Source organism: Flammeovirga sp. EKP202, assembly GCF_014534745.1.
Taxonomy (GTDB): Bacteria; Bacteroidota; Bacteroidia; order Cytophagales; family Flammeovirgaceae; genus Flammeovirga.
In genome coordinates, this window is record NZ_JACVVP010000002.1 from 230,685 (window position 1) to 272,282 (window position 41,598).

The window sequence follows — 41,598 nt, forward strand, 5'->3', positions numbered from 1 at the left end:
AGTGAACGAATCACTTCATCAAATTTGCCAGCAGAGTGCTCGTATTTCTCTTCTAATAATACCGGGTGGTTGGCAAGCTGTCTTAGTTCTGTTAAACCTTTGAGTAACATAAACTGAGAGCCTTTCACTCCTGTACTTTCGATATGTTCTAAAATCTCGTTTCTGTAAGAAGACTTCGTTTCCTCATATTTTGCCTTCTGCTCCGCTGTCATGTCAATATACATCACCTTCTCAATCTTCTCTGGCAATTCAGACGCCACTTGTGATTTATGCCTACGCATCACAAACGGCTTGATCAAACGGTACAGTTTTGTATATTTTTCTTCGTCTTTTTTTCTTTCGATAGGGTGTAAGAACTCTTTTTTGAAGAAGTTTTGGCCACCTAAAAGCCCTTCATTGGCAAAATTCATCTCTGACCAAAGATCCATTGTTGTATTTTCAATTGGCGTTCCCGTCAACAATAGACGTTTTCTAGACTTCAATTGATTGACTGACTTTGTTACAATAGATGATGGATTCTTAATGATTTGTGCCTCATCAAGAATAATATAATTGAAGAAATACTGTGATAGAATTTCCGCGTCAATACGTGCCGTTCCGTAAGAAGTAATCACCAAATCATACAATCCGAACTTTTCAGGATTCTTCTGTCTATTCGTACCTGTATAATTCAAGATTTTCATCTTAGGCGTAAACTTCTTGGCTTCCATCTCCCAGTTGTAGACCAAAGAAGTAGGCATAATGAGTAAAGAAGTACCATTTTCAGCTCCTCTTTCATGCTCTAAAACGGCAAGTGTCTGCACCGTTTTACCCAATCCCATATCGTCTGCTAAACAACCTCCAAAATTGTACTCTGAAAGGAATCTCATCCAATTATAACCCGCTTTCTGATAAGGTCTAAGTTTACCTTTAAAACCTTTCGGAACTTCATAATCTTCAATTTGATCAAAGTCATTTAGCCTTGATAACCTTTCATTTAAGCTCACTTTGGCCAACGAACCTTCTTTCAGTTCTTGTACTAATGCTAAGTGATGTTTATGAAGACGAGGGGTTTCGCTATCGTTGTTTAAGAAGTAGAAAAGCTCTTGGTATTGAGAGAACCAAACATTTGGAATTACGGCAATCTCTCCGTTTGGAAGTTCAAATTCGTGACGTCCAGAAACGATTAATTTTCTGATCACAGTAAATGGAATTTCAAACTCACCAAACAGCACTTTCGTTTTGATATCAAACCAATCTCTATCTTCTTCTACTTCAAGGTTGATCACGGATTTCCCAATGAAATATTTCTTTTCAATGGCTCCATCTTGATCAATTATAATATTACTTTCTTCTAACGCTTGAGCATTATTGGAGATCCAAGAGAATGCATCATTTTTGGGTAAAATTACTTTCCCTTTTTTGCCTAGTTCAAGTCCTAATTGATGTACATTATCTCTAACAGCTTTTTCATATTTGACCTTACGAGTCATTTTGTAAAATGTAAATTCATCATCTATATATTCTAAATTTACATGACTCTTCTTGCCTATTGTACTGCCCTCTACTACACGGTCTCCATACTTGAAAACCAAACTCAACTCTACATCATTGACAACAGGCTCGCTCTCCTCTGAACCATTGTCTGCAGTGACAATTTCTTTTAATAACAAAGAAGCACTAGCCTCTTCTTCCAATCTCACAATTTCAAAACCATCAGCCTTTACTTTATAGTCTTCGATCAAGTGAGTAATAAACTTTTCGTAGTAGCTTGGTTCCATTTTTTTAGGAATAGCTATAAAGTTTTTGAACAAGAAAGGTTTTATTTTCTTTCCATCTACTTCACCTTCAAAAGTGTAAAGTTTTCCTTCTAAAAGGAGCCACGCTGGTTTGTTCGAAAGAAGAACAGCTTGTTTATATTGAAATTCGACCTTTTCTCCGTTGAAAAACATGAAAGGTCTATAATTCGTATTTTCTTTATCCTTATTTCTCCAGAATCGGAAGGTAATAGAAGCTTTCTCTTTTTGAACACGAATAGTTTTGTAGGTCGGATTTCCATCTTTCCCCATTTCAAAGACCATTTTCCCTGAAAGTCGGTTAAGAATTTTTATTCTTTCCTCTTCAACATAATCCAAAATTCTCTTTTGAAGCAATTCATCACCCTTTTTCTCATCAAAAGTAGACAAGAAAAACGCATTCGCTTTTTGTCGTTTTTTCCCACCAAAACGATGTGCAACAGCATCCGGTTGAATATTATCCATCAGGTCAATAAGTTCATAGTCCTTCTCATCTAACCTGCTTGAAAACTCATGAGCATTTCTTGCAGAAATATTCTGATGTTGAAGGGTTAACTTATTTTCGTGGTTCAACTGAACTACAAAGGATTCAAATAAATAGCCTAAAAATTGATGTTCAAATAAAGAAAAAACCAATTGAAAGGGTTGGGATGTGGAAACTTTCATCTGCGCTCAGAACTCTTTTACAAAACAATTTTTCCAATTTCTAAATCATCAAAAGTAGTATAATTAATCTTATCAACAAATCGCAGGGTCAAAAAGTGACCGACCACCCTTCAATTAAAATCGCTTTTATAACACTTCAAAAAACACTCTCCCCAACACTGCTTCCTTCTTATTTTCAATCATTTAATGGATAGCATCAACACCTAACCCAATAAAACACCACTTTTACACTGCATAAAATATGTTAAGAAAAATCACCATCTTTAAAAAAGATTATTGACTAACATTAATTATGTAAACATTTGTAAGTCATTTTACTGAATGTTAGCGTTTTGATTTTTCTGCACTTACATTTACGTTTAATCTAACGATCCAAAATAAAGATTATGTCCTCGAAGTTACACACATCAATCCTGACTGTTTTAGCTATACTTATGGCTACTTATATTGTGTGGGATTTTTTTTCGGAAAGCTATGCTGATACTACTAATGAACATCAATTGATTGTAGAAGAATTAGAAGGTCTTGGCCGCCTTGAATTATACAAGGCACACGTAAGAGATGTGGCTGAATACACTGAAGAAAGTGAGTATTTTGCTGATATACCAGTAGCCAAAGATTATTTTAAATCTAAAATCTTAGCTGTTATTGGTGGTGAAATTGTTGCCTACATCAATCTCAACGAAATCAAAGAAGATGATATCCATATCATTGATTCCACGGTAGTGGTAGATCTTCCTGTGTTGAATATTGATGGAAGAGTCAATCCTAAAGAAGTTAAAGTCTATTCTTCTGAATTTGCAAGTCCTGAAGCGATGAATCAGCTGTATATTGAAGCAGAGAAAAAGCTGAAGAAAACAGGGCAGGAAATGCAACTAGAAGAGAAAGCGAAAGAAAACGCAAAACAGTATTTAGCACCGATTCTTTCTAAAATCAGTGGACATAGAAAAGTGAAGATAAACTTTAAAGACAGCGTTAATTTACATTATATGCGAAAGTAACGAACATAATCACTTCTCTTAGAAATAGAATTATTCTTATATTTCGAGTATTTTTATTTACATATTGAAAGTAGAATATCCCCTACTTTTTGAAGGTATTAACACCTGTAATTGTTGAACAATAAGTATTCTATTACATATTTAGAATCTAAACATTCTAATATTTGATTTTTTTGGGAAAAAACTGTAATATACAGCTACCATTAGTCTTTATTTTTTAACATATCAAAGACTGTTCATTTGAACTATACATCATAATCGCATTTTTTTGTTATGGTTAGAGCAACAAATTCGAATCTTCGTATTCATTTTTTGATAAAACTTGTTACCTCAATTTTACTTCTCATTAGTACTACTACTTCAGCTCAAAATATCCTAAGTACACACTACTCTAAGGATAATGGTTTGAAGTCAGAGTACATTAAAAGTATTGCTAAAGATTCCATTGGCTATTTATGGATGGGTACTGACAATGGCTTAGTCCGCTATAATGGCTTATCATTTAAAAATTACGGAAGTAGTCAACTTCACAGTAATTATATCAAACAGCTTTTACAGAAAAAAGACGGTTCATTGTATGCGATTACTGATAAAGAAGTTGTTCAAATTTTCAGTACTCCAGATGAGGTTTCTTTCAAAGTATTGTTGCAAACCAAAACGCCAGAAGCAGATACAGGTGACCTGTTTTATGGTAAAATGCTTTATGAAGATAGAAATAATGTACTATGGGCTGCTGACAATTCTCAAATATTTAAACAAAATGCTTCAGGTAAGTTTGAATTGACATTTAGTGATTTTGACTTAATCAACGAAGCTCAAAATAGATCTTTTCAACTTGTAGAAAATATTGATGGTGAATTGTTCGCTTTTCACCATACGGGTGCTGTCTTAAAATATGATGAAGAGGCAAACCAATTTCGTAATATGAATGCAAACCTGTCTCTAACCAACATTCAACATGCGATTTGGTATAATGGTTCTTCATTCTTAGTAGCTGATGCCGGTAAGGGTATCTCACTTGTAGAAATTAAAGGAAACCGAGTATCAAGACAACAAATCGGACAGAAACTTGATGCTTCTTATATTCAAGAAATTGGGACGGATACTTATATGGTATCTGCTTGGTTAAAAGGTATGTACCGTTTAGAAAGTACTTATGAAGGCTTTAAATTACATAGAGATCCGGAATTAGGTGTATACAACGGTAACTCAATGTATTATAATGACTTAGACCTTTGGCTTGCTAGAGACAATGGTGTTTCATTATTCCAAAAGCTTCCTTTTAATCAGTTTGCTCAAAACATTACAAGTTCATTCATTCAACATATCAGTGGTGATGATAAAAATTTATATTTCACAGATGGTGACAACTTCTATACTGGTAGCTTAAACTCAATCAATGAATTCAAGTTACAGCAAAAAATTAAAGTTAAACCTTCTGGTAACTCTTTCTTAAGAATATTACCTACTAGCAAAGGAGTCTGGACTTCTGATGCGGAAGGACATATTATCTTATGGAAAGGAAATAGAGAAATAAAGAAGTATGACCTATCCCATTTAGGGGGAGCCATCTTTGTAATGAAACAAGATCAAAATGGCAACTTATGGATTTGTCAAGATGGTATTGCTGGTGTTATTAAGATTCAACCTAATGGAAAAACAAAAATCTACAGTGTAGAAGAAGGTGTTTCTAGTAGAGCGATCAGTATTGAGATTACCAATACAAACGAGATTCTTCTTGGTGGTTCTTCTAAAGAAGGATTAGTATTCCAATACAATGGAGTAGTTGATGCTTTTGATAATTTGACTGAAGAATTAAACTTTAAATTAAGTGGAAACCTTCAAACAAATGATCTTAGAAAGCTTTCTAATGGTAATGTTATCCTAGGTACTTCTTACGGTACTATGATCTTGAAAGATGGCAAAATCAAACGTTTAAATCTAGGTGATTTCACCTCTATTTCAAATAATGCATTGGCTATTGACCCTTCTGAACAGCAGTTATGGATTGCTACACCTTCAGGACTTATCCGTTATAATTTCGAACATGACGAATACCTACTATATACTTATAAAGATGGTCTTCCTGACGGTTCTCTAAACCATAGAGGTTTATATATTGATGATTTTGGTAAATTATTTATCTCGACAACCAGAGGTATTGGTTTCGCACCAAACTTACAGGTATTGAAAGAGACTCCAAAACCATTTATTGAGCAGGTTCATGTTGGTGGTGATAAAATTGATATTAATGAAAGACCTGATGTAGCTTCCGATTCTTACTTAAGAGTAGATTTCCATATTCCGGTATATCCAACAGAAAACGTAGCCTTACAAAAACGTATTTTGGGATATCCAGGATTGGACGAATGGACGAGCTTCGAAAAAGATCATGAAGGTTTACTTATTGATAAATTAGAAGCAGGCTCATCTTATACTTTAGAAATTAGAGGTAGAAAAACAGGTAACTTCTCATGGAGTAGACCTTTAGCTTTTAGATTCTCTGTTTTCACTCCTTTCTACAAGCAGTGGTGGAGTTATGTAATCTATGTTGTGGGTACAATTACAATTGTCCTCATCTTCGTACAACTTAACATCCTAAGAAGTAGAAGAGAACAAAAAAGACTAGAAGAGCAAGTAAACCTTAGAACAAAAGAGGTAGAACAACAATCTTCTGAATTAACAGATAAGAACAATGAATTGGAAAAAGCCTTTAACAGATTGAAAAGATCAGAGGCTATTCTTAATCATAACACTAAAGAACTTGAAAGAGCGAAGAGAGAGGCTGATAAAGCCGTTTCTAAGCTGAAAGATAAAAATACCGAGCTGGAGGAGACTTCTCGTACGATTCGTGAGCAGCACCAGGAGATGAAGAGTCACCGAGAGCAAATCCTTAGACAAAACGAACTTGTAAAAGAACAAGCCCTTCTACTTTCTCAACACAATGATAAAGTAAAAAGCTCCGTAAACTATGCAAGACGAATGCAAACTGCCGTATTTGGTCAGCCTTCTGAAATGGCCGAACAAATGAAAGCTATTGGACAGCATTGGGATGGCTTTGTGTACTTAAAACCAAGAGATATTGTATCGGGTGACTTTCACTGGTATGGAGAGAAAAATGAAAACCATATCATTGTCGCAGCCGATTGTACGGGTCACGGTGTTCCGGGTGCCTTCATGTCGTTGATTGGTAATGACCTTCTCAACCAAATTGTATACGAAAGAGGTATTCTTGATCCAGGTAGAATTTTGAAATTGATGAACGATATGATTCGTCAAGCCTTGAATCAAGCAGAAAACGAAAATAGCCGTGACGGTATGGATATCGCTATTTGTGTTGTTTCTCCAAAACGTAAGACATTGACATTTGCTGGTGCTGGTAGACCGCTTTACTACATTGACAACAACGAGCCAGAAGAACTTAAACGTTTGAAAGGTGGTAAGTTTGGTATTGGTGGTAAAGCCACAAAGAAAAAGGTGTTTGATTCGTACTCATTACCTTTAGAAGATATCAAAGTAATGTATATCTGTTCTGATGGTTACCAAGATCAGTTTGGTGGACCTAATGGACGTAAATTGATGCAAAAGCCATTTAAAGATCTTCTTTACTCTATACATGATAAAGAGATGGATCTTCAAAATAAATCATTGGATCAATTCATGGAACAGTGGATGCTACATGGCAATCAAAAACAAATTGACGATATGTTGATTATCGGTTTGAGACCACACGTAGTGATTGACGAAGAAAGTGAGAAAGAAATATTACTTGTCGATGAGCACGAAGCACAAAGACAGTCTATTTTCTAATATCCAATAATATAAATAGAAGAGGGAAGCTTAATTTAGATTGAGCTTCCCTTTTTCATGATGGGATGAAACAACAAAACAGTATTGATAGTATTAAAAAAGCTATTTTACTTCATGATTTTAGGATAACATTATTCAGCATTAGAAATTTCTTGATAAAACTACATTAAATATCAAATTATATTTTTTAAGAAATTTTAAGTTATTATTTTTAGAAAGAGAACATAACAATCGAGTACCACATAACTAAATTTTATAAATGCCCTACCTCATTATCTTGCTGATGTTATTATTATCAAACAGCTTATTTGCACAATCTCAAAAAGTCAGCACTTCTTATAAAACTATTTACCTAATTGAAGATGAAGGGCTATTGGACAAGTGTGACGTAGAAGAAAGAAACATCATCACTTTGACGCATTCTATGGAAGAATGGCAATTCTTTTTTGAAAAAAATAAACTGATCGCTTTTGAATGTATTCAAAAAGATTTCCTCTTTGAAGAACTTTTTGAGGTAAAACCTAATGTATTTGAAGACAAAAGTGGGCTTTATAAATTGTATACTCAAATCAAAAAACCGAATGAGATATCCATCACAATAGAATCTCAAAATAACCTTACAGATCTGCATTTTTGCGAAAATAATAATGAAGAGGCTACATTTTACTTCAAAAAAATGGTAGTTAATAAAAGTAAATTGTAAATTACAACAACTTTCAGTTAAACAAACATTATCAATCTAACTAAAGTGCTGTACGATACATCACTTTTTACATAACTCTCATTATTATGAAATACATTTTTTCTAAAACACTTCTAGCTATTGTTTTTTGTGCTCTTTTCTCTCTTAGGTCTAATGCACAAGGTTGTGCCGATGCTGGACTATGTAGTATTGGCCCAATGAAAAGTAGCGAATTTTTTAATGAAACACCTACACATGGAGAACTCCGTTTTCGTCCCTCTTATGGCCTAGGTGAAAAACAAGTAAGTGTCATTGGGTTACAATTAGAAGGAGACTATAACATCAAGGATGTTGTCTATTTTCAATTCCAGTTGCCATATATTATTACCACCGGTGGATTGGGGAATGCAAATGGGTTTGGTGATTTAACCTTGTCACTTTCTGTTCCTGTTTATAAAGGAGATGAAGTGACAACCACTATTTTCGGAGGTACTAAAATTCCATTTCAAGATGGCAATGTTCTCTATAATGGAGCTCCGCTACCAATGGCTTATCAACCGAGTTTAGGTACTTATGATATTCTTGGTGGTGTGGCAGTAAGATATAAACAGTTTTTATTCTCTGCCGGTTATCAGCAGCCTCTAACACAAAATGAAAATGCATTTTTTGAAACAGGATCTGACCCCGACAACGAATCTTGGAGTACCAACCAATTTGAAAGACAAGCTGATTTAGCAATTAGAGCAGAGTATTCAAAAGAGAATCCTGATAAAATTAATTGGAAAGCAGGATTACTTGGAATTGTACATATGGGAAATGACTCTTTCGTAGATACAGATGGCGTTAGAAAAGAAATTGATGGTTCTAGTGGATTGACATTGAACCTGACAGGTGGTATCTCAAAGGCATTTGGAGATTATACTCTTGGAGCTGACCTTGGTTTTCCTGTAATGGCAAGAACTGCCCGTCCAGATGGACTTACAAGATCATTTGTAATTGGTTTTTATGGTGGTTGGAAATTTTAGTCTATAACTAGCTCAAAAAATCAAAATATAAAAAGCTTTCTATACGCTAAAATGCCGTGTAGGAAGCTTTTTTCATTAAGTATTATTTAACTATCTGTTCATAACTTTCTCTTTCATCATTAAGCCTACTTTACCTTTCGATGAACTCTCCCCAAAAGTACTTTTCACAAAAAGAAGAGTAGTATATTAATAGTGTCAAAGCCCAATTAAATTGAAATTATGAGTTTAGTAAACCAACAACAGTACCTATGGGAGGGTGGATTTGAGAAAGCGGAATCGAAAGAAATGAGCTTTCAAATTACACTTTACTATAATGACGAATCAGAAGAAACTTTTTTCGAGTCTTCCTCAACTGATCTTACTGAAGATGAAAAGTATCATGAAAAATTATTAAACTTAGAAGATGTGATCGATTTCTATATCGAATTAGAAGGAGTAATCGCATAAAAGAAATTATAACATCTAGTCGATGTGAATTTTTAAATCCACCTTGCTAGTATATTATAATCCAAAGACTATTTTACTTTTGAAACAATTAGCCCTTTCTATATTTTAGAAAGGGCTACTTTTTTATTAGGCAATTAGCAAATTGTAAACTAATGTTTCTGTTAACTTATTCTCGACCTTTCTGCAAGAATTTATAGGATCCACTTTCAAACTTCCTTCTTCTTCATTTTTGTCTTGAAACAAAAACGAAGCAAAAAATTCAAGGCTTTGAAGTCAAAAGCTAAATTTCATTCCTCTCGCCTAAATGATTTTAAACTCGCTGCGCTCGAACAGCAAAATCATTTTTAACGGCTCAATACATGAAATTCTTAACGCTTTTCCCTTCAAGGCCGGGGGAGCACTACCAAATGATTACCTGATTACAATCAAAAGACAAGAATTTTATAACAACCTACTCTTAATCGGCCAGCGAAATTGTTTCTCCATCCACCTCTGAAGAGATTACATATTGGTTTGCTTTCCATTTGTACTTACTATAATATGCTTCTGCCAACATCTGCATACCATACAACATATCTTCTTTTGGATAAGCTACTGAAACCATTTTCATCAGCGTTCTATTCTCTGAACTATGCGAATATTGAAAGAGGACCCATAAGCCCGTTTCATCCATCATTTTCATGGCTTCAGCTACACCATGTCTATTCGATAATTTATCTTGGAAATATTGACCCTTTACGGATACCAACTCTCCAGCTTTTACGCCTTTTCTGTACAGTTCTTCTTCACCTAGAGCATAGATATAAGCTTGCATTAAGACCACATCATTATAGTCTATCCCATTACTTTCGGCGACCATTTGAGAATTCCCTCTAAATGGAATATATTTTTTCACCCATTGCAAGTGTTCCCAATTTGAAAACACTTCAGGATTTGACTGAGTCAAAGAATCGATCATTTCCATATAATGCAGTACCCTTTTTCTTTCATTTGATATTGAAAAATATTCCAAAGGTTCTAAAGAATCAGTCAAGACATTAAAGTGATCGTCTGTCAGTGTTTGGTCATTAATTTCTACGGATGAAAGTAATACAGTATCCAATTCATATTTGACTAATGCCTTACTTAAGTCTGCATGTAATGCACTTTTTGTATCTGAAATTCTATTTGAAAAATAATCATTGATTTCTTGGGAATGATAGGCTTTAAAAAACGGGTTTTGAGTCGTTCTATTTACATTTTTGAAATACTCTCCTCTAAAGCCAAAGTGTTGCTGAAAAGTTATGTTCGCATACTCATCACTCTGATGTAATGTAAGCCAGTACTTCATGGCTGATTCAGGGAATGGTACGGTCACATAAATATCAACATTAGCATGTTGTTTTTCGACTTTCGACATTCTATAAGCAAGCGAATTGGCTAACTCAGGAAGTACATTCGCATAGAGATTTTTCAGCAATGAAACAGAATCTAATAGGTTTTGTTTTCTAAGTACAATAGACTGCGAATTATAAATTGACTCTAAATCTGAATCATCAAACCCAGGTACTTTAACAGGCCTTGGCTCATGAAAAGCCACTGCATCTAAAAAAACAGGCATTGTTCCTTGTTTCGCTACAATTTCTTTAATGATAAAAGAATTGATATTCGACACCCTCACACAACCTCCTGAAAGTGCAAAACCCAATTGATCTACCCTATTGGAACCATGAATGTAAAGTTGTCTTTTCCCCGAATTACTGTTGTCAATATAACAAACATCTTCGGGCGATTTTTGGAGATATTGAGGTGCGGATAGATCTATATATTCGGAACCAAAATTTTGTCCAATTAAACCAAATTGATTACTGCATATAAATGCCTTTTCAATCTTGGTGCTTTTTCTAAAAATATACATTGCTTCTCCGTCATACGCCTGACGATGAAGTTTATAAAAAATATGCTTTGGGTCTGTTGTGATTGTCTTTGATTGCCAACCTTTCTGATGGTAATCTTTATACACTAAAAAGTACCCTAATGGTGTTTGTCCAGAATCATTTTCATAACCTACTCCTTTCCATGCAGAAGAAATGTCAATTTCTACTAGCTCACCATTCGCCATATTGATAATATACCCCTTTTGTCCACCTACATTTTTCTTGGATATATTTCCCACAAAAGCATAGCCTGATTGAATTCCCTTGGTATCTCTTAGGTATAAAAATGCTTTTTGAAGTTTATGATGCACAAATGAAAAGTATTTTGGATCTGTTTTTTTTGACAATACACGCATCCCACATTTGGCATCATTGTGTAGCATTTCTTTTTGATGTTCTGTCAAATCGGGGTACTGCTCCAATAATTGATTCATGAAGTGTTGCGTCAGTTCTCCCAAACTTTCAGGCATTAATGCTCTAGCTTCTTCCAACTGTTGAATTGCAGGAATCGTATACACTTCTTCCTTGACGCTAGCAGGTGCACTTCCTCTCGAACTTACATAAACAGCTTTTCCTGTTAATTCTTTCCAATTGAAATCATTTGAAGAAAAAGTAGTGAAATCACCTGCTTTTTTTGATCGCTGTGTTGCACATGAACAGCACAAAATAAAACATGTCAGAATAATTAAATTGCCAATATGGGTTCTCATTAGTTAGTGGTTTTGGATACAATATTATTTTAAGCTAAAGAGGAGTTTGCTATCTCTTCTATTAGAAAGTAGAGTTTAATTCCACTTGCTATTACACAGTATACTAAGTTTTCTTTAACTCATGATCGATCTTTTTCAAAGATTATATATTTACCTCCCAAATTGAAGTGCTTTAGAGATGTTCCATTGCAATGTCCTCGCGAACCACAATACACAATCATTTATCCTTCATAAAAAGAATTACATCAATTCACGAAAACTATCTAATATACAGTATATTAAAATCTATTTCTAAAATAGGCATTAAAAAGTTCTATAAAAAAGTCCAAGATGAGATAAATGCTACATCTTGGATTTTAACGTATCAAGTCAATTAATTATACTAATCAACCCAATGCAAAACGTTTCGAATTACACTCCAATGCTTTTCTGTACTGGTAGGATCTTCTCCTAAAATCCAATAATCATAAAAACGTTGAATTGTACCATCTTTACGGTTAACTTCAATCCAATCCGAGACAAAATTGGCCATATTTTCATCATTATTCCCTACAGGATAAGCCAGTGGTAATGTGATACTGTACGGTAATGGATTGGCTATTTGGAACTCAGGATGTAATAATGTCAACGCTGCGCCTCTTTCAGCACTTGTCAACAAACCACTAAGCGGAACACTGTCTGGCTGATTGTCAAAAAACTCATCAACAGTGTCTAATCGAACTGCTTTGGCATTAGGGAAATATTTTAAAAACTTCTCTGCAACATCACTTCTCTCAAAATATCCAATATTAAAAGAGTCCAAAGCGGCTGTTTTATCAAATGTCTTGAATTGATCTGCCTGATCTCCTACCACCAAGGCCATCGTAACATCAATGTAAGGTTTTGAAAAAGCCAATTCTGCCGAATATTGACTGGACATAAATATATCCGACATCACAATATCAAAGTTGTCATTTTTCAATTCCTCAGGCATGTTCCCTACTGTAATAGGTACAAATTCGATTTCAGCATCCAATACAGAGCCTAACTCGTGTGCCATATCAATACCAAAACCTACCAACTCTCCTTTGGCATTGAAATAACTAAATGGTATTTCGTCTTCATAAAAACCAACCCTTAAGATTCCTCGTTTTTTGATTCGATCTAAAATCCCTTCGCCTTCTTCCAATGGGACAGGGTTAGGAGAAGCCTCTGGCAATACTTTAAAAGGAACTAATTGATGTACTAATTGCATATTAGCAATCACTTTATCATTCTGATAAACATCTTTTAGAGAGTAAGCTAGAAAATATCGAAGTGGGATTAATGTTCCTATAAACAACCCCACGGATACAGTGATCAGCATGGAGATTTTACGTTTCTTTATTTTGAAAAAGCCATGAGAAGTACCTAGCGTTAGTATTGTAAGTGTTATCAAATGCATTGCTCCTAAAACTACCCTTACTCTATCCGTAAATACGGTTGAAACTACAAAAAGCTGAAACATATCTTTTGGTATTTTCAAAATATCAAGCATAAATGGAATACCTGTTACAGGTGCCACAAAACTACTCAACAAAGTAGCACCAACGAACATCGGGTAATCTTTCAACGTGATTTCATTGCCTACAAACCAGGCAGCAAATGGAACAAATACAAATATGACCAGCGTCCCAAGGTTGGGAAAAGGATAAGCGAGTGGCATCAGAATATCAGTTCCTGCATTATTTTCGTCATTTCCTAAATCATATTCTCTGTATAATTCTTTTAAATCTTCAATGAGTTGTGGAAGTACTACGATAATTTTGCCTGTTGCGAAGATCGTGATCAACGTCGCTTTAGTGTATTTAAAAATATCTTTGTATTTAAATGGGGTACATGCTGAAATTAACATGGGTAACACCCAAAATACCATAATTGACACTGCTACAATATAAGTCAGTAAATACGCCTGCATCTTCCCCAACTCATCTAATGTCATCGTCCCTGCCGTACTTGCCGCAATAGCAAAAACGCCTGCAGGAGTCAACTTTACTACTAGTTTATTGACTTGGTTTAATGCTTTATTAAAAGCGTCAAGACTGTTGAGTAAGACATCCTTATCTTTTCCATTAATCTGCATTACGCCAATTCCCACCAAAATAGAAAACAATACAACAGCGGGAACCTTACTTTCTGCTAATGAAAAAAATGGATTTGAAGGTATATATAATTTCAAGAAATCAATCTCTGGTGGTGGAGTAATAAAGCTCGTACTGAAAAAATTGGCTGATTTCCATTCTGGAAAGGCAAAAGGAAGAATTAATACAACTCCAATTCCAATAACCAACAAAAGTGCTAAACAACGAATACCATTTATAATCAGTTTACGCCCTTCTTCTAAAGATAAGCGTCCAATATTTACAATTAATGAGAATACAATATAGGGCAGTACAGTCATCTGTAACAAACCAATAAAAGCATCGCCAAAGATTCCAAGATGTTCACAGTATTCACCAAAAAATAAACCGACAGCAATACCTATAAATAAACCTATTAGGATTTTTGTTGACAAGGTCATTGGTTTCTTTTCTTTTGAAGTATTGGATGTATTAGACATATAGTTTTTATGAAGTAAGTTAAAAGGATTGTTCGGGCTAATATAAATAAAGGCTACTCCTATTCCTAAGAATTAGAGTAGCCTTTGTTCATATTCGATATTTTGTAATTAATCTACATGATTAGAATTCTTCTATTTTTTCCATAATGACAGCACACGAAGCATCTCCTGTGATATTCACCGCGGTTCTGAACATATCGAAAATTCTATCCACACCAAAAATCAACGGTAATGCCTCTACTGGAATTCCTACAGCCATTAATACCGCCACTGACAATAAAGTTGGGCCAGGTACACCTGCCGTTCCTACTGCACCTAATACTGATGTGATAGCAATTGCAATATAATCCCCAAAACCAAGTTCCATTCCATACATCTGTGCGAAGAAAATCGCCACCATTGGATTGAATACTGCATTTCCTGCCATATTTACAGTGGCTCCAAGTGGTAATACAAATGAAGATACTGAGCGCTTCACTTTCATGTTATCACAAGCTTCGTAGTTTAGCGGAAGTGTAGCAAGTGATGATGCTGAAGAGATGGCAAAAATTTGAGGAGTAATCATCTCTTTGATAAACTTTCTTCCTGACACATTACTCAATAAATGAACTAACCCACCAAAAACAGGGAAGGTTACAATCAGAAGTGCTACCATATATAAAATAAAGAGGTTTCCGATATTGAATAAAACATCATAACCGAAGGTACCCACTGCATCAGCCATTAAGCTCAATACACCAAATGGTGCTAACCACATTACTTTGATGATCATCCATGTTAAAACATCATTGACACCTTCAATAAACTGGCTTACTATATTTCTTTTTTCTTCTGAAAGTTTGCCTATTCCTACTCCAAAAAACAAGGAGAATAATATGATCTGCAATACGCTTCCTTCCATTAAGGATTTAAAAGGGTTCGAAGGAATTGCACCTAATACTGTATCCCAAAAGCCTGCTACTTCTCCTTTTTCGGCAAGGCTTGCATCCATCATTCCATCTGCCAAAATAGACAAATCGAGTCCTTTTCCGGGTTCAAATAATACGGGCAAGAGAATACCAAAAAACACGGCAATGAAAGAGGTAACACCAAAATACGTAAAAGTTAATGTACCAATTGCTCCAGCATTTTTTGATTTTCCTAATGCTTGAGCACCCATTATGATTGAAAAGAAAACTAAAGGAACTACAAGCATTGACAATAGCTTGATGAATATTTTTCCGACAGGAGCAATAATCGATACTTCAGGCCCAAAGATAACGCCTAAAAGTACCCCTAGAATCATGGCAATAAGAATAGCAATACCAAGATCTATTTTAAAAAACTTCATGTTAATCGATTAGTATGATTTAAATAATTGTGTTCCCGAAAGTTAATAGATTGTATTTAAACTTACTTTATTGTGAGTGTTATTGCATTTAAATGTATAAAAAAAACCCTATCACGTTACCGTCATAGGGTCTAAATTTCAATAGGTCTTTCCTTACATTCGTAAACTAGTTAGCGTCTTTATTGAACACATAAGTATACGTAATGTCATTTTCTCTAGTTCTTGTAGCTGAACTTGTTGTAGTTTCAGTGTAAACTAAAGTAACAACATCACCTCCTGTAGAAATGTTAGATACAGATGATTCAGCATCCCAATCTAATGCCAACATTTCAGTGAAAGACATAGATGTCTTAAAACCTTCTGGCATTGGCCAAGCTGAATCATAACCTGAGAATGTAACAGTTGTTGTTGTTACATTAACAGCTAATTTAAAATCTGTATTTACCTCCGCTGGGTTAGTTGCACTTACATCCGCAGTGTAATTAAACTCTACGTCTGGAATTACATCACCACCATCATCAGAAGAACTACAAGATGATACAAATGTCATTAAGCCGATTAGCGAAAGAAAAAGAATTGCATTTTTCCAAATGTTTTTCATTACAATAGATTTTTAAGTTTTAGAATGTAATAGAGACAATTGAAATAAGGAGACCGACATAGCAAATATAACATAATATATTATTATTTATAATTTTCCATGAAAATTCTTTCATCACAAAATTCGTATTCATAAGGCTGATTACTACAAATTAAAGTGATTTTTCCTTTGCTACAAATGGGTAACCAATGCTGATACCATTCTATATTTTTATGATCCAAATTACTTGTAGGTTCATCTAGTAAAAGCATTGATGCCTCGGAAAAAAAGGCCAAAGCAAGCTTCAACTTTTGCTTCATTCCCGAAGAAAAAGCTTGCACTTGTTTTTTATTTGCCGCCTTAAAATCCAATATCTCAATGATTTCCTCGTTTGATTTCACCATTGGTTTCAATTGTCTATGAAAATTTAAATGCTCTTCTAAAGTATACTCCTCGACCAGTTCTGTATAAGGCCCCGCCAAAACAATTTCTTTCCAGATTTCATCTACAGGTATTTCTTTGTTGTTTTTTTTATAAATCACTTTTCCCTTAGAAGGATCATTAATACCAGATATCACTTTTAATAAAGTAGATTTACCACTACCGTTACCTCCAACGATTGCATAAGCTTGATCACTTTTCAATGTGTAATCAATGCCTTTGAAAATCCATTCTCTACTAAACTTCTTGCCTAATTGTTCTACTATTATTTTCATTCTTTGATATAAGTGTTTGAGCAAATATACATCACATTCTATTTTTTAGAAGTATCTACTCTTAAAATCACTCAGGAACGTCAATCTGTTAAAACATCACTCCTCCTCCAAAGCGAACAATACCACCTCCTTCAACTCTGGTATTAATATACACTCTATTGTCTTTGTAAAAGTCATAGTTTAAGCTAAAACCTGCCATTAATCGCAGGTTTTGTACCGAATACTCTTCATTAGAGGTGAAATACATAGAAAGCCCAGCTTCCACTTTAGGATAAACCTTAGTGGCTAATAATTTATAGTCTACTAAAAAAGGAACATTAAAATGGTATCTCTTCTCATCATTTAAATAATACTCTGCAACCAACATTTCAAAGTGTATAGAAAAGCGTTCGTATATACCTGACATGTTTCGAATGTTTATAGCGACACCAGCGTATTGACTCAAACTATTATGATAGAAATAGCCTAGATTCTCATTCAAGTATAATGTTTTACTAAAACTACCTACTGTTAATCCAATGTCAACCTTAAATGGCACTTTCTCTTTCACATAAATTACACACTCCTGATCAAAACAAACTTTATCATGGTATGTCTTTGCGGTCTTAATTAATGATTTGTGTGTCAAGGATGTATTATTTACAGCCGTATTCATTTTTGCATCTGCAAAAAAGTAATTCATAACACCAACATATTCTTTCAACTCTTTATTATACCTGACGTTACCTTCATATACTTCCTTCTCCGTATTTTTTAATTCTAGAAACTGATCATCCTTTTGAATGTAATACCGGTCTTTTCTATCATCTGTATAAAAGAAAATATCTACAGCTCCATCAATAAGGTACTCCAGAAAAACCATTTTGACTTTCTTCCCTAACTGAATTGATTTTGAGATGTAATATTTACCATCGACAAACCGGTAACCTTCGATTTCTTCCGGTAGGTATTTCTTACCCACTAACTGTTCTTCATTTTCTTTAAAAAGACAAAAAGCACTATTTGAACGTGGGGCACGATAGTCTATTTGCCCGTATACCTTATCTCCGTTTTTTTTAATAATATAACCCGCTCTCCAATCATTTTGGGCATAAATAGATAAGCTTAAAAACAATAGTAGAAAACTAAAAGTAACCTTCTTTTTCATCTCATTAGAATAGTTTATTTCTCAATAGTTGTACTTTTCAATACGCTTCATAAAGGGATTATAAATGGCCCATCAAAGAGCAAATCCCTTTATTTCTAGCTTGCTTAGGTGTCACACTGCTAAGTAGATATAAATGATGAAAACAGAAAATAATGCTATTTGTAAATGAACTGGTTGAAATTTCTCACCTTACTTTCAACCAATAATTTGTCTCACTATCCAAAAGAAAAAAACTTAATGAAATAGGTTTATATTTTTTCCTCTACTGAAAAAGACCTCTTTTTATGCCAAATAGTTTTCACCTACTAAGCAAGTTTACTATTAGATTACCAAAGTACTTAATGTCATTACGTAATGGGTAAATACTAACGTCCTCCGTTATTAGAATCGTTCTTTAACCGTTATAAGTACCGTTTGTGCCCCGTTAAACCTCCTACTTCAGAGGTAATATAGGTAAATAGCGGCATCTGTTTTCTTCATAATGAAGATGCGGATCACTTCTTCAAACTTGTTTCAAAACAACTATAACAGTAGGAATGAAAGCCGTAATCGAACAAAAAATAACGAGTAATGACCATCAAGATGTCAAACCTTTTTTAGATGATAGTTTCATTTTGGAAAATCAAACCGCAAAAAAACTTTACCATGAGTATGCGAAGGCTATGCCTATCATTGATTATCATTGTCACATTTCTCCAAAAGATATCGCTGAGAATAGAAGATTTAATAACATCACTGAAATCTGGCTGGAAGGAGATCATTATAAATGGAGAGCAATGAGAACCAACGGTGTTGACGAAGCCTTCTGTACTGGCAATAAAACTCCTGAGGAAAAATTCAATAAATGGGCTGAAACTGTTCCTTATACTTTAAGGAATCCATTATACCATTGGACACATCTTGAACTGAAACAGCCTTTTGGTATTGATAAGGTACTTTCACCTACTACTGCATCTGAAATCTACAAGGAGTGTAATACTAAGTTAGCCCAAGAACATTTTACCGTTCAAGGTCTTATCAAGAAAGCAAACGTTGAAATCATTTGTACTACAGATGACCCTATAGATGACTTACGCTATCACCAACAAATCAAATCTTCTGACTTTGATGTAAAAGTACTTCCCGCTTGGCGCCCTGATAATGTAATGGCAGTGGAACATCCAAAACCATTCAATGCGTATATTCAGCGGCTTAGTGAAGTGTCAGGAATTGAAATCAACTCTTACCAATCTCTTCTTGATGCCTTACAAAAACGTCATAACTTTTTTCATGAAAACGGATGTTGCCTTTCTGATCATGGATTGAACTACATTTCAGCTTCCGATTATACCAAAGCAGAAATTGAAGAGGTATTTTTCATCATCAGAAATGGAAATACCTTAACACCATCTCAAATTGAACTATTCAAATCTGCAATACTCTATGATCTCGCATTAATGGATCATGCCAAAGGTTGGGTACAGCAATTTCACCTTGGAGCATTAAGAAATAATTCTACTCGAATGATGAGAGAACTTGGCCCCGACACCGGCTTTGACTCTATAGGCGATTTCTCACAAGCAGAAAGTCTCTCCCGATTCTTAAATAAACTTGATGATACCAATAGCTTAACAAAGACGATTATCTATAATCTCAACCCTTCAGATAATGAAGTATTTGGAACTATGATCGGTAATTTCCAAGACGGATCTGTAGCCGGTAAGTTACAATATGGATCTGGGTGGTGGTTTTTAGATCAAAAAGAAGGGATGGAAAAGCAAATTAATGCCTTATCAAATCTTGGCCTTTTAAGTCGATTTATAGGAATGCTAACAGACTCTAGAAGTTTTCTTTCTTACTCAAGACATGAGTATTTCAGACGCATTTTATGCAATCTATTCGGGAAAGACATTGAAGCAGGTCTTCTTCCCAATGATCTAGAGCACGTTGGCAAAATCATTCAAGATATATGTTACAACAATGCTAAATCGTATTTCAATTTTTAGTGATTCAAAATAGTCGTTTGATATGATCATCGATTCACCACATTGTAAACTAAGTCTTCGTCAATTAACACAACTCCTTTTATGAAGGATTAATGGTAGTGTATTATGGTTCGCGAGGACGTTGCAATGCAACGTCCCTACAGAACTGCATTTTAGAAGGTTATTATAAAACCTTTGTCTTTTAACATGTAATCAGACAATCATTTAGTAGTAACTTCCTCGGCATTGAAGGAAAAAGCCTGCAGTAATTTAGTTTACAATGCACTTACTACTATCTCTTTTTTAAAAACTAATTAAACAACACAATAATTATGTCAGTGGTACAACCTCAACAACTTCAAGAAAAAGAAGTAAAACCAGCAGGCCGATACAGGTATAGAATACTAGCACTTCTCTTTATGGCTACGACGATCAACTATATGGATAGAAGTATCATTGGTGTATTGGCTCCAACTTTAGAAAAAGTTTTTGCATGGTCAAAATCGGATTATGCATCCATTAATGTCGCATTTAAGATGGCTTACGCGGTAGGTATGATATCTATGGGAACAATTATCGACCGATTTGGAACAAGAATAGGTTATACTATTGCCATTGGTATTTGGTCTATTTTTGGAATGTTTCATGCTTTATTACGCCCCAGTTTCGGATTGATAGGGTTTATGGCTGCCCGATTTGGTTTAGGGTTTGGTGAAGCGGGAAATTTCCCTGCCGCCATCAAAACGGTTGCAGAATGGTTTCCCAAAAAAGATAGAGCTTTTGCTACAGGTATTTTTAATGCAGGTTCAAACGTAGGTGCATTTTTAGCTCCCATTGCAGTGACTACAATACTTACGGTTGGAGGTACTCAATCATGGCCTTTCACTTTTCTAATTACAGGAGTTTTTAGTGGTATATGGGTACTTCTATGGCTTAAATTTTATAAGAAACCGGAGCAACATCCTAGCGTCAGTGAAGAAGAACTAAAATATATTCAGCAAGATGGCGAAGAGATCAACAGTGAGGAAGAAGAGGTAAAAATACCACTCAAAAAGGTCCTTTTTAAAAAACAGACCATTGCATTTACGATTGGTAAATTGACAGATGGTGTATGGTATTTCTTTATGTTTTGGTCTGGTATGTTTTTTACAGATCGCTTTGGTATGAGTATAAAAGAATTAGGGGCAGCTTATGCTGTAATGTACCTCATTGCTGATTTAGGAAGTATTGGAGGTGGTTATCTATCCAAGTTCTTTATCAACAAAGGATATAGTTTGAATGTCGCTAGAAAGTTATCCCTTTTGATTTGTGCCTTAGCTGTATTTCCTGTTTTTACAGCAACACTCACCAACAATCCCTATATCGCCGCTTGTTTTATAGCCTTGGCGTCTGGAGGTCATCAAGCTTGGTCAGCTAATATGTTTACGGTTTCGTCCGATCTGTTCCCTAAAAGTGCCACTGCCTCTGTAGTGGGATTAGGTGGAATGTTTGGTGCCTTATCAGGAATGTTAATTGATATCATCTTGGGACAAAATTTAGATTCAACAGGGCAAGAGGCTTACTTCTGGATGTTTTTAGTAGCTGGATGTTCTTATATATCGATCTTATTTATCATGCATTTAATCGTTCCTAAGTATAAGGCATTGGATAATCAACTTCATGAAGTTGAATAAGCGAAGAGGAAGAATAATGTCAAGCACACTATAAACTAAATTTTCGTTATTTACAGTATTTAGAAATCAGGAGATTTCTGATAATCTGAAGGACACGAATGACGCTAACGCTTAACATTCGCGCCATTGAGCTTTCTACCATTTTAGTTTGGTTGTACTCCCCCTAGCATTGAAGGGAAAAGCGTTAAGAATTTCCCTTCAAGGCCGAGGGGAAATACTACTAAATGATTATCTGATTACAGGTCAAAAGACAAAGGTTTTATAATTATCTTCTAAAATGCAGTGCTGTAGGGACGGGCATTTTACTAAAACGTCCTCACGAATCATAATGTATAACCATTTACTACTCGTAAAGGAGTTTATCATTATCGAGAGCTTAGTTTATAATTTTCTTAATAGAATGAATATTCATTTTCCTTTTAATATGAAAAAGCCCCATTATCATTTTATAAAATGATAATGGGGCTTTAAATATAATGTCAAGCCTAGCTTAATATCCTTTGATAATTCCTCTTTCTGATTTCTTAAGGAATTCTAAAATGATATCACGCTCTTCAGATTGCTCAATTTCTTCTTCGATTTGGCGAATTGCCTCAGCCATTGTAAAACCTCTAGTATAGATCATTCTATACATTTCGTGTACCTCTTGTAAGGTATCCCCTTCAAATCCTCTTCTTCTAAGTCCTACAGAGTTAATACCACAATAGCTTAGTGGTTCTCTTGCCGCCTTTACAAATGGAGGAACATCTTTTCTTACTAAAGATCCACCACCGATAAATGCATGTTGACCGATTTTCACAAATTGGTGAACGGCAGCTGTTCCTGCAATAATCACATGATCATCGATCTCAACATGCCCTGCAATTTGTGTTGCATTCGATAAAATACAGTGATCACCCATAATTACGTCATGAGCAATGTGTACGTAAGCCATCAACATACAGTTGCTGCCTACCACTGTTTTCATCTTATCTGTCGTTCCTCTACTTACTGTCACACACTCTCTCAAGGTAGTGTTATCACCGATATAAGTTAGTGTTTTTTCGCCTTTGAACTTTAAATCTTGAGGTATACCTGAAATTACTGCACCAGGAAAAACTTTTACGTTTTTACCCAGTCTTGCGCCATCCATGATTACAGCATTTGGTCCAATCCAAGTCCCCTCTCCGATTTCTACATCTCCTTGAATTGTAGCAAAAGGTTCCACCACTACATTGTCTGCTATTTTAGCATCCGGGTGGATATTTGTCATTGGATATTTCTCAGTATAAGGATTTTTAGTCATCTTTTATTTGTGGTGATAATATCAGCCTATTCTTACGAATATTACCTCGATTTTTTAACATTACGACCTTTGACAAGAAAACTTTTTGTCATAGGGTGCAAATATATCGAATAAAAATATGAGTTGAAAGTAAGTGTACTCTCAACTCATTTTCTCAATATTTATGCATTATCTTTTTTAACCAAACTAGCGGTCATAATTGCTTCAGTCACTAACTTATCACCAACATAAGCTTGACCTTTCATCTTAGCAATTCCTCTACGGATTGGCATCAAAAGTTCACATTTGATCACTAATGTATCACCTGGCATCACCATTTTACGGAACTTACACTCTTCAACACCTACAAAGTAAGTCCAGTAATTAGCAGGATTATCTACTGTGTTAAGTACTAAGATACCACCTGTTTGCCCCATAGCTTCGATTTGTAATACACCTGGCATTACTGGATTGCTTGGGAAGTGACCTTGGAAGAATGGCTCATTAATGGTTACATTCTTCACACCAATCACGTAGTTATCTGTGATCTCAGTAATCTTGTCTACTAATCTAAATGGATAACGGTGTGGAAGCATTTCCTCAATCTGATTGATATCATAGATTGGTGGAACTGCTGGGTCATAAGTAGGAACATTCTTACGTGCTGACTTCAACATTAAGCTCTTTAATTTACGAGCAAATGCTACGTTAGCTGCGTGACCTGGACGAGCTGCTAAGATCTGTCCTTTGATTGGTCTACCTACCAATGCTAAGTCACCTACCATGTCTAATAATTTGTGACGTGCAGGCTCGTTAGGGTGACGTAATTGAACGTTGTTTAAGATACCTTCTTCAGCAACTTCTACTGATGGCAACTCAAATAACTCTGCTAACTCGTCTAATGTCTCTGGAGAAACCACTTGATCCACTACTACAATAGCGTTGTTGAAGTTACCTCCTTTGATAAGGTTTGCTTTACGCAATGCTTCAACTTCGTGTAAGAAACAGAATGTTCTTGATGAAGCAATTTCTGCAGCAAAATCCTCAATATTATTTAAAGCAGCATGCTGACTACCTAAAACTGGTGAGTTATAGTCTACCATTACAGTAAGTCTATAATCATTTAAAGGTAAGGCCGCAATTTCTACTTTACGATCATCTTCTTTGTAGAATACTCCTTCAGGTACTTCAAAGAAGTTTCTTAGCATAGATTGTTCCTCTACACCTACTTCCATTAAAGCCTCTACAAACTTGATAGAACTACCTTCCATGATTGGAGGTTCTGGACCATCAATTTCGATTAAAACGTTATCGATTTGAAGACCAACCAATGCAGCTAATACGTGTTCAACAGTATTTACTCTTGCACCATCTTGTTCGATCGTTGTTCCTCTTGACACGTCTACAACGTTGTCAACGTCACAATCAACGATTGGTTTTCCTTCAATATCTACTCTTTGGAACTTAAATCCATGGTTCTCAGGAGCTGGATTGAAAACCATCTTACTGATTGCTCCTGTATGAATACCAACGCCTTCTACAGTCACTGGCGCTTTTATAGTATGCTGTTTTGTATACATCATAAAATAGAATTGGCAAATTGAAATTGCCTAACTACTTGGTTAATTTCTAATATATTAGCGGTCGAGTATAAAACTCGACTACAAACTTAATACTTTTTTCTCAAGATCTCTCACAATTCTTTGTAACTCAGGTAGCTTCCTGTATACAGCGAATGCTTTTAAGTGATCCATTTGAGAGATGGCAGGCGATCCCATGATTCTTGTACCTGATTCTTTAATAGTTTGTGCAATTCCTGACTGAGCAGCAACCATCGTTCTGTCAGCCAACTGAATATGACCTGAAACACCTACTTGGCCACCAATCATACAATTTGCACCGATTTCACTTGAACCAGAAACACCCGTTTGTGAAGCGATCACCGTATTTTCACCAATGACAACATTGTGTGCAACCTGAATAAGGTTATCTAATTTCACGCCGCTTTTTAATACCGTTGATCCCATTGTTGCTCTATCCACTACAGTGTTAGCTCCAATGTCTACGTTGTTCTCCAAGATCACATTTCCAATTTGAGGGATGGATTTATAAGTTCCATCTTTCTGAGGAGCAAATCCAAAACCATCTGAACCGATAACGGCACCAGCTTGGAGGGTACAGTTATTTCCTAACTTTGATCCATGACAGATTTTTACTCCGGCATAAATCACACAATTATCACCTATTTCAACTCCTTCTCCAATAAATACCTGAGGATGAATTTTTGCGTTTTTACCAATTTTTGCACCCTTAGAAATATAAGTAAATGCACCAACATAAGCTGTTGCCTTATCCATTTCTACAGACTCATCAATAAAAGCAGGTTGTTCAATTCCTACTTTCGCTAAGCTTAGCATTCTTTGGTATTCAGTAAGAAGATCGGTAAAACCAGAATAAGCGTCCTCTACTACAATCATAGCACACGGCACTTCCTGTTTTGGTTCGAAGCCTTTACTGACGATTACAGCACTAACTTTAGTTGAATAGAGATATTCTTCATATTTCATATTTGCAAGAAATGAGATTGCATTGGCATCTCCTTCTTGAATTTTAGCGATTGCTGATATTTTTGCATTTGGGTCACCCCCTACGACTTCACCTTGTAGTAATGCCGCAATTTGTTGAACTGTAATCTCTAACTTCATAGTAAGGTTCCTATGTATCTTTTTTAGATAATTTATTCATTTTTTTGAGCTAATAAGGAATATTAGTCAAAAAATCACGCTAAGATACGATTTTGGGTTGGCATAGATAATACTTTGTAACAATTTTCGTCAATACTTCTATGTTAGGCAGGTCTGAAGCCTCAGAAATATCAATCACATCGCCATTGTTCATCTTTACTTTAATATTCTGTCTACCAGAAGTATACGCCGAATTACTTACTTCTCCTATAAACGATAAATAGGTCAAATCTTTCTTCGAAAAACCTTTTGCTAATAAATCTTTCTCTACTGATTTTAACTTTTTTTGTGATATTTTTTCAGAAGACATTTCTAAATGAAACAGTTTTCGATGAAGTAGACCTTCAATCAAATAGTCCAAGATCTTATCTCCAGAGTTTTTCCACTGTTTAATCGCCGACCAAATATTATAATCATCTAATTGTAAAAAGTGCTCAAGTAATTGATCATTACGTACGAAGTCTTCCTTACTGAAATCATTGATCATAAAAAAGTTTAGATCAGAATCACACAACATATTCTTCCCTTCCTTCATCAATTCTCTAGCTCGTTTTATAATACTCTGAAGCATAATTTCTGCTGCTAACCCTGTTTTGTGAAGATATACCTGCCAATACATCATCCTTCTAGCATTCAGAAAACGATCTATACTGTAAATTCCCTTTTCAAGTACTACAATCTCATCATTATGCACATCCAGCATTCTAATGATACGATCTGCTCCTACACTCCCTTCAACAACTCCTGAGAAGTAGCAATCTCTTTGTAAATAATCCAATCGGTCCATGTCCAATTGACTAGAAACCAAACGGTGAAAGAAGTTTCTTTTGTATGTCCCTTCAAATATTGAAATCGCAAGGTTCAACGCACCATCAAACTCAGCGTTCAATTTATGCATTAGAAGAGAAGTCAATTCTTCATGATGAACATTGATGAGTATATATTCTAATGAGTGAGAAAAAGGGCCGTGTCCCAAATCATGAAGAAGGATTGCAATCATTGCAGCTTCTTTCTCTTTTTTAGTAATTTTTGTTCCTTTCCTTTTAAGAGATTCTAAAGCCAGCTTCATCAAGTGCATAGCACCTAATGCATGACTGAAACGAGTGTGCTGAGCTCCGGGGTATACAAAACTAGACATTCCCATCTGTTTGATCCTTGTTAATCGTAAGAATATAGGGTGATTCACCAACTCTAAAATCAGTTCTGAATCAATAGTCACAAACCCATAAATAGGGTCGTTTATCATCTTGTATACCATATTTAAAAAATCTGTTTTTAAGTAACTTAAGTACTTATCAAAAATAAAACAAAGAAAATTGTTATGGTATTTTTTAAGCATTAAGTGCTCAATCTGTATTACTTTAAACCAAAAAAACAGGTTTCAATTCAAGATCAAAACCTGTTTATATATCAAAATATGAAATACGCTTTAAGAATTACATTCTAATGATGATGCCTTTAGAACCTCTTTCCAACACTCAATTGAAATTCTGTACGGCTGTAATCCACATCAATAATTGGATAAATCAAAATTGTATTTCCATCCCCATCAACAAAGTTATCTTCTAACTGATAAGGACTTTCTGTTCCTTTCCATCGGCTATGAACCACTGAGAAATCAGCATAAAATGTATTATTTCTATAACCTAAACCTCCTGAGTAAAAAGATCTGCTTTGATCTACAAAACGATACTCTTCTTTATGTGGGTCTTGGTAATAAGCATAGCCAGCTCTTAACATAAAGCTTTTCCCTAATCTATATTCTCCACCTACTCTTATGTTAATTGTATTTCTATATTCTTCATCAAGAATGGCATTGTCTCCTGTAAAATTCAACATTTCTTCCACTGGATTGGTCGTATACTCATAATAATAAGTAGTACCCTTGTTTAATTGCATCGCTGAATACCCAATATATTCTACATCCAATGTCAGAAACCCTTTCTTACCAAAGAACCCAGATACACCTCCTGAAGCTTTCCATGGTGTATTCATATTATAACGTGTACGGATTTCGTCATGTGCAGAAGATTCCCTCCCTGAAAATCTATAATCTTTGTCTTCTGCATTGGGATTATATAAGTCAAGTCCATCAGGGTTATAAATATAAGATTGTCCGTCTTTAAAATGTTTTTCTTGATACGTTGCATCGTTCCAATTATAACTTCCGTTTCTTGTTGTGGTTGCTTGATAATAATCGGTAAGTGCGTACCATGTAGGGGAAGTAATTGTTGCACCTAAACGAATGGCATCAATAGGTCTCCAAATCACACCTGTTTGTAAATTAATACCCCAACCAGTAGTTCTAAAACGCTCATTGAGCCCTAAAAAAGTCAAATCTGTATCTCTCAATTCTACGTATTGACTGTTCTTCGTATAATTTACATTTTGGATTCCGACTTTAGCACCGATATAAAGCTTATCATCAAAATTACCACCATAAGCAAAAGAGGTCTCATACTGCCCTCCTCTTGTTTCTACTAAATGCGTTCTTTCAGTGATTCTTGAGGTTGTAAAACCATCAGTATCTCTATCTAATGTGTAATAGTAAAAGTTAGGGTCATGGTAATCTGCGGAACCTGACGATCTATCAAAAACGGGTTTGATCAAATTTAATTGATATGCCATCCCTGCAAATGTGGTAGGGCTAAATCTTTTTTCTTCATCCATAAAACCTTGAGATGCTCCATAAGCAGACTCTTCAAAGGCATTCAATAAAGAAGTTGGGTTTCCGCTTCGATCTACATAAGACACATCACTATTAAAATCTGCAATACGGTTAAATGAAATTGCAAATGCACCACCTCTCCATTTACTACTTCCTGTAGTAGACGATTTAGAGCTAGAAAAAACCGCTCCTATTTGAGGTACAAAAAGTCGAGTTTGCCCTGCTGTTCCTGAGATTCCTTCACCCGAGGTAGTAGAATTAGTGAGTCCCACTCCTAATGAAACATGGTATTCGGATTTACGCATAAACCCCAAACCTGCAGGGTTTAACATCGTATGTGAAATATCTCCCCCAAGAGAAACTCCTGCTCCTCCTAATGCTCTAACACGTGCTGAACCTGTGGGATTTTGTTGTGAAAACCTCACAACATCTCTATAATAACCTACTGGAAAAAATTCGGATTGTGCACTAGCTGGAAATGTTAATATTAAAGTTAGTGCGATTAATAAAATAGGTTTGATAAGATCTTTAGTATTCATATTTGTATGATGTATTTTCCTAAAAAATTGGGGAGTCAAAACACATTTTCAAAGAATCCTTTTTTAGCATGACTCTAAGCGAAATTCAGTTACAGAATTGAGTTAAATACCTAATAAAAGCTAGTTGTTAAGTACTAAGCCAAAAATAGACCCTATTTAATTCTAATTGATTTTTTGTGAGTACAACGTAAAAAAACGTATGAACAGTGGCTCTATTTAGCGTTTTTTGAAGGAAGTAATTACAAAACAATCCATAGAATTAGTATTAAATAATTCTGTCTTGGTACTTAAGTTTATTAGACATATTTAAATAAGCACTTGATGATGAATAATGTAATTGTAACAGCATCTATAAACGTCTTGATTTAGTTTATTTAATGATTATTCATCTACAGACCGAAAGTTACAAAAAAGGATGTCTCATAGAGAAACATCCTTGTATATTTTTTATGATTTTGACTATCTTCTTCTTACTGATCGACCTGCAGAACCTGAGCTTCTACCTCCCATAGAAGGTGATGAACTTCTAAATGAAGAACCATTTGAATTTGTTGGTCTTCTGTAAGTGTTGTTGTTATTGAACGGACTGCTTGTAGGTCTTGAAGAAGACCCCCAACTTGTATTTGGTCTTGCCTGAGAAGATGATGGTCTAGCAGCTCCAACACCGTTTGATGTCATCGCCGTTCTATATCTTTCAGGATATTTTATTTTTCTTGTTGTTGAGTTTGGTCGTTGAGCCACTCTAGGGTTTGATACTCTACCAGAGTTGACTGGAACGTAAATTGGACGTCCCCCGTATCCATATCCTGGATAACCGTAATAAGGATCATACATTCCTCCATAACCGTAACCTGGGTACATACCACCGTACATTGGATGACCGTACATAGGGTAACCAAAACCTGGGTACATACCACCCATGCCATACATCGGGTACCTCCATCCTGGATACATTCCCATACCCATGCCCATTCCTATACCAAGGCCTAAGCTAAAAGCGGAGTTATTTCCAAAACCAATTCCAATACTTGTGCCAGTACCAAATGTACCCGCTGACATTCCTAGTGATACTGAAGGGTTAGAGAAGAAACCTCCACTCTTCTTACCACCTTGCTGCTGATCAGCAATACTTACACCTTGAGTTGCCTCCATGTAAGCATTACCTACTGTTGGAATTGAAGAAGGAATAACACCTTCATCTGTTACATAATAAGGATATCCATATCCTGTTCCTACACCGTCTGGGTTTGAAAAACGACTCAATTGTTCTTGTCTTTCAGGGGTGTTAGGAAAATCGTGATTTGCAATATCCGAAGGTAACATTGCAGGTTTTGCACTAAGTGCTTCTCTGTCAGCTTTTGTGAAATACATGTCGTCGAACTCCTGACCGAAGGCAGAAGACACTGCAAGTAATGCACTAATAGCCGTATATATCCATTTATTCATAATAAACGTGGTTACTATTTTATAAAAACATCAATGGGAGCAAAATTCTATTATATTTGTGTTCCGATTGAACTCAAAAAAATAGGTTAGCATTAGCTTATAGACAAATATAATAATTATAAGCAATATAAACCTAAATTTAACTGTTCAAACGACAATTTATATACTTGATTGTAACCACTTTCAGAAAGTTTTATAATAGATCATGGCAAAAGGCTTACCAAAAAGAAGCGACGATTATTCAGCTTGGTATAACGAGTTGGTAAAAAAAGCAGATCTTGCTGAAAATTCAGCAGTACGTGGATGTATGGTGATTAAACCTTACGGATATGCGATCTGGGAAAAAATGCAACAGACATTAGATAAAATGTTCAAAGACACTGGACACTCTAATGCTTATTTTCCTTTATTAATTCCTAAATCTTACTTAAGTAAAGAAGCGGATCACGTGGATGGTTTCGCAAAGGAGTGTGCTGTAGTAACACACTACCGTCTTAAGAATGCAGAGGATGGTTCTGGCGTAGTTGTGGACCCCGAAGCAAAGTTAGATGAAGAATTGATCGTACGTCCCACATCTGAAACAGTGATCTGGAGTACTTATAAGAACTGGATCCAATCGTACAGAGATCTTCCTTTATTGGTAAACCAATGGGCTAACGTAATGCGTTGGGAAATGCGTACACGTTTATTCCTTCGTACTTCTGAGTTCTTATGGCAAGAAGGTCACACGGCCCACGCTACTGAGTCAGAAGCAATTGCTGAAACAAAGCAAATGTTAGAGGTATACGCTGATTTCGCTGAAAACTTCATGGGAGTTCCAGTAGTTAAAGGTGTGAAAACAGCTAACGAAAGATTTGCTGGTGCTGTAGATACTTTCTGTATCGAAGCCATGATGCAAGATGGCAAAGCTTTACAAGCAGGTACTTCTCACTTCTTAGGTCAAAACTTTGCAAAAGCATTTGACGTGAAGTTCTCTGACAAAGACAACAAGTTAGAGCACGTTTGGGGTACTTCTTGGGGTGTAAGTACACGTTTGATGGGCGCATTGATCATGGCTCACTCTGATGATGAGGGCTTGGTGTTACCTCCAAAATTAGCTCCAATCCAAGTTGTAATTGTTCCTATCTACAAAGGACAAGAGCAATTAGATGCTATTGCTGAGAAAGTAAAAGTGATTCAAAAAGAATTACAAGCTTTAAATATTTCAGTGAAATTTGACGACAGAGACGCTTTACGTCCTGGTTTTAAATTCGCTGACTGGGAATTAAAAGGTGTTCCTGTACGTATGGCAATGGGACAACGTGACCTTGAAAATGGCACTGTTGAAATCGCTCGTCGTGATACTAAAGAGAAAAATACTTATCAATTAGATAACGTAGTTGAAACGGTTCAACAACTTTTAGAGGACATTCAAGCGAATATCTACCAAAAAGCTTTTGATTACCGTGAGTCTCATATCACTAAAGCGGATACTTTTGATGAATTCAAAGATCTTTTGGAGAACAAAGGTGGTTTCATTGCAGCACACTGGGATGGAACTGGCGAAACTGAAGATAAGATCAAAGAATTGACAAAAGCGACAATTCGTTGTATTCCTTTAAACAATGAGCAAGAAGAGGGTGCTTGTATCTACACAGGCAAACCTTCTACGCAAAGAGTTCTATTTGCGAAGGCTTATTAATAAAGAATAAATATTCAGCTTAAGGAGAAATTCATAAGCTAAAAATTATATTAAACGGATGGCATATGTAAATTACATATGTTATCCGTTTTGTTTCTTTCAGTATTTTAAAACAATAAAAAAATTATGGACCATCTTAATCCAGTAATTATACTTGGTGCTAGTGGTATGGGTAAAGCCGCACTAGACATTTTCAAAAGTCAAGACATTATTGTTTACTGTTTTCTTGATGCAGATGAAGAGCTTCATGGTGCTGAAATTGGTGAAGTTTCTGTGATGGGATCTCCTGAAGATGGAGGTTTCTTAAAGCATATCGGTAAAAAATGTGACGCATTCGTTGCTATTGAAGACCACGACACACGTCAGAAAGTGGTGAAGATGCTAAAGGAGCGTCGCAAAGTAATGCCTGTAAATGCTATTCATAAAGATGCTAGTATTTCCTCTTCTGCTTTCTTAGGATATGGTAACTTCATCAACGCTGGGGCTAGAATTGGCTACGACGTAAAAGTACCTGAAAATTGCATTATTCACAGTAACGCAGTACTTGAACACAGCGTAGTTCTTGATGATTTTGTTTCTATCGGATCGGGTGCTATCATCGGTTCGGGCGCTAAAATCGGTAAAGGTGCATTTATTGGATCAGGTGCTATCATCTCTTCAAATGTAATCGTAGGAGAGAATGCTAAAGTTGCTCCTGGCTCATTAGTGATGACAGAGGTAAAACCTAATACAACTGTATTTGGAATGCCTGCAAAAGAAATATAGATTAAAGGTAAGAGGTAAGAATGAAGAGGGAAGAAGTGATTCGTAGTACAATACAGCATCAACAATTCTTCCCTTTCACCTCTTCCCTCTTCCCTCTCACCTCTTCCTCCCATGAGACTTATCTCCCATCCCGTTTTATGTAATTATTATGTCACTTACAGGTGTAATGCCAAGTGTCATTTTTGTGATATTTGGGAAAAACCTTCTCCATATATTACGTTGGAACAGGCTGAAGAGAATTTTAAAGCCTTAAAAAAGTTAGGCGTTAGGGTCATTGATTTTACAGGTGGAGAACCTCTTTTACATCAAGAACTACATCTATTACTTGAACTCGCCAAAAAATACGGTTTTATCACCACCGTTACGTCCAATGGTTTGCTCTATCCTAAACGTGCATCGCAACTGAAAGGACTCATAGATATGCTTCATTTCTCATTGGATTCCTATGATGCACAAAAACATGATGAAGGCAGAGGCGTAAAGTGTTACGACAAAGTGATGGAATCGATAGATATTGCACTTTCCTTAGGCGAAAAGCCTGATATTTTATTTACAGTAATGGATGACAATGTTCATGAAATTGAGAATGTTTATCAAAATATCACTTCACCCCAAAACCTTGTACTCATTCTCAATCCTCTTTTCTCTTATGGTGATATAGGTGGCGGGCTTTCTGAAAGTACATTAAAAACAGTAGAACAGTGGAAAAATAAAAAGAGGGTATTTCTAAATGATGCATTAATCAATCTACGAAAAGATGGAGGTAACAAAATTGAAAAACCTATCTGCAAGGCAGCGAGTAGTTGTATTGTGATTTCTCCAAAAAATGAATTAATACTTCCTTGTTACCATCTAGGCAAGCAAGCATTTCCTATCAACAACAACTTAACTGAATTATATCAGTCAAAAAAAATTCAGGAAATCATCCAAAATGAAGGACGAATTCCTGAATGTGAAGGATGTGCAATCAACTGCTATATGCAACCTTCTTTCAGTGTTGAAATCAATAAATATTTTTGGCAATCACTCCCAAGTACCTTTAAATACAACTTATGGAAAGGAACATGGAAGCAACTGTTTTAAGGTACTACATTCTTGGGTCTTTATTATTTGAGTACATTCTAAACCCAACTCCCCACTCTACAAAGTCCGCAATAAACCCTCCTGGCGTTTTTAAAGCTAAATGAGCAAAGAACTTACGAGAGAAATCGTAACGTCCTCCTACTCTTGCATACCACCCTCCACGGCCTTCTACGTTTGTAAATGGAATTCCTACTTGCGTCACCAAAGTAATTCTATGGATTAATAATTCATGCGAAAAGTGAATACCTGCATACCACAATTTACTATTCGGCACACCATTCGGATATTGAGATTGATACTCTTCTACCAATGAACCATCGTGAAAAACATCTATACCTATTCCGTATTTACCTTTATAACTATAATGCCTTGCCACATCAAATGCTATTGTCCCCACACCATAATACAATTCACGGTCTTGAATGTCATAAGGTGAAGTACTCCAACCGCCAGCAACAAAAGTATAATACTCCCAAAACGGCTTAAACTCTCCAAAAGTGTGATCAATATATGCCAATCGAGGATCCTTTTTACTATCTACAAATTGACTCCCTTTTTTCGGGATGTAGGTGTTGAAATTGTACTTAATTCCTGCATTCAAACCGTATAAGTTTACACCCTTATTAGGTGTTCTTGTTCTTCCGTTTGAAAAATGGGTAAATAAAAGACCTACGGTACCGTCTATTCTCGGTGAGATCTTAAACTCTCCCTCTACACTCACTGTAAAATAGACATTAAATTCACTACCTATTGCGGTCTGATCTGGATTATCCTTTGGATCATAGCCAAAGAAATCATAAGCTAAACCTACACCTAAATCATACATTAAACTCCATTTTTTGTAACGCCTAAAAGGAGCATTGAAAAAGCCGTACATTGCAGAAGGGCTCCCTAAAATATTCGCTTCGGGAAAGAATGTAGCTTGGTACAAGCCAAATCCATAGTTAGGATAACCAAATAGTTTATGCCATTTTTTTCTACCATATCCTTTCCATCCTACCCTCAATTCTAAAGCAGAAAAATAGTTACGTTCTACTTCCTCCAAGCCATCAACTCCCGTTGAAAAGTGACCTCCAAAATGCACTTTGGTTTGTCCGAATATTTGTCTTGGATAGGTTTTATTTGCGTCGGTAGTATCCGCTTTTAGGAAATCCCAAGTCTGAGCATAAATAGTTAAAGTAGATAAGAATAAAAAAATAGTGAGAAAGTGCTTTAAATGTATCATTGATAATTGGGTTATTAAAAAGAAGAGATTGATAGTAAAAATAAAAAAAAAGCCAAGATTTAATAAATCTTGGCTTCAATGTTTTTCAACTTTAGCTTCTAATCTAAAATTAAGCAGCAAGTTTGTTTACGTGCTTCGCTAATTTAGATTTCTTGTTTGCTGCGTTTTTATTATGAATGATGTTACGCTTAGCTAACTTATCAATCATAGATGCAACTTTGTTATAAAGCTCAACTGCCTCACCGTGATCTTTTGTTTCACGTAAACGCTTCACAAAAGTACGAGTAGACTTAAGTTGATATCTATTTCTCAAGCGTTTCGCTTCGTTAGAGCGAATTCTCTTTTTTGCTGACTTATGATTTGCCATTATATATATGTATTAAAATTCTTAGATAAAGCTTGGAATACCATCCTCACGAACTTCTCCCAAACGGAATGCAAAAATATTGTATTTATAATTAATAAACAAGTAACTTACCCGTTAACAACGATAAATATCAACTATCTATCAGTCTATTACCTCGAAATTCGTATATTTTTGCAATACTTTAGGAATCATTATACCTTTTTCGGTTTGATTATTTTCAAGAATTGCCGCTAAAACTCGTGGTAAAGCCAATGCTGAACCATTCAAGGTATGTAATAAAGACGTCTTTTTATTATTATCTCTATATCTCAATTTCAAGCGGTTAGCTTGGTAGTTTCCAAAATTACTGATTGAACTTACTTCCAACCAACGTCCTTGAGCTGCAGACCACACTTCTAAATCATAGCAAAGATTGGCGTTCACACCTAAATCTCCACTACATAATAACAATCTTCTGTAAGGAAGCTCTAATTTTTCTAAAAGCATCTCTACATGTTTTGTCATTCTTTCGTGTGCTTCCTCTGAATCCTCTGGTTTTTGGATCTCCACGATCTCCACTTTATCGAATTGGTGAAGTCTATTCAACCCTCTTACGTGAGCACCCCAAGAACCTGCTTCTCTTCTGAAACAAGGAGTATGCCCTGCCATTTTCTTTGGAAGATCGTTTTCTTGTAACAACTCTCCTCTGAACATATTAGTGATTGGCACCTCAGCTGTTGGAATCAAATAAAGATCATCTGCACCCATATAGTACATCTGTCCTTCTTTGTCTGGCAACTGACCTGTACCGTAACCTGAAGCTTCGTTAATAAGAATTGGAGGTTGTACTTCCATATATCCAGCATCTGTTGCTTCATCTAAAAAGAAGCTGATCAATGCTCTTTGGATACGTGCACCCTTTCCTTTGTAGAATGGGAATCCTGCTCCAGTTACTTTATTTCCTAATTCAAAATCAACAATATCATATTGCTCAATCAAATCCCAATGAGGTTTTGCGTTTTCAGGTAAAGTTGGTTTTTCACCTCGCTCATACATTACTTCATTATCCTCATCAGTTTTCCCCACTGGAACGTGTTTTCTTGGAATGTTTGGTATTTGATAAAGTAATTTTTGTAATTCTCCCTCAAGCTCAGATACTCTTGAACTCAAGTCCTTCGCTTTTTGTTTATTTGTTGCAGCAGATGCCTTCGCAGCTTCAGCCTCGTCTTTTTGACCTGACTTCATAAGCATACCAATTTGCTTTGCGCTTTTGTTGGCTTCTGCTTGAGCATCATCTCTATCTTTTTGAGTTTGACGTCTTTCCTCATCTAACTCAAGAACTTTATTTATTGTAGCTTCAGGTTCGTCGAAGAATCTTTTTTTCAACCCTTCGATTACTTCCGCTTTATTTTCAGATATATATGAAACTAATAACATTTTGTTCTGTATTATTTGATTTTTGACTGCAAATATAGTTAACTTTTAGGTGGAGAACTTACTTAACTCATGTGAAAAAAGAGAAATTACCCTAAAAACTATCCATGGATCCTCACTTACTGGAATACACATCAATCATTGCCTATATTATTACAGGAATTGTTGCAGGTATAGTTAACACACTTGCGGGTGGAGGGTCATTGTTTACGCTATCTTTATTGATGTTTTTGGGGATGCCTGTAGGCATGGCAAACGGTACAAATAGATTAGGCATACTATTTCAAAACTTCACTGGTGCCTATACTTTTCATAAAAATAAACTTCTTGATATTCCCTCTTCTCTTAAATACCTCATCCCATCACTGATAGGTGCTGTATTCGGAGCGTTTACTGTAGCTGATATAGATGAAGAAACTTTACAATATGTTATTGGTACTCTAATGGTATTGATGCTCATTCCGATCTTTAAAGGAGGAGAATCCTCTCAAGCATTTACAATGAAAGTAGGCCAAAAACCTAAGTTTAAATCCTGGAGAGATAATATCATTTTCTTTGCTATTGGGTTTTATGGCGGGTTTGTTCAAGCAGGAATTGGAATCATGATTTTGGTGGGTGTTTCAAAATTGGGAAAAATGACGTTAATTAGAGCTAATGCAATCAAAATGCTGATCATTGCCACTTACACCCTTCCAGTATTTATAGTTTTTCTTCTAAAAGGACAAGTAGTATGGATAGCCGCTATCTTATTAGCTATAGGTCAAGTGATAGGCACATGGTTTGCAGGTAAATTTGCATCAGGATCAGAAAAAGCCAATACTTTTATTAAATGGCTTCTTGTATCTATGGTTGTTATCTCAATATTAAAAATGTTTCATCTAACAACATGGCTCATCAATTGTTTTCAATAAAAAAACTTTCCGTACTCTTTTTAACTTTTTTCGTACTATTCATCTTCAATGATGTAAGTGCCCAAAAGAAAAAAGAAGAGGAAGTGAATACTTATGAAGATTTCCAGAACAAACAAACAAAGGTGACCAATACCCCGCTAGATAAGCAAAGGTCTAAGCGCAATGTGAAAATGGCAGGCAAAGTTGATTCTGATGTAAGACTGTCTGACAATGCACGTAAAAATGTCTCTAAAGACATGAAAAAGTTCAAACCTTATATCAATGCGACTTCTGCAAAACAAAAAACTAAAAACAACAAGAAGAAACTTGGTAATGCTGTAGAAGTAACGATCGACAAGGACAAAGGAAAAAAGATGAATAAAACAGTTGCAAACCATAAAGGGTATGTGGTTGTAGAAAGAAATAAAGGAAAAAGAATTAATAAAGCTGCTGCCAACTACAAAGGAGGATATGTAGTCGTTGAAAAAAATAAAGGGAGAAAGGTGGGTAAAAAAGCCGCTCACTATGAAGGATATGTTGTTATCGACCGTTCAAGAAACCGAAGAATTGCAAGACAAGCGGCAAACTTTAAACCTAACTATATAAAAGTGAAGCAACAGCTTACCCTCACAAAGATGTATTATGGCAAAGGTCACGGTAAAAACTCTTATAAATTTGTTCAGAAGCATCGTTTTGCCCCTCACTTCAAAGATATTCCTCAAAGAACTACAAAAGGGAAATCAAACAGCATGAAAGAAAAACCTATTAAGTACACCTACTCTAAGGAAGAAGCTGAAATATGGAATTAAGAAATCAAAAAGCTTGGAGAGTAAGGATTTATAAATGGTTTCTTGTCTTTGGGCTAAGTTTTATATTTTGGTTACCACTCACTCACTACCAAAACGATTCAAAAGAGTGGAGTAGAACTATTATTGATACTATTTTCATGACGATTGGTCTTAATTTAATCATGTATAAAAGTATCAGAAGAAAATTCATCAATAGTGATGAGGTGAATTAAGTATTCAACCAAACTAATATAAAAGGCAATACAAAAAAGAGGAGGAATAAGTATACAAACCCAAAAATTCTTTCCTTCGCAGCAAAAAAGCCTAACTTACTAGCATACCATACTGGAACTCTTTTTAAAGTTGGTACAGTAGTAAAAATAACCACTCCCAATACATTAAAAAGAACGTGTGTCAGTGCAATCTCAACACCAAATTCCGTCCCCGTTGCTAATGCCGCAAATAAAGCGGTAATGGTAGTACCAACGTTCGCACCCATAATAAACATATAAGCCCTTGGAAGCGTAATTTTTTTACTTGCAGTCAAAGGAACAATCAGCGATGATGTAATAGAACTTGACTGTACAATAGCGGTAAGGGATATCCCAGAGAGTAAACTTAGTGCATCATTTTTAAAAAGTGCATTAACAGATTGTACTTGAGAATTGTTGATAAAAACTTCTTTGGTCATTCCTCCAATTAACTTCAGAGAAATAATCAACATAAGAACTGATATCCCCAAAATAACCCAAGGATAATCCGTAAGAGATTCAAAAAGGAGATGACTAATTTGATCTACACCAATATTTAAACCCTCAAAACGAGTATTAGTATTCGCTATTGAGAGATCTTGTTTAAAGAAATTACTTGCAATAGATTGTGATAAGTTGGACAAAAATCCAGTGGATAGCTCTAACGGCAAGAAAATTAAGGCTACAAAAATATTGAAGAAATCATGCAAAGCTGCTCCTGAAAGTGCTCTCATGAAAATACTCTTATCATCTATATAACTCAATGCCACAATAGTACTCGTTACAGTAGTACCAATGTTTGCACCCATTACAATAAAAACGGCGTCGTCTAACGACAATTTCCCTAATCCAACTGCTCCTACCACTATAGCGGTAACTGCTGAACTACTCTGAAAAACTGCTGCCCCTAAAAGGCCTATAAAAAAATAGATAAATGGATTATGCTCTACTGCTACTAATTCTTCCGCCAACCCTGTTCCTAAAAGAGTAAAAGCAAACTTCATTGTTCCAAATGAAATGAACATCAAGTAGAACGCACAAATCACAAATATCGTCTTCTTTGCTATAACTCTATAATCAACATTCTCCAAGTCTATATTATTTATTGCCTGTTTCAAGTATAAAAACTAGTCTATTTCGTAAGTTTGTAAAATTAACAAAAGAAGTGTTGTAACTACTCTCTGTAATATTAATAAAAAATGAATTAATATTTATTTAGAGTAATCAGTTAAACATCAATTTTCTTACCATTTAAACCATTTTCCTTGTGTTTTTATATCTAATACCAAGTTTGCTTGCCGCCGATCGATACGATGTTTTACCCCCTGAAACCCAAGAGGCCATAAAAAGTACAAAATACTATCTTGTAGAAGACCTAAGAACGGCACGCCGGTTTATTGGTGGTTGGAAAATTGATGGTATTACAGTACAAGATCTTCATTTTCAGATTTTAGACAAGAAGACAAAGCCGGAGCAGGTTAAAAATTTATTCAAGAATGTCCCTAAAGGTGAAAATATTGGGGTTATTTCTGAAGCAGGATGTCCAGGTGTTGCTGACCCTGGTGCTTTAGCAGTGCAATATGCTCATCAAAATAAAATCAAGGTAAAACCATTAGTAGGCCCATCTTCTATTTTACTTGCCCTAATGGCTTCTGGATTGAGCGGTCAAAAATTTGCCTTTCATGGTTATATGCCAATTCAAAAAACTGAAAAAATCAAAGCACTTAGAAGATTGGAAACTGAGTCGACTAAATTCTATCAAGCTCAAATCTTCATGGAAACTCCATTTAGAAATACAGCGATGCTTGAAGATATTTGTGAGCACTTAAATCCCAACACAAAACTTTGCGTTGCTTCCAACATACAAGCAGAGGATGAATATATTAAAACATTCACCCTGAAAGAGTGGAAATCTAAAAAGGTTGACATCCATAAAAAACCGACTATTTTCATCCTTCAGACATAATTATGATAAATAAAGATAGTTCCATAGTACTATTATTATCATGAATTAATACTGAATGTTATCAGAATAATATTATTCTGATTATTTCATTACAATATTTATAAGCTTTCAAATGAATTTGGAAGCTTTTTTTTATGCCTCAATTTCCCGTTTTAATAATTCACTAATTAACACTTAAAATACGCCAACTGAATTACGAATCTATCAAATATTAAGCTTTATTTTTACCATTATTGTAAATAATAAATTATTTTATTGAAAAGTTTGTATTTAAAATTAATATTCTCTTACTTTGTATCAACGAAAAGGGAAAAAGATTAAACGAATCGCAAAAACCCTTCAAAAATTTGAAATACACTGTAAGGTGATGAAACTGGCAGACATGCCCTCCTGTCTCGGGGGTGGAGAGTCTACGATAAACACTTGGTAATGGGTTGACCACTAAACGTGCGATGCATACACGATTTGTCAAGAGGCTAAGTACTCCG

Annotated in this window: 31 protein-coding genes (1 of these 31 cut by a window edge); 14 read left to right on the forward strand and 17 right to left on the reverse strand. The window is 35.4% G+C overall.

Annotated features, from left to right (window positions below; translation table 11 throughout):
* A protein-coding gene (locus IC221_RS02045; RefSeq protein WP_188167373.1) for a DEAD/DEAH box helicase crosses the window boundary here: on the reverse strand, positions 1 to 2,441 show its 5' portion. Its footprint begins 475 nt before the window's first position; only the first 2,441 of its 2,916 coding nucleotides appear in the window; it begins with the start codon at positions 2,439 to 2,441; its stop codon lies off the left edge, out of view.
* A gap of 434 nt (positions 2,442 to 2,875) precedes the next feature.
* Here IC221_RS02045 and IC221_RS02050 point away from each other — a divergent pair, with 434 nt between their 5' ends.
* The 5 genes from IC221_RS02050 (at position 2,876) to IC221_RS02070 (ending at position 9,406) form a co-directional block, all read left to right on the forward strand.
* The gene (locus tag IC221_RS02050; RefSeq protein WP_188167374.1) at positions 2,876 to 3,442 is read left to right on the forward strand and encodes a DUF4230 domain-containing protein; all 567 of its coding nucleotides are present in this window, start codon (positions 2,876 to 2,878) and stop codon (positions 3,440 to 3,442) included.
* 273 nt (positions 3,443 to 3,715) lie between these two features.
* Positions 3,716 to 7,252: a SpoIIE family protein phosphatase gene (locus IC221_RS02055; protein ID WP_188167375.1), complete on the forward strand. Its 3,537-nt coding sequence runs from the start codon at positions 3,716 to 3,718 to the stop codon at positions 7,250 to 7,252.
* A 259-nt stretch (positions 7,253 to 7,511) separates the two neighbouring features.
* On the forward strand, positions 7,512 to 7,955 hold the full coding sequence (locus tag IC221_RS02060; protein WP_188167376.1) for a hypothetical protein: 444 nt from the start codon (positions 7,512 to 7,514) through the stop codon (positions 7,953 to 7,955).
* A gap of 86 nt (positions 7,956 to 8,041) precedes the next feature.
* Complete coding sequence (locus IC221_RS02065) at positions 8,042 to 8,959, forward strand: hypothetical protein (RefSeq protein ID WP_188167377.1); 918 nt, start codon at positions 8,042 to 8,044, stop codon at positions 8,957 to 8,959.
* 219 nt (positions 8,960 to 9,178) lie between these two features.
* Positions 9,179 to 9,406, forward strand: coding sequence for a hypothetical protein (locus IC221_RS02070; protein WP_188167378.1), 228 nt, complete (start codon positions 9,179 to 9,181; stop codon positions 9,404 to 9,406).
* 457 nt (positions 9,407 to 9,863) lie between these two features.
* Here IC221_RS02070 and IC221_RS02075 read toward each other — a convergent pair whose 3' ends face one another.
* From IC221_RS02075 to IC221_RS02100, 6 genes are all read right to left on the reverse strand, one after another.
* Positions 9,864 to 12,032, reverse strand: coding sequence for a L,D-transpeptidase (locus tag IC221_RS02075; RefSeq protein ID WP_188167379.1), 2,169 nt, complete (start codon positions 12,030 to 12,032; stop codon positions 9,864 to 9,866).
* Positions 12,033 to 12,414: 382 nt separating this feature from the next.
* On the reverse strand, positions 12,415 to 14,610 hold the full coding sequence (locus IC221_RS02080) for a cation:dicarboxylase symporter family transporter (protein WP_188167380.1): 2,196 nt from the start codon (positions 14,608 to 14,610) through the stop codon (positions 12,415 to 12,417).
* Between the two features lie 121 nt (positions 14,611 to 14,731).
* On the reverse strand, positions 14,732 to 15,940 hold the full coding sequence (locus IC221_RS02085) for a dicarboxylate/amino acid:cation symporter (protein WP_188167381.1): 1,209 nt from the start codon (positions 15,938 to 15,940) through the stop codon (positions 14,732 to 14,734).
* A gap of 166 nt (positions 15,941 to 16,106) precedes the next feature.
* Positions 16,107 to 16,541, reverse strand: a complete 435-nt coding sequence (locus IC221_RS02090) for a hypothetical protein (RefSeq protein WP_188167382.1) — start codon at positions 16,539 to 16,541, stop codon at positions 16,107 to 16,109.
* Between the two features lie 83 nt (positions 16,542 to 16,624).
* A complete protein-coding gene (locus IC221_RS02095; protein WP_188167383.1) occupies positions 16,625 to 17,236 on the reverse strand; it encodes an ATP-binding cassette domain-containing protein in 612 nt (203 codons plus the stop codon).
* Between the two features lie 88 nt (positions 17,237 to 17,324).
* On the reverse strand, positions 17,325 to 18,383 hold the full coding sequence (locus tag IC221_RS02100) for a hypothetical protein (protein ID WP_188167384.1): 1,059 nt from the start codon (positions 18,381 to 18,383) through the stop codon (positions 17,325 to 17,327).
* 536 nt (positions 18,384 to 18,919) lie between these two features.
* Here IC221_RS02100 and uxaC point away from each other — a divergent pair.
* Positions 18,920 to 20,368 (forward strand): glucuronate isomerase, encoded by a 1,449-nt coding sequence (uxaC, locus tag IC221_RS02105; protein ID WP_188167385.1) that lies wholly within the window; start codon positions 18,920 to 18,922, stop codon positions 20,366 to 20,368.
* A gap of 311 nt (positions 20,369 to 20,679) precedes the next feature.
* On the forward strand, positions 20,680 to 22,020 hold the full coding sequence (locus IC221_RS02110) for an MFS transporter (RefSeq protein ID WP_188167386.1): 1,341 nt from the start codon (positions 20,680 to 20,682) through the stop codon (positions 22,018 to 22,020).
* 490 nt (positions 22,021 to 22,510) lie between these two features.
* Here IC221_RS02110 and lpxA read toward each other — a convergent pair whose 3' ends face one another.
* From lpxA to IC221_RS02140, 6 genes are all read right to left on the reverse strand, one after another.
* A complete protein-coding gene (gene lpxA, locus IC221_RS02115) occupies positions 22,511 to 23,305 on the reverse strand; it encodes an acyl-ACP--UDP-N-acetylglucosamine O-acyltransferase (protein ID WP_044209064.1) in 795 nt (264 codons plus the stop codon).
* A gap of 161 nt (positions 23,306 to 23,466) precedes the next feature.
* Complete coding sequence (locus tag IC221_RS02120; RefSeq protein ID WP_188167409.1) at positions 23,467 to 24,864, reverse strand: bifunctional UDP-3-O-[3-hydroxymyristoyl] N-acetylglucosamine deacetylase/3-hydroxyacyl-ACP dehydratase; 1,398 nt, start codon at positions 24,862 to 24,864, stop codon at positions 23,467 to 23,469.
* A gap of 81 nt (positions 24,865 to 24,945) precedes the next feature.
* On the reverse strand, positions 24,946 to 25,989 hold the full coding sequence (gene lpxD, locus IC221_RS02125; RefSeq protein ID WP_188167387.1) for a UDP-3-O-(3-hydroxymyristoyl)glucosamine N-acyltransferase: 1,044 nt from the start codon (positions 25,987 to 25,989) through the stop codon (positions 24,946 to 24,948).
* 79 nt (positions 25,990 to 26,068) lie between these two features.
* Complete coding sequence (locus tag IC221_RS02130) at positions 26,069 to 27,274, reverse strand: HD domain-containing protein (RefSeq protein WP_223241265.1); 1,206 nt, start codon at positions 27,272 to 27,274, stop codon at positions 26,069 to 26,071.
* Between the two features lie 212 nt (positions 27,275 to 27,486).
* Positions 27,487 to 29,235 (reverse strand): OmpP1/FadL family transporter, encoded by a 1,749-nt coding sequence (locus tag IC221_RS02135; RefSeq protein WP_188167389.1) that lies wholly within the window; start codon positions 29,233 to 29,235, stop codon positions 27,487 to 27,489.
* Between the two features lie 459 nt (positions 29,236 to 29,694).
* On the reverse strand, positions 29,695 to 30,681 hold the full coding sequence (locus IC221_RS02140) for a hypothetical protein (RefSeq protein ID WP_188167390.1): 987 nt from the start codon (positions 30,679 to 30,681) through the stop codon (positions 29,695 to 29,697).
* A 205-nt stretch (positions 30,682 to 30,886) separates the two neighbouring features.
* On the opposite strand from IC221_RS02140, the gene proS reads away from it, so the two are divergent.
* The 3 genes from proS (at position 30,887) to IC221_RS02155 (ending at position 34,210) form a co-directional block, all read left to right on the forward strand.
* Entirely contained in the window at positions 30,887 to 32,362 is a 1,476-nt protein-coding gene (proS, locus tag IC221_RS02145) for a proline--tRNA ligase (RefSeq protein WP_188167391.1), read from the forward strand.
* Between the two features lie 126 nt (positions 32,363 to 32,488).
* On the forward strand, positions 32,489 to 33,127 hold the full coding sequence (locus tag IC221_RS02150) for a NeuD/PglB/VioB family sugar acetyltransferase (RefSeq protein WP_188167392.1): 639 nt from the start codon (positions 32,489 to 32,491) through the stop codon (positions 33,125 to 33,127).
* Between the two features lie 111 nt (positions 33,128 to 33,238).
* Positions 33,239 to 34,210: a radical SAM protein gene (locus IC221_RS02155; protein ID WP_188167393.1), complete on the forward strand. Its 972-nt coding sequence runs from the start codon at positions 33,239 to 33,241 to the stop codon at positions 34,208 to 34,210.
* A gap of 4 nt (positions 34,211 to 34,214) precedes the next feature.
* Here the strand turns inward: IC221_RS02155 and IC221_RS02160 are convergent, their stop codons facing one another.
* The 3 genes from IC221_RS02160 to serS form a co-directional block, all read right to left on the reverse strand.
* Entirely contained in the window at positions 34,215 to 35,435 is a 1,221-nt protein-coding gene (locus IC221_RS02160; RefSeq protein WP_188167394.1) for an acyloxyacyl hydrolase, read from the reverse strand.
* A 109-nt stretch (positions 35,436 to 35,544) separates the two neighbouring features.
* Positions 35,545 to 35,802 carry a 30S ribosomal protein S20 gene (gene rpsT / locus IC221_RS02165; protein ID WP_062614566.1) on the reverse strand — a complete coding sequence of 86 codons (258 nt, stop codon included), beginning with the start codon at positions 35,800 to 35,802 and terminating at the stop codon, positions 35,545 to 35,547.
* Positions 35,803 to 35,943: 141 nt separating this feature from the next.
* Entirely contained in the window at positions 35,944 to 37,218 is a 1,275-nt protein-coding gene (gene serS / locus IC221_RS02170) for a serine--tRNA ligase (protein ID WP_188167395.1), read from the reverse strand.
* A 104-nt stretch (positions 37,219 to 37,322) separates the two neighbouring features.
* On the opposite strand from serS, the gene IC221_RS02175 reads away from it, so the two are divergent.
* The 3 genes from IC221_RS02175 to IC221_RS02185 are packed head-to-tail and all read left to right on the forward strand — an operon-like array spanning position 37,323 to position 39,126.
* On the forward strand, positions 37,323 to 38,126 hold the full coding sequence (locus IC221_RS02175; RefSeq protein ID WP_188167396.1) for a sulfite exporter TauE/SafE family protein: 804 nt from the start codon (positions 37,323 to 37,325) through the stop codon (positions 38,124 to 38,126).
* A complete protein-coding gene (locus tag IC221_RS02180) occupies positions 38,102 to 38,914 on the forward strand; it encodes a hypothetical protein (protein WP_188167397.1) in 813 nt (270 codons plus the stop codon). Before IC221_RS02175 ends, IC221_RS02180 begins: the two co-directional genes overlap by 25 nt.
* A complete protein-coding gene (locus tag IC221_RS02185; protein ID WP_188167398.1) occupies positions 38,905 to 39,126 on the forward strand; it encodes a hypothetical protein in 222 nt (73 codons plus the stop codon). Before IC221_RS02180 ends, IC221_RS02185 begins: the two co-directional genes overlap by 10 nt.
* Here the strand turns inward: IC221_RS02185 and IC221_RS02190 are convergent.
* Positions 39,123 to 40,262 (reverse strand): Na/Pi symporter, encoded by a 1,140-nt coding sequence (locus tag IC221_RS02190; protein ID WP_188167399.1) that lies wholly within the window; start codon positions 40,260 to 40,262, stop codon positions 39,123 to 39,125. The two genes, IC221_RS02185 and IC221_RS02190, sit on opposite strands and share 4 nt — an antisense overlap.
* 149 nt (positions 40,263 to 40,411) lie before the next feature.
* Between IC221_RS02190 and IC221_RS02195 the strand changes: the two genes are divergently transcribed.
* Entirely contained in the window at positions 40,412 to 41,110 is a 699-nt protein-coding gene (locus tag IC221_RS02195; protein ID WP_188167400.1) for an SAM-dependent methyltransferase, read from the forward strand.
* Positions 41,111 to 41,598 lie beyond the last annotated feature (488 nt).

Excerpts from the sequence above, each read along its gene's own strand:
- IC221_RS02055 (WP_188167375.1), top strand. The coding sequence starts at position 3,716 with ATGGTTAGAGCAACAAATTCGAATCTTCGTATTCATTTTTTGATAAAA.
- uxaC (WP_188167385.1), top strand. The coding sequence starts at position 18,920 with ATGAAAGCCGTAATCGAACAAAAAATAACGAGTAATGACCATCAAGAT.
- IC221_RS02140 (WP_188167390.1), bottom strand. The coding sequence starts at position 30,681 with ATGAATAAATGGATATATACGGCTATTAGTGCATTACTTGCAGTGTCT.
- IC221_RS02090 (WP_188167382.1), bottom strand. The coding sequence starts at position 16,541 with ATGAAAAACATTTGGAAAAATGCAATTCTTTTTCTTTCGCTAATCGGC.
- IC221_RS02065 (WP_188167377.1), top strand. The coding sequence starts at position 8,042 with ATGAAATACATTTTTTCTAAAACACTTCTAGCTATTGTTTTTTGTGCT.
- IC221_RS02070 (WP_188167378.1), top strand. The coding sequence starts at position 9,179 with ATGAGTTTAGTAAACCAACAACAGTACCTATGGGAGGGTGGATTTGAG.
- serS (WP_188167395.1), bottom strand. The coding sequence starts at position 37,218 with ATGTTATTAGTTTCATATATATCTGAAAATAAAGCGGAAGTAATCGAA.
- IC221_RS02155 (WP_188167393.1), top strand. The coding sequence starts at position 33,239 with ATGAGACTTATCTCCCATCCCGTTTTATGTAATTATTATGTCACTTAC.
- IC221_RS02085 (WP_188167381.1), bottom strand. The coding sequence starts at position 15,940 with ATGAAGTTTTTTAAAATAGATCTTGGTATTGCTATTCTTATTGCCATG.
- IC221_RS02160 (WP_188167394.1), bottom strand. The coding sequence starts at position 35,435 with ATGATACATTTAAAGCACTTTCTCACTATTTTTTTATTCTTATCTACT.
- IC221_RS02050 (WP_188167374.1), top strand. The coding sequence starts at position 2,876 with ATGGCTACTTATATTGTGTGGGATTTTTTTTCGGAAAGCTATGCTGAT.
- IC221_RS02150 (WP_188167392.1), top strand. The coding sequence starts at position 32,489 with ATGGACCATCTTAATCCAGTAATTATACTTGGTGCTAGTGGTATGGGT.
- IC221_RS02180 (WP_188167397.1), top strand. The coding sequence starts at position 38,102 with ATGGCTCATCAATTGTTTTCAATAAAAAAACTTTCCGTACTCTTTTTA.
- IC221_RS02175 (WP_188167396.1), top strand. The coding sequence starts at position 37,323 with ATGGATCCTCACTTACTGGAATACACATCAATCATTGCCTATATTATT.
- IC221_RS02060 (WP_188167376.1), top strand. The coding sequence starts at position 7,512 with ATGCCCTACCTCATTATCTTGCTGATGTTATTATTATCAAACAGCTTA.
- proS (WP_188167391.1), top strand. The coding sequence starts at position 30,887 with ATGGCAAAAGGCTTACCAAAAAGAAGCGACGATTATTCAGCTTGGTAT.
- IC221_RS02135 (WP_188167389.1), bottom strand. The coding sequence starts at position 29,235 with ATGAATACTAAAGATCTTATCAAACCTATTTTATTAATCGCACTAACT.
- IC221_RS02075 (WP_188167379.1), bottom strand. The coding sequence starts at position 12,032 with ATGAGAACCCATATTGGCAATTTAATTATTCTGACATGTTTTATTTTG.
- IC221_RS02095 (WP_188167383.1), bottom strand. The coding sequence starts at position 17,236 with ATGAAAATAATAGTAGAACAATTAGGCAAGAAGTTTAGTAGAGAATGG.
- lpxD (WP_188167387.1), bottom strand. The coding sequence starts at position 25,989 with ATGAAGTTAGAGATTACAGTTCAACAAATTGCGGCATTACTACAAGGT.
- IC221_RS02080 (WP_188167380.1), bottom strand. The coding sequence starts at position 14,610 with ATGTCTAATACATCCAATACTTCAAAAGAAAAGAAACCAATGACCTTG.
- lpxA (WP_044209064.1), bottom strand. The coding sequence starts at position 23,305 with ATGACTAAAAATCCTTATACTGAGAAATATCCAATGACAAATATCCAC.
- IC221_RS02110 (WP_188167386.1), top strand. The coding sequence starts at position 20,680 with ATGTCAGTGGTACAACCTCAACAACTTCAAGAAAAAGAAGTAAAACCA.
- IC221_RS02100 (WP_188167384.1), bottom strand. The coding sequence starts at position 18,383 with ATGAAAAAGAAGGTTACTTTTAGTTTTCTACTATTGTTTTTAAGCTTA.
- IC221_RS02130 (WP_223241265.1), bottom strand. The coding sequence starts at position 27,274 with ATGATAAACGACCCTATTTATGGGTTTGTGACTATTGATTCAGAACTG.
- rpsT (WP_062614566.1), bottom strand. The coding sequence starts at position 35,802 with ATGGCAAATCATAAGTCAGCAAAAAAGAGAATTCGCTCTAACGAAGCG.
- IC221_RS02120 (WP_188167409.1), bottom strand. The coding sequence starts at position 24,864 with ATGTATACAAAACAGCATACTATAAAAGCGCCAGTGACTGTAGAAGGC.
- IC221_RS02185 (WP_188167398.1), top strand. The coding sequence starts at position 38,905 with ATGGAATTAAGAAATCAAAAAGCTTGGAGAGTAAGGATTTATAAATGG.